This window comes from Frigoribacterium sp. Leaf263 (assembly GCF_001422285.1).
GTDB lineage: Bacteria > Actinomycetota > Actinomycetes > Actinomycetales > Microbacteriaceae > Frigoribacterium.
In genome coordinates, this window is sequence record NZ_LMMO01000003.1 from 1,030,885 (window position 1) to 1,088,555 (window position 57,671).

Annotated in this window: 44 protein-coding genes (1 of these 44 running past the window's edge); 17 read left to right on the plus strand and 27 right to left on the minus strand. The window is 72.5% G+C overall.

The features are described 5' to 3' along the window. Both ASF17_RS08780 and ASF17_RS08785 read right to left on the minus strand, forming a co-directional pair. Positions 1-66, minus strand: the start of a protein-coding gene (locus tag ASF17_RS08780; RefSeq protein ID WP_326934180.1) for a molybdopterin-dependent oxidoreductase. It extends 1,554 nt beyond the left edge of the window; only the first 66 of its 1,620 coding nucleotides appear in the window; it begins with the start codon at positions 64-66; its stop codon lies off the left edge, out of view. Positions 67-114: 48 nt separating this feature from the next. Continuing rightward, positions 115-405: a hypothetical protein gene (locus ASF17_RS08785; RefSeq protein ID WP_055797934.1), complete on the minus strand. Its 291-nt coding sequence runs from the start codon at positions 403-405 to the stop codon at positions 115-117. Between the two features lie 39 nt (positions 406-444). On the opposite strand from ASF17_RS08785, the gene ASF17_RS08790 reads away from it, so the two are divergent. Beyond that, a complete protein-coding gene (locus ASF17_RS08790; protein ID WP_055797937.1) occupies positions 445-1,527 on the plus strand; it encodes an ATP-dependent DNA ligase in 1,083 nt (360 codons plus the stop codon). Positions 1,528-1,561: 34 nt separating this feature from the next. Here the strand turns inward: ASF17_RS08790 and ligD are convergent, their stop codons facing one another. Beyond that, positions 1,562-2,578, minus strand: coding sequence for a non-homologous end-joining DNA ligase (gene ligD / locus ASF17_RS08795; protein ID WP_055797939.1), 1,017 nt, complete (start codon positions 2,576-2,578; stop codon positions 1,562-1,564). Between the two features lie 60 nt (positions 2,579-2,638). Between ligD and ASF17_RS08800 the strand changes: the two genes are divergently transcribed. Next, positions 2,639-3,004: a hypothetical protein gene (locus ASF17_RS08800; protein ID WP_055797942.1), complete on the plus strand. Its 366-nt coding sequence runs from the start codon at positions 2,639-2,641 to the stop codon at positions 3,002-3,004. Positions 3,005-3,121: 117 nt separating this feature from the next. Here ASF17_RS08800 and ASF17_RS08805 read toward each other — a convergent pair whose 3' ends face one another. The 3 genes from ASF17_RS08805 to ASF17_RS08815 all read right to left on the minus strand — a co-directional run bounded on the left by ASF17_RS08805 (position 3,122) and on the right by ASF17_RS08815 (position 7,329). Continuing rightward, a complete protein-coding gene (locus tag ASF17_RS08805) occupies positions 3,122-5,623 on the minus strand; it encodes a glycoside hydrolase family 65 protein (RefSeq protein WP_055797946.1) in 2,502 nt (833 codons plus the stop codon). Next, positions 5,620-6,480 carry an HAD family hydrolase gene (locus ASF17_RS08810; RefSeq protein ID WP_200913451.1) on the minus strand — a complete coding sequence of 287 codons (861 nt, stop codon included), beginning with the start codon at positions 6,478-6,480 and terminating at the stop codon, positions 5,620-5,622. Before ASF17_RS08810 ends, ASF17_RS08805 begins: the two co-directional genes overlap by 4 nt. 228 nt (positions 6,481-6,708) lie before the next feature. Beyond that, the gene (locus ASF17_RS08815) at positions 6,709-7,329 is read right to left on the minus strand and encodes a TetR/AcrR family transcriptional regulator (RefSeq protein WP_156357346.1); all 621 of its coding nucleotides are present in this window, start codon (positions 7,327-7,329) and stop codon (positions 6,709-6,711) included. Between the two features lie 75 nt (positions 7,330-7,404). On the opposite strand from ASF17_RS08815, the gene ASF17_RS08820 reads away from it, so the two are divergent. Together ASF17_RS08820 and ASF17_RS08825 are read left to right on the plus strand one after the other, a co-directional pair. Next, positions 7,405-8,940: an MFS transporter gene (locus ASF17_RS08820; protein ID WP_235476458.1), complete on the plus strand. Its 1,536-nt coding sequence runs from the start codon at positions 7,405-7,407 to the stop codon at positions 8,938-8,940. A gap of 40 nt (positions 8,941-8,980) precedes the next feature. Next, complete coding sequence (locus ASF17_RS08825; RefSeq protein WP_055797953.1) at positions 8,981-12,337, plus strand: DEAD/DEAH box helicase; 3,357 nt, start codon at positions 8,981-8,983, stop codon at positions 12,335-12,337. A 109-nt stretch (positions 12,338-12,446) separates the two neighbouring features. Here the strand turns inward: ASF17_RS08825 and ASF17_RS08830 are convergent, their stop codons facing one another. After that, entirely contained in the window at positions 12,447-12,749 is a 303-nt protein-coding gene (locus ASF17_RS08830; protein WP_055797956.1) for a putative quinol monooxygenase, read from the minus strand. A 162-nt stretch (positions 12,750-12,911) separates the two neighbouring features. On the opposite strand from ASF17_RS08830, the gene ASF17_RS08835 reads away from it, so the two are divergent. Then, a complete protein-coding gene (locus tag ASF17_RS08835) occupies positions 12,912-14,354 on the plus strand; it encodes an APC family permease (RefSeq protein ID WP_055797959.1) in 1,443 nt (480 codons plus the stop codon). 8 nt (positions 14,355-14,362) lie between these two features. Here the strand turns inward: ASF17_RS08835 and ASF17_RS08840 are convergent, their stop codons facing one another. Both ASF17_RS08840 and ASF17_RS08845 read right to left on the minus strand, forming a co-directional pair. Continuing rightward, entirely contained in the window at positions 14,363-16,030 is a 1,668-nt protein-coding gene (locus tag ASF17_RS08840) for an alpha-amylase family protein (RefSeq protein WP_055797962.1), read from the minus strand. Between the two features lie 233 nt (positions 16,031-16,263). After that, a complete protein-coding gene (locus ASF17_RS08845; RefSeq protein ID WP_442855739.1) occupies positions 16,264-17,424 on the minus strand; it encodes an SDR family oxidoreductase in 1,161 nt (386 codons plus the stop codon). A gap of 223 nt (positions 17,425-17,647) precedes the next feature. Between ASF17_RS08845 and ASF17_RS08850 the strand changes: the two genes are divergently transcribed. The 4 genes from ASF17_RS08850 to ASF17_RS15845 all read left to right on the plus strand — a co-directional run bounded on the left by ASF17_RS08850 (position 17,648) and on the right by ASF17_RS15845 (position 22,335). Next, a complete protein-coding gene (locus ASF17_RS08850) occupies positions 17,648-18,184 on the plus strand; it encodes a hypothetical protein (RefSeq protein WP_055797965.1) in 537 nt (178 codons plus the stop codon). Positions 18,185-18,387: 203 nt separating this feature from the next. Beyond that, positions 18,388-19,899, plus strand: a complete 1,512-nt coding sequence (locus tag ASF17_RS08855; protein WP_235476459.1) for a threonine/serine ThrE exporter family protein — start codon at positions 18,388-18,390, stop codon at positions 19,897-19,899. Between the two features lie 80 nt (positions 19,900-19,979). Further along, positions 19,980-21,797, plus strand: a complete 1,818-nt coding sequence (locus ASF17_RS08860; RefSeq protein WP_055797971.1) for a DEAD/DEAH box helicase — start codon at positions 19,980-19,982, stop codon at positions 21,795-21,797. A gap of 64 nt (positions 21,798-21,861) precedes the next feature. Then, positions 21,862-22,335 (plus strand): hypothetical protein, encoded by a 474-nt coding sequence (locus ASF17_RS15845; RefSeq protein ID WP_055797974.1) that lies wholly within the window; start codon positions 21,862-21,864, stop codon positions 22,333-22,335. A 261-nt stretch (positions 22,336-22,596) separates the two neighbouring features. Here ASF17_RS15845 and ASF17_RS08870 read toward each other — a convergent pair whose 3' ends face one another. The 4 genes from ASF17_RS08870 to ASF17_RS08885 all read right to left on the minus strand — a co-directional run bounded on the left by ASF17_RS08870 (position 22,597) and on the right by ASF17_RS08885 (position 29,872). Beyond that, positions 22,597-23,670, minus strand: a complete 1,074-nt coding sequence (locus tag ASF17_RS08870) for an SseB family protein (protein WP_055797977.1) — start codon at positions 23,668-23,670, stop codon at positions 22,597-22,599. 9 nt (positions 23,671-23,679) lie between these two features. Next, a complete protein-coding gene (locus ASF17_RS08875; RefSeq protein ID WP_235476460.1) occupies positions 23,680-27,129 on the minus strand; it encodes a TM0106 family RecB-like putative nuclease in 3,450 nt (1,149 codons plus the stop codon). 177 nt (positions 27,130-27,306) lie between these two features. Continuing rightward, complete coding sequence (locus tag ASF17_RS08880; RefSeq protein WP_055797980.1) at positions 27,307-28,266, minus strand: ATP-grasp domain-containing protein; 960 nt, start codon at positions 28,264-28,266, stop codon at positions 27,307-27,309. 136 nt (positions 28,267-28,402) lie between these two features. Further along, complete coding sequence (locus tag ASF17_RS08885; protein ID WP_055797983.1) at positions 28,403-29,872, minus strand: hypothetical protein; 1,470 nt, start codon at positions 29,870-29,872, stop codon at positions 28,403-28,405. Positions 29,873-29,969: 97 nt separating this feature from the next. On the opposite strand from ASF17_RS08885, the gene ASF17_RS08890 reads away from it, so the two are divergent. The 4 genes from ASF17_RS08890 to ASF17_RS08905 all read left to right on the plus strand — a co-directional run bounded on the left by ASF17_RS08890 (position 29,970) and on the right by ASF17_RS08905 (position 36,573). After that, positions 29,970-31,769: a DUF3375 family protein gene (locus tag ASF17_RS08890; RefSeq protein WP_055797988.1), complete on the plus strand. Its 1,800-nt coding sequence runs from the start codon at positions 29,970-29,972 to the stop codon at positions 31,767-31,769. Continuing rightward, on the plus strand, positions 31,766-32,719 hold the full coding sequence (locus tag ASF17_RS08895; protein WP_055797991.1) for a DUF4194 domain-containing protein: 954 nt from the start codon (positions 31,766-31,768) through the stop codon (positions 32,717-32,719). The genes ASF17_RS08890 and ASF17_RS08895 overlap by 4 nt, the downstream gene beginning before the upstream one ends. Continuing rightward, positions 32,716-36,201, plus strand: coding sequence for an ATP-binding protein (locus ASF17_RS08900; RefSeq protein ID WP_055797994.1), 3,486 nt, complete (start codon positions 32,716-32,718; stop codon positions 36,199-36,201). Before ASF17_RS08895 ends, ASF17_RS08900 begins: the two co-directional genes overlap by 4 nt. 198 nt (positions 36,202-36,399) lie before the next feature. Then, on the plus strand, positions 36,400-36,573 hold the full coding sequence (locus ASF17_RS08905) for a CsbD family protein (protein ID WP_156357347.1): 174 nt from the start codon (positions 36,400-36,402) through the stop codon (positions 36,571-36,573). A gap of 46 nt (positions 36,574-36,619) precedes the next feature. Here ASF17_RS08905 and ASF17_RS08910 read toward each other — a convergent pair whose 3' ends face one another. From ASF17_RS08910 to ASF17_RS08940, 7 genes are all read right to left on the minus strand, one after another. Further along, on the minus strand, positions 36,620-37,360 hold the full coding sequence (locus ASF17_RS08910; RefSeq protein WP_235476461.1) for a TetR/AcrR family transcriptional regulator: 741 nt from the start codon (positions 37,358-37,360) through the stop codon (positions 36,620-36,622). Then, positions 37,357-39,318 carry a CocE/NonD family hydrolase gene (locus ASF17_RS08915; RefSeq protein ID WP_082475233.1) on the minus strand — a complete coding sequence of 654 codons (1,962 nt, stop codon included), beginning with the start codon at positions 39,316-39,318 and terminating at the stop codon, positions 37,357-37,359. Before ASF17_RS08915 ends, ASF17_RS08910 begins: the two co-directional genes overlap by 4 nt. 86 nt (positions 39,319-39,404) lie before the next feature. Beyond that, the gene (locus ASF17_RS08920; RefSeq protein WP_055797999.1) at positions 39,405-39,614 is read right to left on the minus strand and encodes a hypothetical protein; all 210 of its coding nucleotides are present in this window, start codon (positions 39,612-39,614) and stop codon (positions 39,405-39,407) included. Next, positions 39,611-41,569, minus strand: coding sequence for a dipeptide ABC transporter ATP-binding protein (locus ASF17_RS15975; RefSeq protein ID WP_082475178.1), 1,959 nt, complete (start codon positions 41,567-41,569; stop codon positions 39,611-39,613). Before ASF17_RS15975 ends, ASF17_RS08920 begins: the two co-directional genes overlap by 4 nt. Continuing rightward, positions 41,566-42,507, minus strand: coding sequence for an ABC transporter permease (locus ASF17_RS08930; protein ID WP_082475179.1), 942 nt, complete (start codon positions 42,505-42,507; stop codon positions 41,566-41,568). The genes ASF17_RS15975 and ASF17_RS08930 overlap by 4 nt, the downstream gene beginning before the upstream one ends. Further along, entirely contained in the window at positions 42,504-43,586 is a 1,083-nt protein-coding gene (locus ASF17_RS08935) for an ABC transporter permease (RefSeq protein ID WP_082475180.1), read from the minus strand. Before ASF17_RS08935 ends, ASF17_RS08930 begins: the two co-directional genes overlap by 4 nt. After that, entirely contained in the window at positions 43,583-45,232 is a 1,650-nt protein-coding gene (locus tag ASF17_RS08940; protein ID WP_055798002.1) for an ABC transporter substrate-binding protein, read from the minus strand. The genes ASF17_RS08935 and ASF17_RS08940 overlap by 4 nt, the downstream gene beginning before the upstream one ends. A 133-nt stretch (positions 45,233-45,365) precedes the next feature. Here ASF17_RS08940 and ASF17_RS08945 point away from each other — a divergent pair, with 133 nt between their 5' ends. Then, complete coding sequence (locus ASF17_RS08945; protein WP_055798006.1) at positions 45,366-45,797, plus strand: GNAT family N-acetyltransferase; 432 nt, start codon at positions 45,366-45,368, stop codon at positions 45,795-45,797. Positions 45,798-45,980: 183 nt separating this feature from the next. Here the strand turns inward: ASF17_RS08945 and ASF17_RS08950 are convergent, their stop codons facing one another. The 6 genes from ASF17_RS08950 to ASF17_RS08975 all read right to left on the minus strand — a co-directional run bounded on the left by ASF17_RS08950 (position 45,981) and on the right by ASF17_RS08975 (position 54,414). Then, entirely contained in the window at positions 45,981-46,886 is a 906-nt protein-coding gene (locus tag ASF17_RS08950) for an ABC transporter ATP-binding protein (RefSeq protein WP_055798009.1), read from the minus strand. Continuing rightward, positions 46,883-47,839, minus strand: a complete 957-nt coding sequence (locus tag ASF17_RS08955) for an ABC transporter ATP-binding protein (protein WP_055798012.1) — start codon at positions 47,837-47,839, stop codon at positions 46,883-46,885. Before ASF17_RS08955 ends, ASF17_RS08950 begins: the two co-directional genes overlap by 4 nt. Next, positions 47,836-48,816, minus strand: a complete 981-nt coding sequence (locus ASF17_RS08960; protein WP_055798015.1) for an ABC transporter permease — start codon at positions 48,814-48,816, stop codon at positions 47,836-47,838. Before ASF17_RS08960 ends, ASF17_RS08955 begins: the two co-directional genes overlap by 4 nt. Positions 48,817-48,919: 103 nt before the next feature. After that, complete coding sequence (locus ASF17_RS08965) at positions 48,920-49,909, minus strand: ABC transporter permease (RefSeq protein ID WP_055798018.1); 990 nt, start codon at positions 49,907-49,909, stop codon at positions 48,920-48,922. 65 nt (positions 49,910-49,974) lie between these two features. Further along, the gene (locus ASF17_RS08970) at positions 49,975-51,678 is read right to left on the minus strand and encodes an ABC transporter substrate-binding protein (protein ID WP_082475181.1); all 1,704 of its coding nucleotides are present in this window, start codon (positions 51,676-51,678) and stop codon (positions 49,975-49,977) included. Positions 51,679-51,930: 252 nt separating this feature from the next. After that, complete coding sequence (locus ASF17_RS08975) at positions 51,931-54,414, minus strand: glycoside hydrolase family 2 protein (RefSeq protein ID WP_055798021.1); 2,484 nt, start codon at positions 54,412-54,414, stop codon at positions 51,931-51,933. A 106-nt stretch (positions 54,415-54,520) separates the two neighbouring features. Between ASF17_RS08975 and ASF17_RS08980 the strand changes: the two genes are divergently transcribed. Beyond that, the gene (locus ASF17_RS08980; protein WP_162236417.1) at positions 54,521-55,870 is read left to right on the plus strand and encodes an ROK family transcriptional regulator; all 1,350 of its coding nucleotides are present in this window, start codon (positions 54,521-54,523) and stop codon (positions 55,868-55,870) included. Between the two features lie 447 nt (positions 55,871-56,317). Here the strand turns inward: ASF17_RS08980 and ASF17_RS08985 are convergent, their stop codons facing one another. Further along, the gene (locus ASF17_RS08985; protein ID WP_055798026.1) at positions 56,318-56,800 is read right to left on the minus strand and encodes a hypothetical protein; all 483 of its coding nucleotides are present in this window, start codon (positions 56,798-56,800) and stop codon (positions 56,318-56,320) included. 118 nt (positions 56,801-56,918) lie between these two features. Here ASF17_RS08985 and ASF17_RS08990 point away from each other — a divergent pair, with 118 nt between their 5' ends. Further along, positions 56,919-57,299 (plus strand): hypothetical protein, encoded by a 381-nt coding sequence (locus ASF17_RS08990; protein WP_055798029.1) that lies wholly within the window; start codon positions 56,919-56,921, stop codon positions 57,297-57,299. A 124-nt stretch (positions 57,300-57,423) separates the two neighbouring features. After that, complete coding sequence (locus tag ASF17_RS08995) at positions 57,424-57,651, plus strand: hypothetical protein (protein ID WP_055798032.1); 228 nt, start codon at positions 57,424-57,426, stop codon at positions 57,649-57,651. The last annotated feature ends 20 nt before the right edge of the window (positions 57,652-57,671 follow it).

Here is a 57,671-nt window from a genome sequence, read left to right on the forward strand (position 1 = left end):
CGAGGAGGCGCGGGTCGTCATGCCGTCGTCGACCGGGCGGGGCGGGGACTCCAGGCGTACGGACATGCGCCCAGGGTAGGCCGCGCCTCCCGTGAGCCCGCCCGGCCGGGCCCGTCAGTCGTCGTCGTCGCCGACGAGGCTCTCCATGAGCTCGCTGATCAGCGCGACCGACGACTCCGACCCGGGCGGGTCGCCGGCGTCGGCGTCGGGGGCGTCGACGACGAGCAGCGGGATGCCGGGGCCGAGCAGCAGCTGGGCCATCTCGGCGCGCCCCTCGAGTCGGCAGGCGACGGGCACGCGGAACGTGCGGTCGTCGTCGGCGAACTCCATCGACGCGGCGAGCAGCACCTCGGCCAGCTCGTCGCTCACGGTCAGGCGGGATCCGGCGTAGTGCAGCGTCTTCATCCCCACACCCTAGGCGGCGCGGCGGAGCACACTCGGGTGATGACCTACGACGCCGAGAACCCCGTCGTCCCCATGCTCGCCAAGGCCGTCGCGGAGGTGCCCGGACCCGACTCGGTGCCGGGCGGTCTGTCGTACGAGCCGAAGTGGGACGGCTTCCGCGGCATCGTCTACGCGCGACGGCGTGAGGCCGGGGCGGACGGCGGTCCGGCTCTCGAGATCGAGATCGGCAGCCGCGGGTCGAAGACGCTGACGCGGTACTTCCCCGAGCTCGTGGCCGCTCTCGCGGAGCTGCTGCCGGGTCCGTGCGTGCTCGACGGCGAGATCGTCGTGCGCTCGGGCGAGCCCGGGCGCGAACGGCTCGACTGGGAGGCGCTGGGCCAGCGGATCCACCCCGCCGCCTCGCGGATCGCCACGCTGTCCGTCGAGACCCCCGCGCAGTTCGTCGCCTTCGACCTGATCTCCCTCGGCGACCGGGACCTCGTCGACGCTCCCTTCGCCGAGCGTCGCGCCCTCCTCGTCGAGACCCTCGAGGGTCGGGGTGCGCCGCTGCATGTCAGCCGAGCCACCGACGACGTCGACCTGGCCCGCCGGTGGCTGGCCGAGTTCGAGGGCGCGGGGCTCGACGGCGTCGTCGCGAAGCCCCTCGCCGCGCCGTACTCCCCCGGCAAGCGGACCATGCTGAAGATCAAGCACCATCGCACGGCCGACGTCGTCGTGCTCGGCTACCGCGTGCACAGGAGCGGCGCGGGCGTCGGCTCGCTGCTGCTCGGCCTCTACGACGACGACGGCGAGCTGAGGACCGTGGGAGGCGCGTCCGCCTTCTCGGACGCCCGTCGCCTCGAGCTCGTCGACGAGCTCGAACCGCTGGTCGCCCGGGGCGACGACGGCGACGTGCTGCACGCCGAGACCGAGCGCAGCCGCTTCTCGTCGGGCAAGGACGTCTCGTACGTTCCGCTCCGACCCGAACGGGTCGTCGAGGTGCGATACGACCAGATGGAGGGGACGCGGTTCCGCCACACGGTGCAGTTCGCCCGGTGGCGACCGGATCGCGACGCGCGGTCGTGCGGCTTCGACCAGCTCGAGGTGCCGGCGGCGTACGACCTCGGCGAGGTGCTCGGGTAGTCGGCCCGCACCTCCTCGGCTCCTCGTCCGCGCGTCAGTCGGTCGCCGCGGCGCGAGCCCGGCTCGGCTGCACGCGGGACGGCTCGCCCGGCATCTTCGGGAAGTCGGGCGGGAACGGCAGCTCGCCGAGCCCCTCGGCGACGTCGCGCTCCCACCAGCCGAGCAGCGTGTCGATCCGGCCGGGGCTCTCGTGCATCCCCGCCCAGGGGTCGCCGAGCCGCTGCAGACGGTCGGGCACCGTGAGGACCGTGTGCTCGGCGGGGTCGATCGACGGCAGGTCGTCCCACGAGACCGGCAGCGACACGGAGGCGCGGGGCAGCGCCCGGGGCGACCAGGCACCCGCCATGGTGCGGTCGCGGTTCGCCTGGTTGTAGTCGACGAAGACGCGCTCGCCCCGCTGCTCCTTCCACCAGGCGGTCGTGATGCGGTCGGGGGCGCGGCGCTCGAGCTCGCGGGCCGCTGCGATGACGGCGTGACGCACGTCCAGGAACTCGTGCTCGGGCTCGATGGGCGCGAACACGTGCACGCCGCGGTTGCCGCTCGTCTTGACGTAGGCGGTCAGGCCGGCCTCGTCGAGCACGGCGCGGAGGTCGAGCGCCGCGGCGACCGCGTCGGCGAAGGTCGTGCCCGGCTGCGGATCGAGGTCGATGCGCAGCTGATCGGGCAGATCGGGCTGCTCGGCGCGCGACGCCCACGGATGGAACACGAGCGTGTTCATCTGCGCCGCCCAGACCGCGGCGGCCGGCTCGTCGATCACGAGCTGCGGGTGCGTCCGACCGCTCGGATAGGTGACGTCGACGGCACGCACGTGGTCGGGGGTGCCGCGCGGCGGGTTCTTCGAGAAGTACTGCTCGCCGTCGACGTCACCGCCGAACCGCTGCAGCGAGATCGGGCGGTCGCCGTTCGCCGCCACGAAGGGTGCGCCGACCTCGACGAGGTGGCGGGCGAGATCGAGCTTGGTCACCCCGAGCTCGGGCCAGAGCACGCGAGAGGGGCTGCTCACGCGGACGTCGCGGTCGCCCACGCGGAGGGTCGTCGATTCGGAGGCCATGCGCGCGACGCTAGTCCGCGGCACGGGCGGCTGGCCGACCGCTCGCGCTAGCCTGTGCGCATGAGCAGCTCCCGCGAACCCAGAGGTCCCCGGATCGAGCGGGGAGACGCCGAGCTGACCCGCGCCTCCCTGGTGCTCGGTCTCCCGCCCGCCATGCTGCCCGCGCTCGTGCGCCGCGCCGTGCAGACCAGCCCGTCGTTCACCGTCACGAGCGTCGACGACGACGGCGCCGTCCTCTCGCGCCGATCGGCGACGGCCACCGGCGACGTCGCGTTCCGGCTGACCTTCACGCCCGTCGACGGCGGCACCCGCGTCGACGGCGAGCTGCGCCCCCCGTCGGGCACGATCGGCGCGTCGGTCAAGCGGCGCGACGACGATGCGACGGCGTTCTTCGAGGCGCTGGCCGCGGCCGCCGGCCCGTTCTGACCTGACGGGCGGCGCCGCCCGCGCACCCGAAACGCCCCACGGTGGTCGGAGAGCGCCCCTCCGCCACCTCGCGGAGGACCGCTTCCGACCACCGTGGGCGGGTCCCGGTGCGCGACCCTACGCGCCGGCCTCGTCGTCGCGATCGATGCTGATCGTCGGGATCGACGCCGTGATGACCGATCCGTCGGCGCGCATGAGACCCCGCAGGTCGTTGGTCGTCGGCACCTTGGTCGTGATGCGCGGCCCCTGGTCGGAGAGGGCGACCCGCGAGGGCGCCTCGGCGGTGACCGTGACGGCCTGGTCGCGCACCCACACCTCGACGGCGTCGCCGGTCTCGAGCGTGAAGACGATCTCGTGCTGCGCGAGGTCGACGCGCACGCGGCTGCCGCGGATCTGCACCCGGAAGGCGAGCTCCGTCCAGTCGCCGGGGAGGCGCGGGTCGAAGCTGAAGCGCCCGAGCCAGTCGCGCATGCCGCCGTACCCGTTGACCAGGGCGCTCCAGATGCCGCCGGTCGACGCCACGTGCACGCCGTCCGAGGTGTTGTTGTGCAGGTCGGCGAGGTCGACGAACAGCGACGACAGGAAGTACTGCTGCGACAGCTGGTGGTGCCCGACCTCGGCGGCGACGATCGACTGCACGACGCCCGACAGGGTCGAGTCGCCGGTCGTCAGCGCGTCGTAGTACTCGAAGTCGCGGAGCTTCTGCTCCGGGGTGAACTCGTCGCCCTGGAGGTAGAGGGCCAGCACGACGTCGGCCTGCTTCAGCACCTGGAAGCGGTAGATGACCAGGGGGTGGTAGTGCAGCAGGAGGGGTCGCTTGTTCGCCGGCGTGGCGTCGAGGTCCCAGAGCTCCTTGTCGAGGAACTGCGCGTCCTGGGGGTGGATGCCGCGGTGCTCGTCGTAGGGGATGTGCATCGCCTCGGCGGCGAGGCTCCAGCCGTCGACCTCGTGATCCTCGAGGGCGAGACGCGCCACCAGGCGGTCGTAGGCGGCCGGCGACTCCTCGGCGAGCCACGTGACCGTCCGGACGGCGGCACGGAGGTTCGCTCGGGCCATGACGTTCGTGTACAGGTTGTCGTCGACGACGGTCGTGTACTCGTCGGGGCCGGTGACGCCGTCGATGTGGAACCGCTGATCGCCGTTCGACCGCCAGAACCCGAGGTCGGCCCAGAGCCGGGCGGTCTCGACGAGGATGTCGACGGCTCCCCGCTCGAGGAAGTCCTGGTCGCCCGTGGCCTGCACGTACTGGCTCAGCGCATGCGAGATGTCGGCGTCGATGTGGTACTGGGCCGTGCCGGCCGCGTAGTAGGCCGACGACTCGAGCCCGTTGATGGTGCGCCACGGGAACAGGGCACCGCGCTGGTTCAGCTCGACGGCGCGGTCGCGCGCCGCGTCGAGCATGCCGAGGCGGAACCGCAGCGCGTTGCGGGCGACGTTCGGCGCCGTGTACGTCAGGAACGGGAGCACGTAGATCTCGGTGTCCCAGAAGTAGTGACCGCCGTAGCCCGATCCCGTGACGCCCTTCGCGGCGACGCCCTGGCCGTCGGTGCGGGCCGTCGCCTGGGCCAGCTGGAAGAGGTTCCAGCGGACGGCCTGCTGGATCTCGGGCTGGTCGGCGATCTGGACGTCGCTGCGGGCCCAGTAGTCGTCGAGCCAGGCGCGCTGCGCGGCGAAGACGTCGTCGATGGGCTTGTCGGCGATGCGGTCGAGGGTGCGGTCGCAGCGGTCGGCCAGCTCGCGCGGAGGGACGCCGCGCGACGTGTGGTAGGTGATCGTCTTGGTCAGCGTGACCTTCTTGCCGGCCTTCGCCCGCACGCGGTAGACGTGCTTGGCGATGTCGGCGTCGATCTGCGACGACTCGTCCCACTCGTTCTCGGTGTCGAGGTCGTGGTCCGCGCCGACGGCGATGGTCATGCCCGAATTGGTCGTGCGGTAGCCGAGGATGGCCCGCGAGCCGCCGTTGCGGCGCAGCTCCGGCTGCAGCACGCGGTCGTCGAACGACTCGGCGCGGCGCGGGTCGAAGGCGTCGGCCGCCGCGCGCATGCCGGCGTGGTACTCGTCGCCCATGTCCTGACGGTTGAGGATCTGGCTCGAGATCAGCAGGGACGCGTCGGCGTCGAGCACCGTGACCTCGTACTCGATGACCGCGAGATGACGCTCTTCGAACGAGACCAGGCGGCGGCTCGTCACGAGGACGCGCTTGCCCGACGGGGTGCGCCATTCGATCTCGCGGCGGAGCACGCCGTCGCGGAAGTCGAGCCGGCGGCAGTGCCGCAGGATGTCGGCCTCGAAGAGCACGAACGGCTCGTCGTCGACGTAGAGCCGGATGACCTTGGCGTCGGGCACGTTGACGATGGTCTGACCGACCCGCGCGAATCCGAAGGCCTCCTCCGCGTGGCGGATGGGCCACGTCTCGTGGAACCCGTTGATGAACGTGCCGAACGAGTGCCCGCCGCGCCCCTCGTCCGGATTGCCGCGGAGACCGAGGTAGCCGTTGCCGACCGCGAAGACGGTCTCGGTGCGACCCTCGTCACCCTGGTGGTACTCGTCCTCGATCAGGGCCCACTCGTCGACGGGGAACCGGCGGCGGTCGAGGGGGTCCGACGTGATGTGGTTCACGGCTGGTCCTCTCGCGGGCTGGTGCTGATGTCGTGGTCGGTGTTCGGAGCGATCCGAGGAGGCGGTGGGTCCGTGGGTCCGTCGTCCCGCGTCCGCGACGAGCCGAGGCTCCCGACGACCTCCCCGAGGTCGTCGACGACGACGTCGGCCCCGAAGTCGATGAGGGTCTGGGCGCCGGTTCCGCGGTCGACGCCGAGCACCAGGCCGAAGGCCCCGCGTCGCCCGGCCTCCACGCCCGACTGGGCGTCCTCGACGACGACGCAGTCGGCGGCGGTGAGCCCGAGCCGACGGGCGCCCTCGAGGTACGTGTCGGGCGCCGGCTTGCCGCTGATGCCCTCGGCCGCGGCGACGACGCCGTCGACGATCACGTCGAAGCGGTCGCGCAGTCCCGCCGCCTCGAGCACGGGCACGGCGTTGCGCGAGCTCGACACGACGGCCACCCGGATCCCGAGCGCGATCGCCCGATCGAGGAACTCCACCGACCCCGGGTACGGGGCGACGCCGTTCTCGGCGAGCTCGGCCGCGAAGGCCGCGTTCTTCCGGTTGCCGAGACCGCGGACGGTCTCCGCGTCGGGCGCGTCGTCGTCGGACCCCTCGGGCAGCGTCACGCCTCGGGCGGCGAGCATCGCGCGCACCCCGTCGTAGCGCGGACGGCCGTCGACGTGCTCGAAGTAGTCGGCCTCGGTGTACGGCTCGAGTCCGCGGGGTTCGAAGTACTCGGTGAACAGGCGCGACCAGGCGCGCATGTGCACCTCGGCCGTCGGCGTCAGCACGCCGTCGAGGTCGAAGAGCAGGGCGTCGAGCGACCCGAGACGGGAGACGTCGCGCGGGCTCTCGGAAGAAGAGGAAACGGTCACAGGCCGATCACTTTCGAGGCGATGTCGAGTGGGGAGGTCGTCATCGGAGCGGCGGCGGTCCGGTGAGGCGCGCCGCTCCGCGGGGAGAGCGCGCCTCAGTCTGCCAGGTCCGGGGCGCCCGGCGGGACCGCGTGTCGGCGAGGGACCGATGGCGGCCAGGACGGGGCCGGCCGTCTCGGGCCCGCAGGCCGGGAGGCCCGCCGGGCGCGCCTCCTCGGGGCGGCGGTGTCAGGCGTCCGTGCTCTGCCGCACCCCTGCGGCCGGCAGCAGGACGCCGTCGATCAGCGAGACGAGGAACTCGCGGTCGACGGGCTTCCGCAGCACGAGCACGCGGTACGAGACCATCGACGGCGTGACGAGGGCCAGAGCCTCGATGTCGGTGGCCGGGTCGATCTCGCCGCGGTCGAGGGCGCGACGCATGAGCAGCCGGTTGGCCTGAGCGCGCGGCTGCACGAGGGCGCTGTCGACGGCCTCGGCGAGCTCGGGCGTGGTGGAGAGCATCGTGACGACACCGGCCATCACCCGCATCTTCTTCTCGGCCTCCTCGATGCTCTGGGGCTTGATCATCGCGATCAGGTCGCCCCGCAGGCTGCCGGTGTCGGGCAGGTCGTCGAGGTCGACGGCACCCTGCTTCAGGCAGGCGACGGCGTCGACCACCAGCTCGCCCTTGGACGCCCAGCGCCGGTACAGGGTCGCCTTGCCGGCCTTCGCGCGGGCGGCGACCATCTCGATGGTCATGCCCTCGAAGCCGGTCTCGGCGAGCACGTCGATGGTGCAGCGGAGGATCTCCGGGTCGCGGCTGTGATCGCGCTTCCGCCCCGGACGTCCGGGAGTCGGTGCGTCGGTCATGGCCGCGACTCTACCCCGCCGAGTTACGAGACCGGGCATATCCGAAACCGGCCCGACTCGTATATGCTCGCGCTCATGTCTCGGACCCCCTCCCTCGCGGACGACGCGACCCGCGCCTCCTCGTCCCGCCGCTGGTGGACGCTCACCACCGTCGCCCTGGCCCAGCTGATGGTCGTGCTCGACTCCACGGTCGTCAACATCGCCCTGCCCGCCGCGCAGAGCGACCTCGGATTCTCGGACGGCGACCGGCAGTGGATCATCACCGCGTACTCGCTCGCCTTCGGCAGCCTGCTGCTGCTCGGCGGGCGGGTCTCGGACCTGATCGGCCGCAAGCGCACCTTCATCATCGGTCTGATCGGCTTCGCCCTCGCCTCCGCCCTCGGCGGGGCCGCCGACAGCTTCGGTCTGCTCGTCTCCGCCCGCGCACTGCAGGGCGCGTTCGGCGCCCTGCTCGCCCCGACGGCCCTCGCCGTGCTGACGACCACCTTCACCGTGCCCAAGGAGCGCGCTCGCGCCTTCGGCGTGTTCGGCGCGATCGCGGGCGCCGGCGGAGCCATCGGCCTGCTGCTCGGCGGGTTCCTGACGCAGTACGCCTCGTGGCGCTGGAACCTCTACATCAACGTCGTCATCGCCGCCGTCGCCATCGCCGGTGCGGCCGTCTTCGTCTCGCACGTCACCCGCAGCGGGCCGCGACCGAAGCTCGACGTCCCCGGCACCGTCATGGTGTCCGCCGCCCTGTTCTCGCTCGTCTACGGCTTCTCGAACGCCGAGGACGAGGGCTGGGGCTCACCGCTGACCTGGGGGTTCCTCGTCGCCGCCGGGGTCCTGCTGAGCGCCTTCGTGCTCTGGCAGCGCCGTGCCGCGCACCCGCTGCTGCCCCTGTCGATCGTGCTCGACCGCAATCGCGGGGCCGCCTACAGCTCGGTCACCATCGCCGGAGCGGGCATGTTCGGCATCTTCCTCTTCGTGACCTACTACCTGCAGACCTCGCTCGGCTACACGCCGACCAGGACGGGGCTCGCGTTCCTGCCGATGATCGGCATGCTCGTGCTCGCGGCCCAGCTGTCGACGAACATCCTCGTGCCGCGCTTCGGGCCGAAGATCATGGTGCCGTTCGGCATGACCCTCGGCATGATCGGCATGCTGCTGCTCACGAGGCTCGACCTCGACAGCGGCTACGCCGGCCATGTGCTGCCCGCCCTGATGGTGCTCGGCTTCGGCATGGGCTCGATCATGCCCGCGTCGATCCAGACCGCGACCCTGGGCGTCGACCGCGAGCACGCGGGCGTCGCCTCGGCGATGGTCAACACGAGCCAGCAGGTCGGCGGCTCGATCGGGACGGCGCTGCTCAACACGCTGGCGGCCACGGCGACGGCTGACTACCTGGCCGATCACCTGCCGACCACGGGCGCCGTGGCCGCCGAGGCCGCGGTCACCGGCTACGCCGCGGCGTACTGGTGGGGTGCGGGCCTGTTCGCCGTCGGCGCCGTCATCGCCGCGCTGCTGTTCCGTCGCCGGGTGCCGCAGGGCCCGGACGAGGAGGCGCGGGGCGGGACCCCGACGGAGCCCGCCACCGCCGGGTCGACCGGCCCGGTCGGCGTCCCCGCCTGACCCGCACCCGGCGGCCTCGACGTCGGGGGCGGCTGACATCATGGACGCCATGATCGACGACGGGCCCGCGGGCGAGTTCTCCCCCCTCGCGCCGCTGATCGACGCCGTCGACGTCATCCGTCTCGTCGGGCCCCGCGCCTTCAACCGCGCGAAGGAGTACGCCGCCTCCGGTGCGGTCACCGAGACCGCCTGGCATGCGGCCGACGAACGCATCACCGGCACGGTCCAGGGCACCGAGGCCACTCCGTACCTCAGCGAGATCGTCGTGCGGGCGGGGCGCGGCGACTACAGCCGTCCGGTCCGCAGCACGTGCAGCTGCCCCATCGGCGGCGACTGCAAGCACGTCGCCGCCGTTCTGCTGCAGAGCAACACCGCGGCCCTGCTGCAGCGCCGTGGCACGACGGCCGGCGGGTTGCGGAACGCCGCGGCCACAGCCGCCCCGGGCGGCGGGGCGGGCCTGCCGTCGGCGAGCGCGGATCCGCTCGGGGGCGACGCGGGCGACTGGCGGTCCGTCGTGGGCTCCCTCGGGCGGCCGACCCGCGCCTCCTCGGCTCGGACGACCGGCATGGGTCTGCTCTTCGAGCTGCGCGACCGGGCGGGAGCATCGCGATCGGGGTCCCGACGGCCGCAGGGCGGGCGGGTGGCCCGGCGGCTCGGCGTCCGACCGGTCACGCTCAGCGGCACGGGCAACTGGGTGCGCGGATCCCTCACCTGGTCGTCGCTGCCGTACCAGCTCAACCGCCTCGCGGTCGATCCGGATCAGCACGCGTGGTTCGGGCAGTTCTCGGCCCTCCATAGATCCGTCGTCGCGACGTACGTGCCGGGCGACTCCGAGTGGCTGCATCTCGACGACTTCGCCAGCCCCCTGCTGTGGCCGCTGCTCGCCGAGGCCCGGCGACTCGGCGTGGCCTTCGTGACGGGCAAGCGCGCCACCGACGTGACGATCGCCGACGGGGCGCGGGTGACCCTCGACGTGACGCGCGATGACGACGGCTCGCTCCGACTCGTCGCGGGCGTCGCCGTCGACGGCGGCGAGGGGCCGGCCGCCGTCACGGGCGTCGTCGGCGACCACGGCGTCTGGACGGCCGAGACCTCTCCGGCGCTGCGCGTGACCCTGGCGCCGACGGCGAGCCCCCTCGGGGTCGACGAGCGACGACTGCTGACCGTCACCCCCGAGATCGTCGTCCCGGCCGACGAGACCGACGAGTTCCTCACCGACTTCTCACCGGCCCTCCGCCGGTCGGTCGACGTCGTCAGCTCAGACGCGTCGGTCGAGCTGCCCGCGCTAATGCCGCCGGCGCTGCACGTCACGGTCGGCTTCGAGGCCTCGCACACGATCCGGCTCGGCTGGGGCTGGTCGATCGACGGGCGACGGCTCCCCCTCGACGGGCACGGCCCCGTGCCGGTGCTCGACGAGCTCGGAGGGCCGCCGCGCGACACCGTGCTCACCGGGCTCGCCGCCGCCGAGTTCGCCGCCGAGGTCCTGCCGGGGCTCGAGGCGCGCGACGACGTCGTCGTCGAGCTCGTCGGCGCCCGCCCGGACTACCGCCGGCTGACCGACGAGCCCCACCTCACCGTGACGACGATCGAGACCGACAAGCGCGACTGGTTCGATCTCGGCGTGCTCGTCACCGTCGAGGGGCGGACCGTGCCGCTCGTGCCGCTGCTGACGGCGATCGCCAAGCGACAGCGCAGGATGCTGCTCGTCGACGGGTCGTACCTGTCGCTCGGGTCGCCGGTGTTCGACGAGCTCAAGAGACTCCTCGACGAGGCGACCTCCCTCGACGAATGGGAGACCGGTCCCCGCATCAACCGCCATCAGGCGGGGCTCTGGGCCGAGATCGACGCCCTCGCCGACGAGACCGTCGAGGCGGAGCGGTGGCAGGCGGCCGTCGGCGGGCTGCTCGCCCTGGCCCGTCGCGACGACGGGGGCGCCGGCGACGCCCTCGCAAATCCCCCGCCCGTGCCGCGCTCGATCGAGGCCACGCTGCGCCCCTACCAGCGTGAGGGCTTCGAGTGGCTCGCATTCCTCCACCGGCACGGCCTCGGCGGCGTCCTCGCCGACGACATGGGTCTCGGCAAGACGCTGCAGACGCTCACCCTCATGGCTCACGTCCGCGAGACCGAGGACCCCGCCGACCGGCTCCCGTTCCTCGTCGTCGCCCCGACCTCGGTGGTGTCGAACTGGGCGCTCGAGGCCGCCCGCTTCGCCCCGGGGCTCGTCGTGCACGCGGTCACCGAGACCGAGAGGAAGAGTCGCGGCAGGCTCGCCTCCGCGTTGGCCGGCGAGGCGGGCCCCCTGCCCGACGTGATCGTCACGTCGTACGCCCTCTTCCGACTCGACGCGGCCGTCTACCGGGCGCACGAGTGGGCCGTGCTCGTGCTCGACGAGGCGCAGTTCGTCAAGAACCGCGGGTCGCAGGCCCATCGAGCCGCGGTCGAGCTCGACGCGCGCGTCACGATCGCCATCACGGGCACGCCGCTCGAGAACAGCCTGATGGACCTCTGGTCCCTCTTCCGCATCGTGGCGCCGGGTCTCCTCGCGAGCGCGAGCACGTTCACCGAGAGCTACGTCAAGCCCATCGAGTCCGGGGCCGGGGCCGAGCACCTCGAACGGCTGCGGCGCCGCATCCGGCCGCTCCTCCTGCGGCGCACGAAGGAGCTCGTCGCGGCGGATCTGCCCGCGAAGCAGGAGCAGGTGCTGCGCGTCGACCTCGCGCCCGCCCACCGCGAGCTCTACGACGCGTTCCTCCAGCGCGAGCGGCTCAAGCTGCTCGATCTCATCGACGACCTCGACCGCAACCGCTTTATCGTGTTCCGCTCGCTGACCCTGCTGCGGATGCTCTCGCTCAACGCCGCGCTGCTCGACGACGGCTACGCCGACATCCCGTCCGCGAAGCTCGATCAGCTGATCGACGAGCTCGACGACGTCGTCGCCGGCGGGCACCGGGCGCTGGTCTTCAGCCAGTTCACGTCGTTCCTCGGGCGGGTGGCCGCCCGGCTCGACGAACGCGGCATCGCGCACGAGTACCTCGACGGCTCGACCCGACGTCGAGCCGAGGTCATCCGCCGCTTCCGGACGGGCGACGCCCCGGCGTTCCTCATCAGCCTCAAGGCCGGTGGCTTCGGGCTGACCCTGACCGAGGCCGACTACGTGTTCATGCTCGACCCGTGGTGGAACCCCGCGGCCGAGGCGCAGGCCGTCGACCGGACGCACCGCATCGGCCAGACGAAGAACGTCATGGTCTACCGCATGATCGCGAACGGCACCATCGAGGAGAAGGTGCTCGCGCTGCAGCAGAAGAAGGCGCAGCTGTTCGACGCCGTCATGGACGACGACGCCGTCTTCAGCTCGGCGCTGACCGCCGACGACATCCGCGGTCTGCTCGACGACTGAGCCGCGCCCCGCGGCCGCCCGGGAGGACCGCCGGTCGCCGCGAGACCCGCTGGGCGCCCGCGAGATCCGCTGGGCGCCCGCGAGCTCCGCTGGGCGCCCGCGAGCTCCGCTAGGCGCCCAGCGGGATCGTCGTCGAGAACGAACGCGTGACGGGCGGCTCGACGAGCACCTCGGGCAGGCGGTTCGCGCCCTCGGGCGTCGCGCGCCAGGCGACGTACGCCTCGTGGTCGGCCGCCGTCGCCCACGTCTCGACGACGATCGCGCGCGAGGGGTCGTCGTCGTCCACGATGACCTCGAGCCCCTCGCAGCCGGGCCAGGCGCGGGTGGCGACCAGCGTCTCGCGGACGATGTCGCGGGCCAGGTCGAGCTTGTCGCCGTCGACGTGGATCTCGAGGTGGACGGTCGTGGTCATGGGGCCTCCTGTGGTCGGACACCCGACGTTACGCGTGCCGCGGCCTCGGGCGGCCGACCGGACACGACCCGCGCCTCCTCGGGGCCGCTCTCGACAGGGGCACCGCGACGGGGGCAGGATGTCGCAGACATCCGTGCTCCATCGACGCACCCGGAGGTCACCATGACCGCGACGAGCAACACGAAACCGCCGACCACCGACACGGGCGAGACGCCCACCGAGCTGAAGCGGGCCATCGGCCCGAAGCTCCTGCTGCTGTTCATCATCGGCGACATCCTCGGCACGGGCGTCTACGCGCTGACCGGTCAGGTCGCCGCCGAGGTGGGCGGTGCGGCCTGGCTGCCGTTCCTCATCGCGTTCGCCGTCGCCCTGGTCACGGCCTTCTCGTATCTCGAGCTCGTGACGAAGTACCCGCAGACGGCCGGGGCGGCGCTGTACGTGCACAAGGCGTTCGGCATCCACTTCGTCACCTTCATCGTGTGCTTCGTCGTCATGTGCTCGGGCATCACGAGCGCCTCGACCGCGGCGCGCGCCTTCGCCGCGAACCTCGCGGCCGGCATCGGCGTCGAGCTGTCGAACGGCGCCGTGATGGCGATCGCGATGGGCTTCATGCTGCTGGTGATGGCCATCAACTTCCGCGGTGTGAGCGAGAGCGTCAAGGCCAACGTCGTGCTGACCCTCGTCGAGCTCTCCGGGCTGCTGATGGTGATCATGATCGGCTTCTGGTTCATCGCGGGCGGGAACGCGGACTGGGGTCGGGTCGTGCTGTTCGAGACGCCGGGCGACAAGTCGCTGCTGCTGAGCATCAGCACGGCCACGTCGCTGGCCTTCTTCGCCATGGTCGGATTCGAGGACAGCGTCAACATGGCGGAGGAGACCAAGGACCCGAGCCGGATCTTCCCGAAGGTCATGCTCACGGGTCTCGGCATCGCCGCCGTCATCTACGTGCTCGTCGCGATCTGCGCCGTCGCGGTCGTGCCGATCGGCGAACTGGCCGACAACGAGACGCCCCTCGTGACGGTCGTCAACACGGCGGCGCCGGACTTCCCGATCGGGCAGCTGCTGCCCTTCATCTCCATGTTCGCCGTGGCCAACAGCGCGCTCATCAACATGATGATGGCGAGCCGTCTGCTCTACGGCATGAGCCGGCAGGGAGTCCTGCCCGGGTTCCTGTCGAAGGTGCACGCGAAGCGTCAGACCCCCTGGGCCTCGATCCTGTTCACCACGGCCCTCTCGCTCGCCCTGATCGGCTACGTGTCGCTCTCACCCGAATCGCCCATCGTCGCCGTGCTCGGCGGCACCACCTCGCTGCTGCTCCTCGCGGTCTTCGCCGTCGTCAACGTCACGGTGCTCGTGCTGCGGCGTGACCGGGTGACCCAGAAGCACTTCCGGGCCGGCACCGTCCTGCCCGTGATCGGGGTCGTGGCCTGCCTGTGGCTCGTGCTGCCGGTCTCGTCGGGGCGCGGCGCCGAGCAGTACGAGATCGCCGGCGGTCTGCTCGTCATCGGCATCGTGCTGTGGGCGGCGACGTTCGTGTCGCGCCGCGGGAAGCCGGTGCCGAGCGAGGCGATCGCCGACGCCGAGCACGCCGACCCCCGCCCCTGATCGCCGGGTCAGACCAGCCGTTTCTCGTCCGGTCGCAGCACGCGCAGCCAGCGATGACCGTAGCCCTCGAGCTCGACGCGGTGCCGTCCCGCGGCGGACGCCTCGTCGGGGGTGGTGCGCTCGCCGAGCAGATCGGTCAACCGCACGCCATCGCCGAGGTCGAGCCCGAGCGGTGCCAGGTCGAGGTCGACCGAGCGGCCGTCCGGTGCGAAGTTGTGCACGGCGACGAGGGTGCCCGTGCTGCTCGACACGGCGTGGGCGAGCACGCAGTCGTGCCCGGACTCGAGCAGCGTCAGCTCGCCCCAGCCGATCTCGGGCGACGCGCGGTAGTGCCGCGCGAGCCCCTGCACGAAACGCAGCAGCGAGTCGGTCTCGTGTCGCTGCCGCGAGACGTTGACGTGCTCCGGTGCCCAGCCCTCGACGGCGAGCGGCGCGGTGAGGTCGTCGGCGGGGGCCCGCGAGAAGCCTCCCCCGGCCTCGTCGGTCCACTGCATCGGCGTCCGGACGGCGCCCCGCCCGCGGACGGCGGGGTTCTCGCCCATGCCGATCTCCTCGCCGTAGAAGAGCACGGGGGCTCCCGGCGTCGAGAACATCAGGCTGTAGACCATGCGGATGCGCCGGGGGTCGCCGTCGAGCATCGGCGGGAGGCGCCGCACGATGCCCCGCCCGTGGATCCGCTGCGACTCGAGCGGAGCGAACGCCTCGAACACCTCGTCTCGCTCGTCGTCGCTCAGCTGGTCGAGCGTCAGCTCGTCGTGGTTGCGCACGAAGTTGCCCCACTGATTGCCGCGGGCGAGCGCGGGCCGCGCAGCGAGCGCCGCCCGAAGCGGGCCGGCGTCCTGGCGGGCGAGAGAGAGGTAGAGCGCCTGGTTGGCGACGAAGTCGAACTGCATGGTCAGCTCGTCGCCGTCGTCGGCGCCGAAGAACGGGACCATCTCGTCGTAGGGCAGGTTGACCTCGCCGAGCATCATGCCGCCGCCGCTCCGTCGCGAGACGTAGCCGCGCAGCGCCTGGAGGAACTCGTGCTCGGCCCCGTCGTCGGTGGCGATGAGGTGCGGCACCGCGTCGACGCGGAACCCGTCGATGCCGAGTTGCAGCCAGAAGCCGATGACCTTCGCGATCTCGTCGCGGACGGCCTGCCGGTCGGTCGCCAGGTCGGGCTGGTGCGAGTAGAACGAGTGCCGGTAGTACTGGCCGGCCTCGTCGTCGTACGACCAGACGCCGTCCTCGACGTCGGGGAACATGTTCGCCGGCTGGTCGGCCGGCACGTCGTCCCGCCACTGGTAGAACTCGCGGAACCGGCTGTCGGGGCTCGAGCGCGCGGCGCGGAACCAGGGATGCTGGTCGCTCGTGTGGTTGACCACGAGGTCGACGATCACGCGCATCCCGCGGTCCCTGGCCGTCCGCACGACCTCGACGAAGTCGCCCAGGTGCCCGTAGCGGGGGTCGACGCCGTAGTAGTCCGAGATGTCGTAGCCGTTGTCGCGCTGCGGCGACGGGTAGAACGGGGCGAGCCAGAGGCAGGTGACGCCGAGCTCGGCGAGGTGGTCGAGGCGGTGGGCGAGCCCCTCGAGGTCGCCGACGCCGTCGTCGTTCCAGTCGAGGTAGGTCTCGACGTCGAGGTTGTAGAAGACGGCCGTCTTCCACCAGAGGTCGCTCGTGTCGGTGACTCTCATCGGGCGATGGCGCCGCGCCGGGCGCGAGCGGTGCGGGCGCGGGAGGCGCGGGTCGGGCGGGTCATGTCGGCTCCGTCTCGGGTGGGTCGCTTCCGCCGACCGTACCGACGCCGCGCCTCCTCGGCCCTGTCGAGTCGCTGTGAGGACACGCCGGGTCGCCATGAGGACGCGGCGGCCCGACCCGCCGGGGGTGACGGGCCGTCGTCACGGCCCCGGGCGGGTCGTCGCCGCGCCTACGGGATCAGGCGGGCGGCGCGGTAGCGCTCGAACAGGTCGGCGAAGGCCTGCTCCGTGCGGCGGTAGCGGGTGAAGCCGGCGTCACGCGCCTTGCCCATGTCCGCGACGACCTCGATGTCGCGGCCGAGGTCGGCGTCGGTGTGCCACCACGATGCGACGCGGGCGAGCTCGGGCTCGACCAGGTCGTGCTCGGCGACGAGCTCGCGCCACTCGCCCTCGAGACCGGCCATCTGCTGCTCGAGGGGGCGCGGCTCCCCCTCGAAGCCCTCGACGAGAGGCGGGTCGATGCCGAGGTGCGCGGCGAGGCGGGGCCACATCCAGCGCCAGCGGAAGACGTCGCCGTTCACGATGTTGAACGCCTCGTCGGCGCCGCCCGGTTCGGTGGCGGCCCAGATCATCTGCTCGGCGAGCACGCCGGCGTCGGTCATGTCGACGAGCGAGTTCCACTGGGTCTCGCTGCCGGGGAACGTGAACGGCCGGCCGAGGCGCTTCGTGAGAGCCGCCTGCACGGCGATCGTCAGCCCCATGTTCATGGCGTTGCCGACGGCGAATCCGATCACCGTGTGCGAGCGGTGCACCGACCAGGTGAAGCCCTGACGCTCGGCGGCGGCGAAGAGCTCGTCCTCCTGCGCGTAGTAGAAGTTCGGGTATTCCAGGCGCTGCTCGTCCTCGTGGAACGGCGTGTCGGGCATGACGCCCTGGCCGTACGCCTCGAACGGGCCGAGGTAGTGCTTCAGCCCGGTGACGAGCGACACGTGCCGGACGGGCGCGTGATCGAGGGCGGCGAGCAGATCGCGGACCATCCCCCCGTTGACCTCGATGTTCTCGGCCTCGGTGTCGCGCTTCTGCCACGCCGCGAAGAACACGTGCGTCGGCTTCGCGTCGGCCAGCGCCTCGCTCAGGCTGTCGGCGCTGAGGAGGTCGGCGGCGATGCCCGTCACCCCGGGAGCCGAGGAGGCGCGGCGCGACAGCGCGAGGACGTCCCACCCGTCGCGGGTCAGCTGCTCGACGAGGGCCGTGCCGGTGATGCCGCTCGCGCCGACGACGAGCGCCGTGCCCGGGCGGGCGGCGGAGCTCGCGTCGCGGCCGGTCGTGTCGGGCGCCGGCGCCCCCTCGGGTGCGCCGGTCTCGGGGTCGACGATGTCGGGCTGCGCCAGGTCGGTCTGCTCGAGGTCGGTCGGGACGACGTCGGTCTGCGGCACGTCGGTCTGCGTGCGGTCGTTCTGCGGGCGGTCGGTCTGCGGGGTGCGGTCGTCGCTCATCCCTCCGACAAGTCGCGTCGGCCGCCGGGTATTCCGCGCCGGCGACGGCTGTCGCGCTCGGACGCTCCTGCGACCCCGTCTGTGAGCCCCTCGACCGCCCCTCGCGTACGGTCGAGCGATGGATCAGTTCAGGGACGACGACCCCTCCGCCGGCACCGACGACACGACGGGTCGTGACGCGTCCGCCCCGGCGACGCCCGAGGAGGAGGCTGCGGCTCTGGCCCTCGCGATCGTGTCGCAGGCCTCCGCCATCACGCAGGGGGACGAGGAGGCGCTGGACGCCAGCGAGGACAACCTCCGCGACGTCGTCTCCGGACTCTCGGACGAACCCCTCACGCCCCGCCAGGAGGACGTCGTCGCGACGCTCGGCGCGGCGGGCGGCGGTCTCGCCGCCGGCCTGTCGGAGGCGCTCGCCCACACGAAGGGCGTCGACACCAGCACCGTCCTCGGATCGGCCGCCGAGGCCGTGCTCGCGCAGACCCAGCCCGGGACGCGCTTCGTCGCCGAGGAGGAGGCGGACGCGGATGCGCGTGCGGACCGGGACGCGGAGCCCGGTCGCCCCGCGACGGCCGACGACCGAGACGGGTTCGACGCCTTCGACGGGTTCGGCGAGCCCGCCGAGCGGCGGCGCGGCGACGACGACCGCTCGGCCTGACCCGACGACGGCACGAGGCGGCCCGGTTCGCCCCGCCCTCGTCCGGCGTGCGTCCCGACGTGCCGACCCGCGCCTCCTAGACTCGATCCAGCCGGTCCGATCGGCTCTCGACGCGGTGTGATCAGCCGGGACGTCGCCGCCGGTCGTCAGGCCGTTCCCCCGTTCCGCAGCACCACCCCGACGCGACCGATCGGAGCTCGACCGTGAGCGATCCCCAGCGACCCGGCCGACGCGACCGGCCCAAGCCTCCCCGCCCGCCCGCGCGGCCGCCCCGGGTCAGGGCCCGCAACGTCAACCCGCAGGAGATGCGCGACGTGCGCGCTCGCCTGCGGGGCACGATCTACGAGGGGACGACCCCCGAGCACGGCATCGGCGGAGACCTCTACTCGCCTCGGCAGATCGTCGACTTCTGCCTGGACCTCGGCGACGTCATGCTGGCGTCGGGCGCCGACGTCCGCAGCACCGAGGTCGCCATCGTCGCCGTCAGCACGAAGTGGAACCTCGCTCCGCTCGAGCTCGACATCAACGGAACGGCGATCACCATCCAGTACGCGCCCGTCGAGGGCCCGCCCCTGATCAAGACCCGCGTCATCTACGCCGAGGGGTCCAACCTGCACCGCCTGTCGCTGGTGTACCAGATCGTCGACGACCTGCTGCACGACGATCGCGACATGACGACGGCCGTCGCCGGGCTCGTCGACGTGCTCCGCTCTCCCCCGCGGTGGCCGTCGTGGATCACCGACCTCGCCATGGGCATGCTCGGCGTCTCGGTCACGCTGCAGGCCGGCGGCACCTGGCAGGCGGCCATCGGGGCGTTCGTCATCATGATCGGCGTCATGGCGACGGGGCGCGGACTCGCCGCCCGGGGCATCCCCCAGTTCTTCGTCGTCGGCCTGCAGGCCGGCGCCACGGCCGCCCTCGGCACGGTCGCGATCTCGCTCGATCTGCTCTCGGCCGGAGGCGCGGCGGCGATGGTCGCGGCCGTGGTCGTCCTGACGCTGCCGCACCCGACGATCGTGACCTGGGCGCAGGACGCCATCTCGGGGTTCCGCGCCATGGCGCTCGGACGGGCCCTCGTGATCGGGCTGATCGTCGCCGGGATCGTCTGCGGCATCCCCGCCGGGATCGCCGTCACGGCCGGGTTCGTCGACATCGAGGTCGACCCGACGAACATCACGCTGCAGGCGCTGCCCCTGTGGCTCTCGCTCTGCTCGAGCTTCGCGGCCGCGTCGGCGAACGCGGTCGCGCAGGGCTCGAGCGCCCGGATGATCCCCATCACCATCGGCGTGGCCCTCGTCGGCAACCTGTCGCTCTTCACCCTGCGCCTCCTCGGAGTGCCGCTGATGGGCGCGACGTTCCTCGCGGCGACGCTGCTCGGCGCCCTGTCGACGGTCGCGGCCGCGCGGCTGCGCACCGCCGCGACCGTGATCGCGGTGCCGGCGTTCTGCGGATCGCTGCTGCCCTCGCTCGCTGTGGCGTCGGCCCTGCTGAACTTCATGTCGGGGACCGACGGCGCCGAGGTCGACTTCATCTTCTCGATGCTGACGACGCTCGCGATCGGCGCCGGTCTCGTGCTCGGCAGCCTGCTCGCCACCCCGGGGGCGCGCCGCTGGCTGCGCCGCCGCAAGAAGGTCTACGTGCAGTCGCTGCACAGCGACACGACGCCGATCAACATCATCGTCGCCCCCGAGCCGGAGGGTCCGCGGACCGACTGACGAGGAGGCGCGGGTCGGCCGATCGGACCCGCCCGCCATGTCAGCACGGCACCGGCCGCGATACCGGCTACCGTTGCACTATGAGCCACACCACCGAACAAGCCCCGAGCGACGCCACAGAGCAAGCCGACACGACGCCGACGTTCGCCGATCTGGGCTTGAGCGATCAGGTGCTCAAGGCGATCCGAGACATCGGCTACGAGACCCCTTCGGCCATCCAGGCCGCCACCATCCCCACCCTCCTCGACGGCCGCGACGTCGTCGGCCTCGCCCAGACCGGCACCGGCAAGACGGCCGCGTTCGCGCTGCCCATCCTGTCGCGCCTCGACGTCAGCGCGAAGAAGCCGCAGGCGCTCGTGCTCTCGCCCACCCGCGAGCTCGCCCTCCAGGTCTGCGAGGCGTTCGAGCAGTTCGCCTCCGGCATGCGCGGCGTCCACGTGCTCCCCGTCTACGGCGGCCAGGCGTACGGCGTGCAGCTGAGCGCGCTGCGCCGCGGCGTGCACGTCGTCGTCGGCACGCCCGGTCGCATCATGGACCACCTCGCCAAGGGCACCCTCGATCTCTCGGAGCTCAAGTACCTCGTGCTCGACGAGGCCGACGAGATGCTCAAGATGGGCTTCGCGGAAGACGTCGAGACGATCCTCGCCGACACCCCCGACGACAAGCAGGTCGCGCTGTTCTCGGCCACCATGCCGCCGCAGATCCGCCGCATCTCGAAGCAGTACCTGAACGACGCCGAAGAGATCACGGTCAAGCAGAAGACCACGACCTCGGTCAACACGACGCAGCGCTACCTGATGGTGTCGTACCCCCAGAAGGTCGACGCCCTGACGCGCATCCTCGAGGTCGAGAACTTCGAGGGCATGATCATCTTCGTCCGCACGAAGAGCGAGACCGAGACGCTGGCCGAGAAGCTCCGCGCCCGCGGATACTCGGCGGCGGCCATCAGCGGCGACGTGGCGCAGGCTCAGCGCGAGCGCACCGTCAACCAGCTGAAGAGCGGCAAGCTCGACATCCTCGTCGCGACCGACGTCGCCGCCCGCGGTCTCGACGTCGACCGCATCAGCCACGTCGTCAACTACGACATCCCGATCGACACCGAGTCGTACGTGCACCGCATCGGCCGCACCGGTCGTGCCGGTCGCAGCGGCGCGGCGATCAGCTTCGTCACCCCGCGCGAGCGCCGTCTGCTCGGCGCCATCGAGAAGGCGACGCGTCAGCCCCTCACGCAGATGCAGCTGCCGTCGGTCGACGACGTCAACAGCACCCGCCTGACGCGGTTCGACGACGCCATCACCGAGGCTCTGTCGCAGGAGGCCCGCATCTCGGCGTTCCGCGACATCATCGCGCACTACGTCGAGCACCACGACGTGCCCGAGGCCGACGTCGCGGCTGCTCTCGCCGTCGTGGCGCAGGGCGAGACGCCGCTGCTGCTCGACCCGCGCGACGAGCGCCCGCAGCGCGACGAGCGTCCGATCCGCGAGCGCGACGACCGCGCACCGCGCGGCGGCCAGGGCGACGATCGCGGCGAGCGTCGCGAACGCGGCCCGCGCACCTCGAAGCCGATGACGTCGTACCGCATCGAGGTCGGTCGTCGTCACCGCGTCGAGCCCCGCCAGATCGTGGGCGCCCTCGCCAACGAGGGCGGTCTCAGCCGCGACGACTTCGGTGCGATCGCCATCCGCCCGGACTTCTCGATCGTCGAGCTGGCGTCGGACGTCAGCAGCGACATGCTCGACCGTCTGAGCGACACCCGCATCAGCGGCAAGCTCATCGAGATCAAGCCCGACCGCCGTGGCGGCGGCGCCGGCGCCCGTCGCGACGACCGGGGCGACCGTCCCGAGCGCTCGTCGGGGTCGTACGGCTCCGACCGGCCGGCCCGCAAGCCGCGTCACTAGCCGCATCCCCTGAGGGCGGACCCATCCGGGTCCGCCCTCAGCACGTCCCCGCCGAGGAGCCCGCATGAACCCCGCCACCGGTACCGACGCGTTGTTCGGGGTGGTGCAGGCCGCGCTCACCATCGGCAGCCTCATCCCGCTGCTGCTGGGGCTCGTGGCCCTCGTGCTCTTCCTCCGGACGCGGCGGGCTCTGCCGGGCGCGGGCGCGGGTGCTGGGGCGGGCCCTGTCGCGGGCACCGCTGCCGGTGCCGGTGCCGGTGCGCGTTCGCGTTCGCGTGCTGGTGCTGTCACGGGAGGCCGCGGCGCGGATGACGTCGCCGCCCGTCAGCGCGCCCACGACCTCGCACGGGTGGCGCTGCTCGGCTCCGCGTTCGGGCTCGCGCTGCTGCTCGTCGGGCAGCTCGTGCTCGGGCTCGGCACCTCGATCGGGTTGGTGAACGCCTTCGCGGGCCCCCTGGTGCCGCTGAACATCGCGGCGCTGACCCTGACGGTCGTGTCCGCCGTGGCCTACGCCGCGTCCCCTTCGCCCGGCCGCTGACGCCCGGGCCACCCTCGCGTTCCCGGGGCTCAACGGTGGGCCGAAGACGCCCTCCGCGCGGCGCCGAACGGCACCTTCCGACCACCCTCGCCAGCCCGCACCAGTCGGTGGGCCGAAGACGCCCTCCGCGCGGCGCCGAACGGCACCTTCCGACCACCGTGGCGGATCCACCGGGTGGGGCAGGGTTCCTGCGCCCGTGGCGCCGCGGCGCACCCGACCACCGGACGAGGTCCAGCCCGACCCGTCGCCCGGTGCGGGTCGTCAGGCGTCGCCGAGGAGGGCGCGCAGCTCGGCGGCCGTGATGGTCAGCATCGAGCCGGCGGGGTTCACGACGATGCCCGCGTGCCCCTGATCGAGCGCGACCTTCGCGACGGCGGCGAACCCCGTCGGGCTCGCGTCGGCCCCGGGGGCCCAGGCCCCGACCTCGGCCGGCGAGGTGAGCAGCACGGAGAGCGTGTCGCCCTCGTGCGTCGTCACCGTGGCGACGCCCATCGAGGTGATCTCGCCGGTCTCGTCGCGCTGGGCGACCGACGCGATGTAGAGCGACGGCGCGTCGCGGACCAGCCGGAGCATCTCGGGCCAAGCGATGCGCTTCTCGGCCATCGCCTGCTTCACGGCGTGGTTCTCGGAGGGGTCGGAGGTGAGTCCTCGCACGAGCTCGTCGGTGTAGCCGATCCACTGCGTCTCGGGCGAGCCCGGGTCGAGCACGAGACCGTCGTACTTCGACACGGCCATCGCCACGACGTCGGGCGCCGACTCGACGAGCGACACGGGCTCGCTGGTCTTGCGGTAGAAGCCGAGGCGCTCTCCGCTGGTGAAGGCGAGCAGCACCTTCTTGCCGGCGTTGTCGACCTGGTGGGCGATCGAGATCGTGTCGCCCTTCTGAGGTCCGCGCTTCGGATCGGCCAGCGACGACGAGCCGATGTCGAGCAGCAGACTGCCCGCGGCGAGCTCCTTGACGACGGAGTACATCGTCTGGACGTTCTTGGTGGTGCTCCAGCCGGTGAGCGCCTCCTGGAGCGCGGTGTGCACGACGGGTGCGGCCTTGCGGTGCGGCGGGACGGGGGCGGCGGACCGGGCCCCGGTCGGAACGGCCGCCGGGTCCGCGCTCGACGTGTTCGTCGGAGCGGCACGGGACACGGTGATGCGCGGCGCCTCGGTCGTCGAGGCTGCCGGACTCTCCGAGCCGGCGGAGGCCCCAGGGGTCGCGCGGGCCGCAGCCGCGTGCGTTCCGTCTACTGCGCCGTCCGGGTCGGCGCCTCCGGCGGCGGCCACCGTGGTGTCCGTCGCGGTCTCGTCGGTCGTCGTGTTCTTCTTGCGCGAGAAAAGCCCCATGAGTCGAGCCTAGGGCGAAGCCGAGGAGGCGCGGCGCGGGTCGTGAGCCCCGCCCGCCGGAGCGACGAGGTCGATGAATCGCGACAGCAGCCCCAGCCCGGCGATCGACGTCGGCATCGAGGCGGCGAGCGCCGGCGAGTGCACGAGGTACGCCGCCCACTGCGCGCGGGAGATGCCCACGTTGAGCCGGTTGGGCATGAGGAGGAAGTCGAGTCCGCGGGGGATGTCCATGGCCGAGGACGCGGCCAGCGACAGGATCGAGACCACCGCCTCGCGCCCCTGGAAGAGGTCGACGGTGCCGACGGTCGTCTCGGGGAGCCCGGCTCGGTCGAGCGCCTCGCGGATGAGGGCGCCCTGCGCGTTGTAGGGCGCGACGACGATCACGTCGGCGGCGGTCAGGGCACGCGTGACGTCGCCATCGGTCCAGAGGCGACCGACGACGTCGGCCGCGAGGGCGACGACGCGCTCGGCCTCGTCCGCCGACGACGTCGTGTCGCCGTGGTGGACCACCGGCACGACGTGCAGCCCGGGCTCGATGCCCGCGAGGTGCCGGGCGGGGGCCCGCGACTCGAGGGCCCCGTCGTACGACAGCCGTGAGACGGGGGCGGTCAGGGCGGGGTGCATGCGGTAGGTGCGCGACAGGAAGTAACCGAGCTCGGCGGGCAGCACGTCGTGCCCGTCGGCCAGCCAGCCCAGAGCCGACTGGTCGACGGGCTCCGGGTGCGAGCCCTGACTCACCTGGGGCAGCTGCTGCGGATCGCCGAGCAGCAGCAGTCTCTGCGCCGCCACGGACGACGCGATGGTGGGTGCGAGCGAGAACTGTCCGGCCTCGTCGACGACGAGCAGGTCGAGCGAGCCCCGCGGCACGGTCTCGGCGTTCGCGAACGTCCAGGCCGTCCCGCCGACGACTCCCCCGGTCTCGCCCGGGCCGCTGAGGAATCCGCTCACCGCGCCGTTGTTCGCGAGCGGGGTCCAGGCGGCGGCCTCGAGCGCCTCGGGGCTCGTGCCCTTCTTGGGCACCTTGACGACCCGCTCGGGGTCGACGCCCTTGCCGACGACGGCCGCCAGGAAGTTCTCGACCACGGCGTGCGACTGCCCGACGACGCCGACGCGCCAGCCGTGGTGCCGGACGAGTCGAGCGACGACGGTCGAGCCGACGTAGGTCTTGCCGGTGCCGGGCGGGCCCTGCACGGCGAGATACGACCGGTCGAGCCCGAGCAGCGTCTCGGTGACGGCGGTGACCGTGTCGTCGCCCGCGACGGGGTGCACGGGCCCACGGGGCGGTACTCGGCGGAGCAGGTCGAGAGCCGCGTCGGGTGCGAACTCCGGCAGCGAGTCGAGCACGCTGCGGCCCCACTCCGAGATCGCCTCGGGCTGCGGAGCGGCACGAGGAGGCGCGGCGGGGGTCAGCGCCACCGGGAACGCCTCGTGAGGCTCGGCCCCGGTCGGCACGGTCTCGGTCACGAGCAGCACCACGTCGTCGTCACCCGTGTCGGCGTCGACGACGGTGAGGCGCGCCGCCCAACCTCGCGAGCCGGGTCCGGCGCGGTTGACGGACGTCGGCAGCGGCGTGTCGTAGACGGCCATGGGCGTGGAGCCCAGGGGCGGGCGGCTGCCGGGCGCCAGCGTGCCGACGAGGCGGAGGTCACGCGAGAGCGTGCGCTTGCGCGGCAGCTTCTCCCAGTCGCGGACGACGTCGGCGTGCTCGACGACGACGACGTCGCGGGTGCCCGCCCACTCGTCGATCGGACTCCGCAGTCGGTCGTAGTGCTCCTGCCAGAACGTCTTCGCCTCTCGACGGTGGTAGTCGATCGCCGCGGCCGCGAGGGCGAGGGCCGTCTGGTCGGGAGTGCGGTCGAGCGGGTCGACGTCGGCCAGCTGGGCACTGAGCTCGACGAAGACCGGGTCCGGCTCGGCGCGCACCCGCTCGTCGTCGACGAGGGCGATCGTGTCGTCGGTCGCGACGTCGTCGGGCAGCATCGTCAGCAGCCAGTCGCGCAGACGCAGCGTCGACCGGCAGTCGTATTCGTTGTAGTCGGCCACCTGGTCGAGGCGCGCCTGACCGGCGGGATCGCCGGCGCGCATCGCGGCCGCCGCCTCGACGTAGGCGCTGATGCTGTCGACGGCCGAGACGACGCCGTCGCCGTCGCGGTAGTCGGCGCCCATGTAGAGCGGCTCGAGCTTCTTGATCGAGTAGCTGCGCGACCCGACCAGCAGCGCAGCGCGGACGATCGGGTAGAGGTCGACGAGCACGTTCGCCCGCAGCAGCTCGTCGACGTCGTCTTCGCCGACGCCGTGTCGCGCGGCGAGCGAGAGCAGGTGGGTGCGCTCGTAGGAGGCGTAGTGGTAGATGTGCATGCCCGGGTGGGCGGCCCGGCGCTCTCGGATGAAGGCGAGGAAGTCGATCAGCGCCCTGCGCTCCTGGCGGAGGTCGTGGGCCCAGAACGCCGTGAAGCGCGCCTCGGTGTCGACGAGTCCGAAGAGGTAGTCGAGCCCCCAGACGGAGCCGTCGCCCTCGGTGTGGAGCGGATCGCCCTCGAAGTCGAAGAACACGTCGCCCGCGTCGGGTGCCGGGATCGCCGACAGCGCCCCGGCGTCGACGACCCGGACCCGGGGCGCCGCCGCCCCGGCGCTGTCGAGCTGGAGGCGCGCCTGCCCTCTCAGTCGCTCGAGAGCCGCGCCACCCACTCCGGCGACCCCGCCCGTGCTGCCTGCCAGCTCGTCGATGGTGGTGATGCCGGCCGCCTGCAGGGCCGTCCTCTGACCGAGCGTCAGCCCGGCGACCAGCACGAGGTCGCGGTGCTCGTCGACCTGCGCGGAGCACTGGCTGCAGCGGCCGCAGGCGACCACCCCGGGGGCGCCCCAGGCCAGAGGGGCGTCGGCGTGCAGTCGGCTGTCGACGACCGACCTCAGCCGGTCGCGCTGGGCGCGGTGGACCGGGGCGATGTCGGCGAGAGCGTGACTCGAGGTCGTGCCGTCGCCCAGCACGAGGTGCACGCGCGGCCCGACGCGGATGCCGCGGGCGGTGATCTGCTCGGCGTAGGCGGCGAGCTGCAGCAGCGCGGGGATCTTGGCGTGACGGGCGAGCTTGGTGTCGTAGACCTCGTAGGCGCCGTCGTCGGTGCGGAGGAGGAAGTCGGAGAAGCCGATGAACGACCCGTCGAAGAACGTCGCCTGATAGAGCACCGGCACGCCGTCGCGCATGGCCTGCTCGGCGGCCGCCGCGGCGGCCGGGTAGTCGGCGCGGTCGGGCCGTTCGAACTCGACGACGTGGTGGCTGGCTCGCAGCTGCTCGAGGAAGCGGATCTCGTGCTCGTCGCCGAGCCGCGCCGTGCGCTCGAGCATGGCGTCGGCCACCTCGGGCACCGCCGGGATGCGCCCGAGCTTCGCGTCGAGGCGGCGGAGGAACGCCCACTCGCACGCTGCCCACGTGCTGAGGTCGGACGGGCTCGTGACCACGGTGTCGTCGTCGAGGTAGATGGCGTCGCCTTTCGCTTCACGGTCCGCACGGACGTCGGCCCGTGCTCCACACGCTAACCCCGGCCCCCGACATCGATCAGCAGGGCGATCCGCCTCCCCCACCGGATCGGCACCCAGCGACGGCGACGCAGACGAGGGACCGAGCGGCCGGCCGCGCTACCCCTCGCTCGAGAGCACCCAGCCCAGCCACCCGGCGAGCGTCGCCGCGGCCGACACGCTCGACGACCGCTCGACGTCGGGGTTGTAGTTGGTGTTCGTGTTGACGTCGTACGGCACGACGCGTCCGTCGGCGGTCTCGATGAACTCGATGCCCGCCACCTCGATGCCCTGCTGGGCGACGAAGGACTCGAGTCGCTGGACGAGCGGGTGCGACGCCGTCACCGACGACCGGATGGCGAAGGGGGCGAACGTGGCGGGGTCGGCGCCGTCGGGCACGACGCACGCGTCGGCGGGGCACAGCTCGAAGCTGCCCGCCGAGGTGTCGACCCGGACGGCGTAGACGAAGCGCCCGCCGACGAACTCGACACGCGTGTTAAAGGGCTCCTCGGCCTGCAGGAACTCCTGCAGCAGCGTGATCCCGTCGACCGGCACCTCGAAGTCCGGTCCGTCGACGTAGGCGTCGAACGACTCGAGGTCGTCGAAGCGCCGCACGCCGAGACCCTTGCCGCCCTGATTGTGCTTGGTGATGAACGGCAGCTTCTGCTCGCGCGCCCGGGCCTTCAGGTCGGCGGTGCCGAACACGGCCGTCGTGGCGGGCACGTCGAAGCCGGCCTGAGCGAGCGCCAGGTACTGCGCGACCTTGCTCACCTCGAGCTCGACGACGCCGCTGCCGTTGATCGTGCGCCGCCCGTGGCGCTCGGCCCAGCGGAGCGTCGCGCGAGCGACCTCCTTGGCCGTCGCCCGACCTCGCGTGTGGGCGGACCCGCTGAGGCGCGACCAGAACACCCCGGCAGGAGGCTCGGCGGACAGATCGAACGAGCTCCCGTCGAGCAGGTGCTCGCGATGAGGCACACCCGCCGCGTCGAGGGCGGCGACGAGCGGAGGGAGCCACTCGGCGTTGTCGTGCAGGATGTGGACGACGGGCGTCGGGTCGGCGACGTCTGCGGGAGCGCTCATCCCCCGAGACTGCACCACGCGCCTCCGGCGATCCTGCAGATGTCGGCGCATGACGACGGGCACGCGCACCCGCCCGGCGAGCTGCCCGCGCGCGCTGCTTGCAGGGAGAGGCTCGACACGGACGACCCGACGCGGGCTACTCCGCCCAGGCCGCGCGCACCACCTCGCACAGGCGCTGATCGTCGGTCTCGAGCGCGGAGCAGTCGGCCACGGCCTCGTCGCCGACCGTCTCGACGGCGAGGTCGACCGGCTCCCGGACGTCGCGACGGAACGCCACGACGGTGCCGCGCGGCGCCGCCTGCACCGCGGCGACCACGTCGTCGAGCGACCCCTCGGTCACGGCGTCGCCCAGGGCGACGCTCAGCCCACCATCCGTGCTCGCGACGGTCACGCCCTCGATCCCGGGCGAGGCGGTGATCGCGTCCGCGACGGAGACGAGCCCGTCGAGGGTCGCGGGATCGCTCGAGAACGCGAGGCCGCGGGGATCCGACCGGTCGGCCGAGACGCGGACGACATCCAGACGCGACACGTCCGCCGACCCGCCGATGGCCCGCAGGGCGGGCACGACCTGATCGAGCCGCACCGTCCGCACCTCGACGGACCGGGCGCTGATGGCAGAGTAGGCCACCACGTCGGAGTCGACGGCGTCCACGACCGACTCGGCGCCGGACAGGTCGCCGTCCACCTCGCGCGACTCGTCCGGCGACGAGACGGTGCCGATGGTCGTGCCCGAGACGCCGGACGTCGCCGCGAGGGCGCTCGCGATCCGCTCGGCACGGCCGGACGCCTCGGCCACCTCGTCCGGGGGCTGCTGCCCCGTGACGGTCGGCTGCTTCAGGTCGACCCTGATGCCCTCCGGCAGCACGAGGACCCGCCCCGCACCGAGATCGTCGTCCCCGACCGCGGTGAGCAGCTCCGCCTGGTCGGCGGCGTCGAGGACGACGTCGGACGTCGCGGGGTCGTCGAGGGTCGAGGGGAACCCGCTGACGTTCTCGGTGATGAACCGTCGGGAGTCCGGGCTCCAGGCGGACACGTCGACCTCGGCCAGCTGCGGTTCCGCATTCCGGAGAGAGCGCGCCCGCTGCCACGCCGTGAGGACGTCCGACGACGCCGAAGGGACCACCGTGATCCCGAACCCCCGCCGGGGCGATTCCGAGTCGCTCGTCGTGGCACCGAACTCGTGCGTGCCGAGGGACGCCTCGGCGAAGACCGGGTCGTCGGCGACCCGGCCGGCGAGGTCGAGCTGCACCGCCGTGTCGGCCTCGTCGGCGAGCACCTCGAACGTGACGGCGCCCCGCCGCACGTCGACGTACTGCCAGCCGAAGGCGTCGCCGACCTCGCGGGCCACGAACGGCCTGATCCGCTCGGCCACCGCGGCGAGGTCGTCGTCGCCGAGATCGCCCTCGACCACGACCGTCGCCTCGGCCGTCGCGCTGCCCAAGGGGTAGTCGATGCCGCCGGTCTCGATCTCGACGACTCCGTCGACACCCTCCATCAGGGTCTCGAAGCGCTGGGTCAGGTCCGTGGAGTCGGCGCACCCGGCCCCGGCGAGGACGACCGCCGCGACGACGGCCCCCGCGACGCATCGTCTCAGACCGCTCCGCATCCGCTCAGTCTGACCCCGGAGCACCGTCGGCGCTTCCGTCGCAGGGCGGAACGCGCCAGTTGGTATCCTCGTCCGACGACTGCCGGAGGTCCGCTTGGTGAACGAATCGTCAGGGCCCGACGACGCCCTGAGCCGTGACGACGTGCGCGTCGCGCACGAGGACGACCCCACGTGGGCCCTGCTCCGCAGCTACAACAGCCGCTGGATGCTCCCGCTCTTCTCGCGCCATCTCGAGCACGCCGAGGGTCCCGTCTCGGCCGACTGGTTCCACCAGCAGGTCGCCCAGGCCCTCGAGCTGAACGCGCTCGATCAGACCGCGCCCGACCAGACCGCGCCAGTCCGGACCGCGCCAGTCCAGGCCGGAACCGAGGAGGCGCGGGTCGGCGGATCCGGGGCGACGGCCGCCCCCGAGACCCGCACCACCCCGGTCGACTACTGCCGGAGCTGGGTCGCCAGCCGGTGGCTGATCCGCACCCGCGCCTCCTCGACGGACGACGGCGGGGCACGCCACGGCGACGCCGGCCACGGCGGCTCGAGCAGCACGACGACCGGCACCTCCCCCGTGGCCGACGGCTGGGGCGCGTTCGGCGCCGCTCATCCGAGCGGCACGGCGGCGGGGTCGGCCCCGACGCGCGCCTCGAGCCCGCCCCCGCGCGGCGAGGCCCGCGCGCAGTACCGGCTCTCCCCCTCCGCGCTCAAGGCGCTGCGCATCGTCCGCGAGCTCGTGGAGCAGGACAACGCGGTGAGCGAGGCGCGACTCGGCAGCATCGCCCACGCCGTCGGGCAGCTCGCCGGTCTCGCGGACCCGAGCGTCGAGGCGCAGACGGCGCGGATCGACGAGCAGATCGCCGAGCTGCAGCGCCGCCGGGCCCGCATCGAGCAGCACGGCACCGAGCCGGTCGGCCCCGACGTGCTGAAGCGCCAGGTGCGCGAGGTGGTGCGGCTGACCGCGTCGCTCCCCGAGGACTTCCGTCAACTGAGCAGCATGGTCGAGCAGCGGCACCGCGAGGTGGCGCGCCGGGCGACCGTCGAGCACGTCGGCAAGGGCGCGCTCGTCGAGCAGTACCTGCGCGAGAACGACCTGCTCGAGCAGACCCCCGAGGGGCGCGCGTACCGCGGTTTCGCGCAGATGCTGTCGTCGCGCGAGATCGACGTGATGCGGGCCGACATCGAGCTGATCCTCGATCATCCGGCCGCCGGCGAGCATCTGACCGAGCGGCAGCGCACGCAGCTCGAGTCGCTGATCTCGTCGCTGCTGGCCGAGGAGCAGTCTGTGCAAGAGACGTACGGGCGCTGGACGTCGTCGCTCCGCCGGTTCCTCAGCCGGTCGTCGACCGAGCGGCACCAGAGACTGCTCACCCTCGCCGACCGGGCCCTGCACGCCGGCGGCGTCTGGGCCGAACGCCGACCCGGCCCGGCCGTGCTGCCCGTCGACGTGCTCGGCCTCGGTGCGCTCGACGTCGTCGACATCAGCCAGGCGCAGCTGCACAGCGACCGCGGGCGGCCGACGGTCGACGTGCAGGTGCCCGAGGGCGACGCCATGCTGCCGGCGGCCGACCGGGCCGCGCTCCGCCTCTCGTCCGGCACGAGCACCGCGGCGGTCGCGGCGACCCTCGAGCGTCTGCTCGAGGCCGACGAGACCGTCACGAGCGCCGATCTGCACGAGGCGACCGACCCCGAGTTCCGCCGGCTCGGGCTCGTGCTCAGCATGCTCGACCTCGCCATCGACCAGGGCCTCGTCGACGAGAGCACCGAGACCGTCACGCTGACGAGCGCCGACGACGCAGGAGGCGCGGATCGCCGGGTCGTCCTCCCCCGCCTCGTCTTCCGGCGACCGCCCGCACGGGGCGACGACGCCCCCGACTCCGCCCCGCAGTCCGAGAGAGACCCCGCATGAGCCCCGACCAGTACGACGCGACCGACGCGGCCACGCCGACCCGCACCTCCTCGGGGGCGCAGGAGGTGACCGGGTCGGCGACGGCGGACGGCGTCGACGCCGCCACCGCCGGAGCGGCCCTCGACCGGGGCGACGACGGGTCGCCGGATCGGCTGCGCGACGAGCTGCCCCTCGCCGGACGGAAGGCGCTCGTGACGCTGCTGACGCATCGCTTCGTGTCGCGGTCCCGGCAGGGCGAGGCCTGGGCCGCCCTCGTCGCCTACGAGCCCGAGATCCGCGCGCGACTGGACGAGATGTTCCTCGTGCTGATCGTCGATCACGAGTACGAGGTCGCCTTCAAGCGGCAGAGCGGACAGGACGACGTGCCGATCCTGCTGCGTCGCGAGAAGCCGATGTCGCGCGACGCCTCGCTGCTGCTGGTGTTCCTCCGCCGGGAGCACGCCTTCAGCGACGCCCACGACGAGTCCGTCGTGGTGTCGCGCCACCAGATCGCGGAGTTCCTCGACCGGTACCACGACGACGCCTCGCACGACGAGATCCGCTCGACGCGGCGGGTCGACGCGGCCATCGCGGCCATGGTGACGCGCGACCTGCTCGAGCCGGAGCCCGACGACCCCGCGCTGTTCGTCGTCGCACCCGCGATCGTGCCTCTCGTGACGGCCGAGCAGCTCGCGCACCTCGAGAGGGTGTTCCTCGAGGCGGCCGGGGCCGATGCGCCCGTCGACGCCCCGCTCGGCGTCGAGGACGACGAGCCGTCGGACGACGAGGACTCCGACGACGGACGCCCCGACGACGGGCCGCGTCTCGTCGCCGACCCCGCCGTCGGCGATTCCGGCGCCGACGAGGCGCCCGACGCCGCCGAGGCGCCCGACGCCGACGAGGCCCCGCGCCCCGACCCGACCGCCGTCGCGCTCGACATCCCCCTCGACCCGGAAGCAGACCAGGCATGATCCCCGCCGACGCGACCCGCACCTCCCCGGCCTTCGGAACGGCCCCCGAGACGGCCCCCGAGTCGACCTCCGACGACGAGGCGACGCCCGATCTCGGCATGTTCCACTCGGGGCAGTACCGCATCCAGCAGGTGCAGCTGCTCAACTGGGGCAGCTACTCGGGGCTGCACCGCATGCCCGTCGGCCGCGGCGGCATCGCGATCCTCGGCCCCACCGGGCGCGGCAAGTCGACCGTGCTCGACGCCATGGCGGCCGTCATCATGCCGAACCCGCAGGAGTTCAACCGCGCCGCCCGCGACGACAGCCGCCAGCGCTCCGAGCGCACCGTCTACAGCTACGCGCGCGGCAAGACCGACGAGATCCGCGACGCCGCCTCCGACCGGACGACCACGCGGTTCCTCCGACCGCTCGGCGAGGCCTTCGCGAGCGGTGCCGCGATCACGTACGCGACCGAGCTCGGGCAGACCCTCACGGCCGTCCGCCTCGCCTGGATCGGCACCGACACCTCGAGTCAGGACGACGTGACGCAGGCCAGCGTCTACCTGCTCGTCCGCGGGCCCTTCGACCTCAGCCGACTGACCGAGGTCAAGCGCGACGCCAGCAGCTCGAGTCCGCTGACGAAGGGCTCCCTCGCGCGCCTCCTCGATCCCCTGCGCGACCTGGTCACCTCCTCGCAGCCCGAGTTCCGGGTGCGGCTCTGCGGCGAGCTCGGCATCGGCGGCAGCGACGAGTCGCAGCTGAAGGCGCTGACGCTGCTGCGTCGGGCGCAGGCCTCGAAGGGCGTCTTCTCGATCGACGAGCTGTTCAAGCAGTTCGTGCTGACGCAGCCGAAGGCCCTCTCCCGCTGGGAGACCACGCTCGGCACGTACCGCGAGGCCTCGGCTCTCTACGACGTCTTCGAGACGACGCGCAGGAAGCTCGCCGTGCTCGAGCCGGTGCCGGGCCTCGCCGACCGCTACGAGATCGCGGGCCACGATGCGACCGAGAAGCGCCGCCTGGTCGACGAGACCGACGGCCCGAGCCGGTTGCGCGTCTGGCTCGCCGAGAAGGTCGGGAGCTGGGTCAGCGGCGAGGTCGACCGGGTCACCGGCGACAAGCGCGCCCTGTCGGAGTCGAGGAGGCGCGCGGCCGCCGACGACACCGCCGCGTACCGTGCCCGTGAGCAGGCCCTGGCCCGCATCTCGGATCTCGGCGGCGACCCCTCCCAGTCGCTCCGCCAGCTCGTGGCCACCGCCGAGCGCGACCTCGCCGTGATCGAACGCGAGCGTCGGCGCTTCGCGACGGCGCTCGACGGCACGGGCGAGTCCGTGCCGACCAGCGAGAAGCAGCTCGTGGCCCTGCGGCAGCGTGCCGGGGTGCTCGCGGCGGAGGACGCCGCGGCCCGCGCCGCGGCCGACGAGGTGCGCGGCGAGCTCGCCGCCCGCATCGGCGAGACGAAGCGCGCCCTGTCGGCCCGCGAGGCGCAGCGCCGCTCGTTCGAGCAGCGCGGTGGCAACGTCCCCGACGACGCGGCCGAGCGTCGACTGCGCATCGCCGAGGGCACCGGCATCCCGGTCGCGGGTCTGCCCTACGCCGGCGAGCTGTTCGAGGTCGCCGCGGCGCACACCGACTGGAGCGTGGCGATCGAGCGGGTCGTCGGCGACCTGGCCACGCACCTCCTCGTCGACCGCTCGAGGTTCGACGCCGTCCGCCGCTTCGTCAACGACAACGACATGCGCGGCCGCATCACGCTCGTCCCCGCCTCGACCGGCGTCGAGCCCACGCGCGAGGCCGTCGCCCGGACCGTCCCCGCGATGCTGCAGTTCGACGAGCGGAGCCCGTTCGCCGGCTGGCTCGTCGACGAGATCGTGCGCGAGCGCAGCGTGCTGTGCGTCGAGGGTCCGGACGACCTCGACTCGCCCGTGCCCACCGGTGCCCGCGGCGCGGTCACGCGGGCCGGCCTCCGGACGGGGTCGGGGGGCCGGGTCGTGAAGGACGACCGGCGATCACGGTCGTGGATCGGACTCGACAACAGCGCCCGGATCGCCGAGCTGACCGACGAGATCGCATCGCTCGAGCGCGACCTGACCGTCGCCCGCGCCGCATGGGACTCCGCCGAGGCCGAGTCGTCGGCACGCCGCCGCATGCTCGACGCCGTGGCCCGGTCGACCGAGTTCTCGTGGACCGACATCGACACCGCGCCCGCGCAGGCCCGCCTGGACGACCTGCAGGGTCAGCTCGACCGGTTGTCCGACGAGCGTCCCGAGCTCGCGACGCTGCAGGCCGACGCCCGCCGCCACGACGACGAGCGCTCGGCCGCGACCCGACGCCTCGCCGAGCTCGACCACGAGCTGGCCCGTCTCGACGCCGAGCACTCGACCCTCGTCGACATCGAGGACGCCTTCAGCGACGCCCTCGGCGGCGCCGACCCGCTCACCGACCACGAGCGCGCCCTGCTCGCGCCCCTGCCCTTCGCCGCTCCGCGCGAGGTGGCCGACGTCGAGCGGTCGTACCGCGAGGCGCTGGGTCTGCTGCGCGGTCAGATCGACGGCCACGACCGCGAGCGCACGCAGGCCGAGAACACCCTCGTGCTGATCTTCGAGCGGTACCTCGAGCTCGACCGGACGGCCGGCATCGACGCGTCGATCGACAGCCTCGGCGCCGTCAGGGCCATCCACCGCACCCTCGTCGACGACGCCCTGCCGAGCGCGAAGCAGGACTGGCTCGCGAAGGCCGGCGCCGACATGGGCGACAGCCTCCGGGCCCTGCTCGTGCAGATCGAGGAGGACGGTCACGTCATCCGGCGCGGCGTCCGGCCCATCTCGCAGGCTCTGCGGTCGATCGAGTTCCGCGAGGGGTCGACGCTCGACATCGAGCCGCGGCCCGTGTCGAACGGCGACCTCGTCGAGTTCAAGCGGACCCTGCGCGAGCACATCGGCGACCGATCCGAGGCGCCGCGCGACCCCGCCGAGATCGAGCGTCGGTTCATCACCCTGCGGCGCGACCTGGCCCACCTCGAAGAGCGCTCGAAGATCGGCGACGCCTGGCGCCGCCGGGTGCTCGACGCGCGCGAGCACTACCAGTTCCGGGCGATCGAGACGCGGGTCGACGGCACGCAGATCGTTCACGAGGGGGTCGCCGGCAAGTCGGGCGGCGAGGGGCAGGAGCTCATCGCCTTCGTGCTCGGCGCGGCCCTGCGCTTCCGACTCGGCGACGGCACCGACCGGGTGCCGACCTACGCGCCGATCGTGCTCGACGAGGGCTTCGTGAAGGCCGACGACGAGTACACCGGGCGGTCGCTCGCGGCGCTGACGTCCCTGGGGTTCCAGCTCGTGGTCGGTGCGCCGCGCGACAAGGTGAACGCGTTCGAGAGGCACGTCGACAGCGTCGCGTACATCTCGAGCGACCCCGCGCACCCCGAGCTCTCGCGCATCTACCCCCTGACCATCCGCCAGGCGATGGAGGTCGAGCGCCACGGGCTCGACCCCGCCGCCCTCAGCTGATCGGAGAGTCCGACCGAGCCCGCGCCTCCTGCCCGGTGCCGCCGCCGACGGCGGCCCCTCAGGAGGCGCGGGTCGACCCCACCTGCACCCCCGCCGTGCACGCGCTGGGAGAACACCCGGCCGCCGACCCCCCGGTGCGCTTCGGCCTACCGTGCACCGCAGCCGGTGACGCGCTGGCATATGACCGAAGGGGACATCATGTCCGTTGGAGACAAGGCAAAAGATTTCGTCCAGAAGGCCGCCGGACACGTCGAGGAGGCCGTCGGCAAGAAGACCGACGACCCCGAGCTCACCGCGCAGGGCCAGAAGGACAAGGCCATGAGCGAAGACCGTCTGCAGACCGAGAAGGCCAAGGACGGCGACCTCAAGTAGTCAGCCTCCCCGCCGCATCGCGGCGATCCGCGAGAGCCCGGCCCCGTCACTCGGGGGTCGGGCTCTCGCTCCGTCCGACGCCCGTCCCGGTCCCGCCGAAGCGCGCCCCGGTCTCGTGCCCGGCGAACACCCACATCCACTCGAGTGCCAGCTCGGACGTCAGGCCGGGCGCCTTCTGCGCCAGCTGCGTCGCCACCCCGTCGCTGTAGGCGGCGAGCTTCAGCGCGACCTCCGACGCCCGACCGACGGTCAGCGCCGGGAACGCTCCGCCGGCCCCGCGGCGGAGCGTGCGGGTCAGGCACGCCTCCCACACGCGGATGCGCTCCACGTACTCGGCGGCGACGGCGGGCTTCCGCGCCACGGCCGTCCAGTAGTCCGACCACAGACGCCAGTGCTCGTCGCTGGCGTCCGTCGCGGCGAACAGCGGCTCGACGAGCATCCGCACACCGGCGACCGGGTCGGGCTCGGCGTCGACGGCGGCGATGATCGACGAGTAGAACCGCGCCGTCTCGAGCACCACGACCTCGTTGAGGATCTCGGCGACGCTCTCGAAGTGGTAGGTGACGGTGCCCACCGAGACCCCGGCCTCGGCCGCGATGTCACGCAGGCGCGTCGCGCCGAGCCCCTCGCGGAGGATCACCCCGCGGGCCGCCTCGACGATCTGCGCACGACGCTCGGCGGGCTTGCGCCGCAGACCGCCGCCGGGCGCGGCGCCCGCGGCAGCCGCGGCCCCCGCGGCGTCCGCGGCAGCCGCGGCGCCCGTGCCACCCGCAGCACCCACGCTCACGCCGACGTCCGCGGCACGACGTCCTCGAAGCGCCGGTCGGCGACCAGCACCTCCGGCGCGTCCGGCCCGCCGTCGCGCGCCCAGGCCCGGACCGTGTTGACGACCACGTAGTCGTCCGCCGTCGCCGTCACCCGCGAGGTCGTCTCGAGTCGGGCCCGCCAGTCGGGCTTCTCGAGGCCGATCGCCCAGCGCGACTCGGCCGACGCCGACAGCGGGTCGCCGTCGACGATGCGGTAGGTCTCGCGGCTCTCCTCGCTGAAGACGAGACCGTCGGGGTACTCGCGGCCGCCGCCGTAGCCCGGGTCGACGTCGAGCACCCACTCCCCCGTGCCGACGTCGTGCGTGACGCTGCGCTCCGGCAGATCGGACGTCGGCGGCAGGGCGCGGACGGCCAGCGGCGTCGCGCGCTCGGGCTCCTCGAAGCGCACGCCGTCGTCGCCGGTGCGCGTCCAGACCGGCAGGGTGACCGAGCTCCGCTGCGGGTCGATGGTCAGGGCCGCCTCGTCGGCGTGCGGCCAGATCCACGGCCAGTAGGCCGACGACACCGCGATGCGGAGGCGGTGGCCGGCCGGGAACGAGTGCCCGGTCGAGACCAGGGCGAGGCGCACGCTCTGCTCGACCCGCACCTCCATCGGGTCGTCGCGATCGCGGCCGTGCCGCTTGTTGAGGTTGAGCACGCCGCGGGTGACGAGCGTCGAGGCGCCGTCGGGCGCCACGTCGCAGAGCCGCACGATGACGGTCGCGTCGGGCCGGTCGCTCGTGACCGCGAGGTCGACGACGACGGAGCCGAGCACGTCGAGCGCGTCGTCCACGTCGAGGTCGAAGCACACCGACCGGCCGTCGTCGGCGCGCTGGTCGGGCGGCAGGTCCGTCGCGTTGCCGAACGGGAAGAACCGTCCGGCGTCGAGCCCGGTGCTCTGCGGCGAGCGCACCACGACCGGCCCGTGCTCGCCGCCGATCATCAGCTCGAGCGGCTCGACCCGCGACCGCGTCGCCGACGAGGGCCAGGCCTCGGCCGCGACCCAGCGCCCGGTGCGCTCGGCGTAGTACGTCGCGGGCGGCTCGGAGTCGTTGATCCAGGCCCGCAGCGCCGGCTCGTCGTCGACCCCGTTCGGCTCGTCGAGCAGCCAGCGGTCCAACCAGCGCAGGGTCTCCTGCAGGAATCCGATGCCCGGTCCGGGGGCGAGTCCGCGATCGGGGTACTGGTGCGACCAGGGCCCGATGATCCCCTTCACCGGTGCGTCGAGGTTCGCCACCAGCCGCAGCACGGCGTCGCGGTAGGGGTCGGCCCAGCCTCCGACGGCGAGGACGGCGGCGGTGATCGTCGTGTAGTCCTCGCAGACGCTGCCGTGGCGCCAGTAGTCGTCGCGCTCCTGGTGGGCCAGCCACGTCGGGGTCATCGGCCTGTTGTGCTCGAGGCGCTCGCGCCAGCGGGACACCCAGTCGGCGCCGACCACCTCGGGGCGCGGGGGGCGCGAGTTGAACGCGAGCATGGTGCCGCCCCAGGCGGCCATGTCGATGCCGAGCACGGCGCCGCCCATGTAGTGCACGTCGTTGTCGTAGCGGTCGTCGGTCGAGCAGACGGTGACGATGGCCTTGAGCGCGGCGGGGGTCCGGCCCGCGAGCTGCAGGGCGTTGAACCCGCCCCACGAGATGCCGAACGCGCCCACCGCTCCGGTCGACCAGGGCTGCGCGGCGAGCCACTCGATCAGGGCGATGCCGTCGTCGAGCTCCTGCTCGGAGTACTCGTCGTCGAACAGGCCGTCGCTCGAGCCCGTGCCGCGGATGTCGACGCGCACCGAGGCGTACCCGCGGGCCGCGTACCAGGGGTGCCGCTCGCTGTCGCGCGGGGCCGTCCAGTCGTCGAGCCGGTATGGCAGGTACTCGAGCAGCACCGGCACCGGATGCTCGACCCGGGGAGCCCAGATGCGCGCGTGCAGACGCGTCCCGTCGGGCATCGGCACCCACTCGTCGCGCACGTCGACCGCGTGCACGGGGCGGGGATGACCCAGGAGGCGCGGGTCGGCCGAGCCGCCGCCCCCGGTCACGAGGCGGTCCCGTCGCGTCGGCCGCGGCCGTCCGTGGCGACGGCCCGCATCTCGACCCGGCGCTCGAGGTGGGCCTCGGCGCGGAGGCCGGCCTGCGCCTCCTCGTCCCGGGCGCGCTCGCGCAGCGTCGACCGCGAGGCGCCGGTCGTGCCCGTCGTCTCCGTCGTCTCGGTCGTCTCGGCCGTGGTCGTCTCGGTCGTGCTCACATCGCCTCCCAGTGCTTGATGCGGTGTCCGTCGCCGAGGTCGTCCCAGCCGTCGGCGTCGCGCCACCGCGGCCGACCGTCGCCGACCCCGGGCAGCTCGGTGGTGCCGGGGTCGAGCGTCGCCTCGAGCAGCGTGCGCGTGTACGGGTGATTCGGACCGCCGAAGACGCGATCGGCGGGACCGACCTCGACCAGGCGGCCGCCGGTCATGACGGCCACCCGATCCGCGACCCCGCGGACGACGGCGAGGTCGTGACTGATGAAGAGGCAGCTGAGCCCCTTGTCGTCGCGCAGCCCCGCGAGGAGGTCGAGCACCCCGGCCTGCACGCGGACGTCGAGCGCGGTCGTGATCTCGTCGGCGATGATCAGCTCGGGGCCGGCGGCGAGCGCCCGGGCGATGCCGACGCGCTGACGCTGACCGCCCGAGAGCTGCGCGGGGAGGCGCGTGGCGAAGTCGGGCGTGAGACCCACCTCGACGAGCAGCTCGGCGACCCGGTCGAGCGACGTGCTGCCGGTGAAGAGCTTCAGCGGACGGGCCACGGCGGCGCCGACGGTCCGTCGCGGGTTGAGCGACGTGTCGGCGTTCTGGAAGATCAGCTGCACCGCGCGCCGCAGCTCGGCGCTGCGCCGGGCGACGGGCTGGGTCAGGTCGCCGTCGACGGCCACGCCCCCTCCCGCCCCTCGGAAGGCGAACGCCCCCGACTCGGCCGGGATGAGCCCCGCCATGGCCAGGGCGAGCGTCGACTTGCCGCTGCCGGACTCGCCGACGACGGCCAGCGTCTCGCGGCGGCCGATCTCGAACGACACCCCGTCGACGGCGGCGGGGAGCCCGCGCCCGTACCGGACGACGAGCTCGCGCGCCTGCACGACGGGGGCCGCCGAGGTCGAGGCCGACGCGTCGGACGCATCCGACGCCGCAGCACCCGTCACCGCGTCGGACCTCACAGCACCGGTCGCCGCGGCGGGCGACGCGGGCGACACCGCGCCTCCGGTCACGGACCGCGACGCCGCGCCGTCCGTGACCTTCCCGAGCAGCGACTCCGCGCGCCGCATCAGTCGCGCGGCGAGCGAGTCGCCGTCGGCGGACGCCGGGTGCCCGGCGTCGTGTCGAGCACCGTCCGCTCCGTGGACGCGGGGGATGCTGGCGAGCAGCTCGCGCGTGTACTCGTGTCGCGGGTCGGCGAACAGGTCGGCGGTGGGCCGGTGCTCGACGATCTCGCCGTCGTGCATCACGGCGATCTCGTCGGCCATGCTCGACACGACGCCGAGGTCGTGGCTGACGAGCACGATCGCCATGTCGAGTTCGACGGCGAGGTCGCGGATCAGCTCGAGCACGGCGGACTGCGTCACGACGTCGAGCGCCGTCGTCGGCTCGTCGAGCACGAGCAGGCGCGGGCGGGCGGCGATGGCCATGGCGATGGCGATCCGCTGCTGCTGACCTCCCGAGAGCTGGTGGGGGTAGCGCCGCACGATCGTCTCGGGGTCGGGCAGCCGCACGTGACGGACGAGTTCGAGCACGCGGTCGTCCCCGCCGGGGAGTCCGTGACTCTCGAGCGCCTCGCGCAGCTGGCGGCCGACCCGCATCGAGGGGGTCAGCGCCTGACCGGCGTTCTGGGCGACGAGGGCCGCCGTGCCCCCGCGGAGGGCGCGCCGCGAGCGGTCGTCGAGCGCGAACACGTCGTCGCCGGCGACGCGGACGCTGCCGCCGACGATGCGCGAGCCCCGCCGCAGATGCGCCAGCAGCGTGCGGGCCACGGTCGACTTCCCGCTGCCGCTCTCGCCGACGAGTCCGAGAGCGCGGCCGGGGGCGATGGTGAAGCCGACGCCGCGCACGACGGGCACCTCGCGGCGCCCTGCGGCGTACGAGATCGAGAGGTCGTCGACGACCACGACGGGATCGGAGGCGGTGGGGGCGACGGGCGCCGCGCCTCCTCGGTCCGGGTTCACGGCGGTCATGCGACGGCCCCCTTCTGCGCGCGGTCCACGCCGAGCGTCTTGCTGAGTCCGTCGGCGCTGAGGTTGAGGCCGATGACGAGGGTGGCGAGCGCGACGACGGGCGCGAGGGTGCCCATCGGCACGACGGTGAGGGCCGTGCGGTTCTCCTGGACCATGAGCCCCCAGTCGGGAGTCGGCGGGTTGGCCCCGAACCCGAGGAACGACAGGGTCGAGATGAGCAGCACGATCCACGAGGCGCGCATCGCGAACTCGACCAGCACGACGTCGAGCACGTTCGGCAGGATCTCGCGGAACACGATGCTCAGCGCCCCCTCGCCGCGGGCCCGGGCGGCGGTGACGTAGTCCTGCGTGATCACGGTGCGGGCGGCCCCGCGGACGACCCGGGTGACGGCCGGCGCGTAGACGACGGTGACGGCGAGCACGATCACCCACAGCCCCGAGTCGAAGACGGTCACGACGACCAGCAGGGCGAGGATCGACGGGACGCTGAGCAGCGCGTCGACGATGCGCATGACGACCTCGTCGAACCAGTCGTCGGCGTACGCGGTGATGCAGCCGAGCACCGTGCCGATGCTCACCGCGATCGTGGTCGCGAGGAACGTCACGAGCAGCGCGTACTGCCCGCCGTGCAGGGTGCGCGAGAGGATGTCGCGACCGTACTGGTCGGTGCCGAGCCAGTGCGCCCAGCTCGTGCCGGTCAGGGCGGCCGTCGAGTCGGTGGCGACGGGGTCGTGCCCCGCGATCAGCGGTGCGAGCAGGGCCAGCGCGATGTGCAGGGCGATGAGTCCCAGGCCGATGCCGAGAGCCGAGGAGGCGCTGATGCTGCTGGTCAGACCGGTCGCGAGACCGCGCAGTCGCGTGCCGATGGTCTTCGGGGCGTCGGGGCGACCGGTCGACGCGACCCGCGCCTCCTCGGTCCCGTTCGTCGTGGTGCTCATGAGCGGGCCTTCCGTCGGGTGCGGAGTCGCGGGTCGAGCGCGAGGGCGATCAGATCGGCCGCGAGGTTGCAGACGACGTAGACCAGGGCGCTGACGACGGCGATCGCCTGGATGGTGGGCAGATCGCGGTTGAAGACGGACTCGAGCATGAGCTTGCCCATGCCCGGGTAGTTGAAGACGTTCTCGACGACGACCACGCCGCCCAGCAGCCAGGCGACGTTGAGCGCGACGACGGTGAGCGTCGGCAGCAGCGCGCTCGGCACGGCGTGGCGCCACACCACCTGCCGGGTCGTCAGCCCCTTCAGCTCGGCGGTCGTGACGAACTCGGACGCCATGACGTCGATCGTCGACGACCGGGCGGTCCGCACGATGTAGGCCGCCATGGCGAGGGTCAGCACGATCGCCGGCAGCCAGACGCTCGGCAGCAGCTCGGCGACCGTCGCGCTGTCGCCGCGCAGCACCACCGCCGGGAAGATCGGGATCGCGACCGCGAAGAGGAGCACGAGGATGGTCGCCACCATGAACTCGGGGACGCTCATGACGATGAGGCTGATCAGCGAGATCGCGTGGTCGCTCGGTCGGCCGCGACGCACCCCGGCGATGACGCCGAGAGTCAGAGAGACCGCGACGCCGACGAGCAGCGCGGGCACGGCGATCAGCATGCTGTTGCGGAACGCGATCAGCAGGTCGGGGCCGACCGGGGCGCCGCTGACCAGCGAGACGCCGAAGTCGCCGTGGCTCGCGCCGAGCAGCCACTCGCCGTAGCGGGCCCAGACGTTCTGATCGAGCCCGAGCGTCTCGCGGAGGGCGGCGACGGCGTCGGGCGTGGCGTCCTGTCCGAGCAGCTGCTGCGCGACGTCCCCCGGCAGCGCCTGCACGGCGAAGAACACCAGGAACGACGCGAGCAGCACGGTGAGCAGGGCGGTGCCGATGCGACGCAGCACGAGCAGCAGGGTGCTGAGTGCCGGGCGGCCGGGGCGTGACGGGCGCGGGGTCGTGGGTGCGCCTCCTCGGCTTCCGGTGCCCGCGTCGCCCGTGGGCGGCGTCTTCGGGGCGGGGGTCGGTGTCGTGGTGCTCATGCGCGCAGTCCGATCTGGAGGTAGTCGAACTCGAAGCCGTACTCGCGGTAGTTGACGACGTCGCGGCCGATGCCGACGAGGCGGTCGCCGAACATGGGGGTCATGTCGGCCGCGTCGTCGACGATGAGGCGCTGGGCGTCCTGGTAGAGCGTGGCGCGGCGGGCGTCGTCCATCTCGGCGCGGGCGTCGTCGAGCAGGGCGTCGAAGGTCGGGTTCGACCAGGCGCTCTCGTTGTACGACGAGCCGGTGCGGAAGATCTGGTTCAGCAGCTGGTCGATCGGGCGTCCCGTGAACCAGTAGCTGACCATCAGCGGCTTCTGCATCCAGATCTGCGTGTAGTACGAGTCGGACGACGCGTTGCGGACGACGAGGTCGATGCCCGCCTCGCGCACCTGGTCGCGGTAGGCGACGGCCATCGGGGTGAACACGGACTCGTAGCTCGAGGTGAAGATCTCGGTGCGGAGGCCCTCACGGCCCGCCTTCTTCAGCAGCGCCCGCGCCTGCTCGGGGTCGTACGCTCGCTGCTCGTCGAGCCAGACGGCCTGGGTGGGAGGCACGGGGTTGTCCCAGCCGGCGGTGCCGGTCCCCTGCAGGGCCGTGTCGACGATCGCCTGCGGGTCGTAGGCGAGCTTCATCGCCTGGCGCACCAGGGGGTCGCTGAACTCGGCGCTCGTGTGCAGCATCGGGATCGTGTACCACTGCGCGTTCGCCGAGCGGGCGACGGTCGCGGTGCTCGACGCGCTGACGACCTGAGCGGTGGCGAAGTCGAGGTTCGTCTGCGAGATGAGGTCGATCTGACCGGCGAGCAGGGCGTTGACGCGGGCCGTGGTGTCCTGGATCGAGGAGAAGTCGATGCCGTCGAGGGCGGGGCGACCGGCGAAGTGGTCGTCGTAGGCCTCGATGCTGCCCGTGCCCGCGGGCTCGAAGCCGCTGAGGCGGAACGGACCGGTGCCGATGCCGGTGGTGCCGATCGTGGGGCCGTTCGCGGGGTCGGCGCTGCCCTCGGGGATGATGTAGCACTGGTACGCGGTCAGCAGCGAGGGGAACTCGGCGTTCGCGGTCAGCAGCTCGATGCGGAGCGTGAGCGGGTCGGGGGCGCTCATGCTGCCCGGGCCGATCATCGCCGCCAGCACCTCGCCCTGCGGCGAGGCGGTCTCGGGGTCGAGGATGTGCTCGATCGAGTAGATCGCGTCCGCGGCGGTGAAGCGGCGGCCGTCGTGGAACCGGACGCCCGAGCGGAGGCGGAACGTCCACGTGACGCCGTCGGGGGTGGCGGACCACTCCTCGGCGAGGTCGGGCACCGTGACGCCCTGCTCGTCGAGCTTCACGAGGCGGTTGTAGAGGGCCCCGAGGTACTCGTAGGCGGAGAGCGAGCTGGCGGAGTCGAGGGTCTCGGCGGCGCTGGCGGCCGGGCGCGCGATGCGGAGGCGCCCGCCCCGCTTCGCCGTGCCCGTGGCGGCGGCCTCGGGGATGGTCGGGGTGCTGCGGGCGGGGGCGCAGCCGGCGAGGGTGAGGAGGCCGGCGAGACCCGCGAGACCCGCGGCGCCGGTGAGGACGGTGCGCCGGCTCGGGCCGCGGGATTCTGCGTCGCGGGAGCCCTCTCTGCTCTCGCGCAGGCGCGGATGGTCGGGGACGATCGGTGTCATACGGGTATGGCCTTCCGGTTTATCGTTCCGGTGAACGATAAGGGAGTCGCGCGGCATCCACGAGTCGAGAGCCGAGGCTTAACGCACTCGTTACGTGTCTCCGGCCCCTGCGGCGCCGCCCTAGGCTCGTCGGGTGCAGATCACGCTCCGCCCCGCGACGGCCGACGACCTCGACTGGCTGCTCGAGCTGCGGGCCGAGGTGATGCGGCCCGATCTGACCCGACTCGGCGTGTTCGACGAGGTGCGCGTGCGCCAGCGGATGCGCGATGCGTACGACCCTGCGTGCACGCGCGTCGTGGTCGTCGACGGGCGCGACGTCGGGTCCATCGCGGTGCGCCCGGCCGACGGCGCCCGCTGGATCGAGCACTTCTACCTCGAACCGTCGGTGCAGGGCCGCGGGGTCGGAGCCGAGGTGCTCCGCACCGTGCTCGCGGAGCCGGGCCGCGCCTCCTTCCGTCTCAACGTGCTGGTCGGCAGTGCCGCGCGCCGCCTCTACGAGCGCCACGGCTTCGTGCTCGACGCGGCCGACGACGTCGACGCCTACATGACGCACCGCCCCGCCTGACCTGCCGCCTCGCATCAGCCGAGGAGGCGCGGATCGACTGGTCAGAAGATGTCCCGTCCGACGCCCCTGACCGCATCGACCGACCACTCGATCCCCGCGCGACGCGGAACCCGATCCCGAAGCCCGATCCCGAAGCCCGCGCCCGAGCCCCGGTCCCGCGCCTCAAGCCTCGCGCCTCACGCCTCACACCCGCGCGGGCGCCTCGCCCTTCACGTGCGCGGTCTCCCACGCGCCCGTGTAGTGGTTGAAGCAGACCGAGTTGTCGAGGGCGGCCCGGTCGGGGGCGGCCTCGTCCGAGACGATCTTTCCGACGCGCTCGGGGTCGGGCGCGGCGAGCGCGAGCAGCTTCGTGTAGTCGTGGTGCGGGTCGAGGATGACGGCGTCGGCGGGTCCGCGCTCGACGACCCGGCCGCGGTAGAGCACGAGGATCTCGTCCGAGAAGTGCCGTGCGGTGGCGAGGTCGTGGGTGATGTAGAGCACGGCGAGGTTGTCCTCCCGCTGCAGCCGCCCGAGCAGGTTGAGCACGCCCAGGCGGATCGACACGTCGAGCATCGAGACGGGCTCGTCGGCGATGAGCACCTGCGCGCCCGGCGCGAGAGCGCGGGCGATGGCGACGCGCTGCCGCTGCCCGCCCGACAGCTCGTGCGGTCGTCGGGCCGCAATGTCGGCCGCGGGCCGCAGGTTCACCCGCTCGAGCATCTCGAGCACGCGCTCGTGCGTCTGCTCGGCACCGCGGGTGCGCCGGTGCAGCCTGAGCGGTCGCGCGATGTGGTGCTCGATCGAGTGGAACGGGTTCAGCGACGCGAACGGGTCCTGGAAGACCATCTGCACGTGCCGGCGGTAGAGCGAGCCCATCACGGGCGTGCCGTCGTCGAGCTGAACGTCGATGGTGCCCGAGGTGGGCTTCTCGAGCTTGGCGAGCATCCGGGCGATGGTCGACTTGCCCGAGCCGGACTCGCCGACGAGGGCGACGGTGCGTCCGGGCAGCAGGTCGAACGAGACGTGGTCGACGGCGCGGAACGCCTTGCGCGAGAAGCCCGACCCGACCGAGAAGTCCTTCGTCAGGTCGGTGATCTGGATGCTCGTCATCGGAGGCCGTCCTCGAGGTCGTCCGGCGTGGGCAGCACGACGGAGCGGGTGTCGGTGTCGACGGGTGACCCCTCGTCGACGCCGGTGCGGATGAAGGCGCCGCGCGACCCGCTGAGACTCGGGAACGAGCTGAGGAGGCGGCGGGTGTACGGGTGCTGCGGGTCCGTGTAGATCTGCTGCGCGGTCGACAGCTCGACGATCTCGCCCTGCAGCATGACGGCGATCCGGTCGCTGATCTCGAGCAGCAGCGGCAGGTCGTGGGTGATGAAGACGACGGCGAAGTCGAGCTCGTCGCGGAGGCGGACGATCTCGCGCAGGATGTCGCGCTGCACGACGACGTCGAGGGCCGTGGTGGGCTCGTCCATGATCATGATCTGCGGCTCGAGCAGCATGGCCATCGCGATCATGACGCGCTGCCGCATGCCGCCCGAGAGCTCGTGCGGGTACGACGACAGCCGGACGGGGTCGACGCCGACGCGGGTGAGCACCTCGGCCGCCCGGTCGCGGCGCTCCTTCTTCGACATCCCGCGACGATGCGTGATCAGGACGTCCTCGAGCTGGGCGCGCACGGTGGTGACCGGGTTGAGGGCGTTCATCGCCCCCTGGAACACCATCGACAGCTTCGACCAGCGGAACGCCCGCAGCTCCTCCGACTCGAGGGCGAGCAGGTCGACGTCGGTGCCGTCGCGGTCGTGGAACGTCACCGACCCGCTCGCGATGCGCGCCGGCGGCCGGTGCAGTCGGTTGATCGCGTAGGCGAGCGTCGTCTTGCCGCAGCCCGACTCCCCCGCGAGCCCGAGGATCTCCCCCGGTCCGAGGGTGAGGCTGGCCGACTTCACGGCGGTGACGGGGTTCTCGACCTCGTACACGACCGTCAGGTCGTCGATGGTGAGCACGGCGTCACGGCGGGTCGTCGTGCGCGACGCGACCGGCGCCTCCTGGGTGGGGGTCATCGTGCTGCCTTCCGGGCCCGGCGCGCCTGCTTGCGGTGCAATCGGACGTTCTTGAGCTTGGGGTTGATGATCTCGTCGATCGAGAAGTTGATCAGCGAGAGGCCGGTTCCGAACAGGGCGATGATCAGACCGGGAGGACCGAACCACCACCAGGCGCCGAGCGGCAGGGCGAAGCCGTTCTGGGCGTAGAAGAGCATCGTGCCGAGGGTCGACGAGTTCGACGCCCCGAGCCCGAGGAACGACAGCCCGGCCTCGCCGAGGATCGCCGCGATGACGGCGAACACGAACTGCGAGGCGAGCACCGGCAGCAGGTTCGGCAGGATCTCGACCGTGATGACGCGCCACGGCCGTTCGCCGGCGACCCGCGACGCGGCCACGTAGTCGCGCGACCGGATCGACAGGGTCTGCGCCCGCAGCACGCGGGACGACGCCGCCCAGCCGGTGATCGCCAGCACCACGCCGATCGTCCAGAGCCCGCGCTGCTCCTGCGGCACGAAGCCCGAGATGACGATGACGAGAGGCAGCCCCGGGATCACCAGGAACACGTTCGAGAAGAGCGAGAACGCCTCGTCGGTGACGCCGCCGATGTACGCGCCGAGGATCCCGAAGAAGGCCGACAGAGCGGTGGCGAGCACCCCGACGATCAGCCCGATCTGCAGCGAGCCGCGGGTGGCCCAGGCCAGCTGCGCGAAGACGTCCTGCCCGGTCTGCGTCGTGCCGAGCAGGTGCTGGGCCGACGGTCCGGTCAGACCGATGTCGCGGATGGCGGCCGGGTCGCCGACGAGGAACGGCCCGACGACGCCGAACAGCACGATCGCGCCGATGAGGGCGAGGCCGGTGGCGAGCCACGGCGTCATGGTCGGCAGCATCAGCCGCCAGGGCGAGCGGGGCGGCTTGCCGCTGTCGGCGGACGCCGACGCGAGCTCGGCGGTCGGATCCGCGACCGCGGCCTCCGTGAGGGGCGCGACGTTCGTCATGAGTCTTCTCCGAGATCGGCCTGCAGGAGGCGCGGTGTCTGTGTCCGGGAGCGGCCCACCCGGGTGGGTCGCGCCTCCGGGGCTCCGGTCCGTGCGCCGCGCATCAGCTGCGGGCCCGGGTGCGGGGGTCGATGATCCCGTAGAACAGGTCGACCACGAGGTTGGCGCCGAGCACGGCCAGCGTGATGAACAGGAAGATGCCCTGCATCAGCGCGTAGTCGTTGTTCGTGACGGCCGAGAGGAGCTTGCCGCCGATGCCCGGGTACGAGAACACCTGCTCGGTGACGATCGACCCCGACACGACGAAGCCGAGCGAGATGGCGAACCCGGCGACGCTCGGCAGCACCGCGTTGCGGGCCGCGTAGCCGCGCAGGATGCGCCCCTGGCTGAGTCCCTTGGCCTGCGCCGTGAGGATGTAGTCCTCCGAGAGGGTCGACACCATCATGTTGCGCATGCCGAGCAGCCAGCCGCCGAGCGACGCGATGACGATGGTGAGCGCGGGCAGGAACCCGTACTCGATCGCCGACGAGATGAACGCCCAGTCCCAGCCCGGGTCGAGGACGACGTCGTAGCCGCCCTGCGAGGGGAACAGCCTCATCGACGTGGCGAGCACGTAGACGAGGATCAGCGCGAGCCAGAAGTACGGCACCGCCGCGAGCAGCGTCGTCGCCGGCACGAGCGAGTCGAGCCAGGTGCCCGGCTTCCAGCCGACGAAGGCGCCGAGCAGGACGCCGAGGGCGGCGCCGATCACGGTGGCGATGCCGACGAGCATGATCGTCCACGGCAGCGACCCTGCGATGACCTCGCTGACCGGTGCCGGGAAGTAGCTCACCGAGACCCCGAGGTCGCCGCGGAGGATGTTGATCAGGTAGTTCCCGTACTGCACGGGCAGCGGCTCGGACGAGTCGCCGCCGAGGAGGAGCGTGTAGGCCTCTCGGGTGTCCGCCGTCACCACGCCGCCTCGCTGCTGGAGCTTGGCCAGCAGGATGTCGACGGGGTTGCCCGGCAGCAGGCGCGGGATCATGAAGTTCAGGGTCAACGCCGCCCACAGCGCGATGGCGTAGAAGCCCAGCTTCCTGACGAAGTAGTTCACGAACCCTCACCCGGCCTCGACGTCGTCTCGGGGCCGGCCGTCTCCTCCTCGGTCACGACGATCGCCTACTCGCCCGTGGGCTTCAGGTTCTTGAAGACCTGAGCGTTGTCGGGCGAGGCCCAGATCGCGGGGAACGCGTACAGGTCGTCCATCGTGGGCCAGCCGGTGAACTTCGACGAGTGGAACTCGCTCGTCGTGCCGCCCGTCATGACGGGGATGTAGGGCATGTCCTCGACGATCGCGGCCTGGATGACGTCGAACTGCGCCTGACGGGCCGCGGTGTCGGCGGGGTCGACGGCCTTCAGCTCGGCGAGCGCGGCGTCGACGGCGGGGTCGCTGAAGCGCGCCATGTTCGTGGGAGCGGCCTCGCCGACCTCGGCCGTGTAGGCCGTGTTGAAGTACTGGTCGTAGAGGTAGAACGGGTCGGACGCGGGGCCCTGGCCGAGCGAGTCGATCGCGAGCTCGTAGTTGCCCTTGCTCTTCTTGTCGGTCCACTCGTTCCACGACGACTGCGAGGCGGTCAGCTCGATGCCGGCGGCCTTCAGCTGCTGACCCATGGTGTCGATGGCGGTGATGTAGTCGGTCCAGCCGGTGACGACCTCGACGGTGAGCTTCAGCGGCTCGCCGTCCTTGGCGTAGACGCCGTCTGCGCCCTTCGTGTAGCCGGCCCCTTCGAGGAGCTCGGCGCTCGTGTCGAGGTCGGGGGCCGAGGGGGCGACGGGCTCGGCGACGTCGGCGGAGATGAGATCCTCCTGCGTCGAGGTGAGCGCGAAGGTCGGCGAGATCTCGCTGGCGGTGTTCTGGAACGCGAGCGAGTTCACCTGGTCGCGGTTCAGCGCGTGGTAGATCGCCTGGCGGACGGCCGGGTCGGTCTGGGGGCCCTCGCAGCCGAGCTCGACGCTCGAGCAGGTCAGCAGCGCGACCTGGTTCTGCGGGATGGTCACCGCGTCGTAACCCGGGTAGTTCTCGGACACGTTCTCCATGTCGGGGACGGGCCCGGTCTGCCAGTCGATGGTGCCCGCGGCGAGCGCGTCGGCGCCGGCCGTGTTGCCCGAGAGCGACAGGTAGCGGACCTTCTTGACCTCGGGCTCGCCGCCCCAGTACTCGGGGTTCGAGGCCAGCGTGAACGCCTGCGCCTTGAAGTTCTCGAGCGTGAACGCGCCGGTGCCGACGGGCTCGGCCATGACGTCGGTGGTGGGGTCGATGCCCGACCAGAGGTGCTCGGGCACGATCGGGGTGCGGCCGAGCAGGGTGGGGCCGGCGACGAACGCGGGCTTGTCCCAGGTGAAGACGACGTGGGTGTCGTCGGGCGCCGTGACGGTGCCGTCGAAGCCGCTGGTGTTCAGCGACGGGGTGTCGAGCAGCATCTGGAACGTGAAGACGACGTCGTCGGCGGTGAAGGGCTCGCCGTCGCTCCAGGTGGCGTCGTCGCGCAGGGTGACGGCGAGCTCGGTGCCGGCGTCGTTCCAGGTGTACTCGGTGCCGAGCAGGGGCTCGTAGGCCTCGGTGTTGACGTTCGTGACGAAGAACAGCGACTCGTAGATCGCGCCGATGCCGCCGATGCTCGAGGGCGAGTACGGGTTGAAGTTGATCTGGTAGTCGCCGGCCTGGCCGGTGTAGACGACCAGGGTGTCGGAGGGGGTGGAGCTCGAGTTCGAGCCGCCGGCGGAGCAGCCGGTGAGGACGAGGGCGAGGGAGGCGGCGGCAGCGGCCCCCACGACCCAGCGGGGGCGGACGGGCCGGTGGCCGGTCGAGGCACGGAGGAACATCGTCGATCCTTTCGCTGCACCGTCGCGGGGCCACCCGGGGCGGTGCTGACATCGTTGTCACAGGCGTCGTCGCACTGCTGGGCCATTGTTACCCGACTAAATAAAGCTCGTCAAGTTTGTTCGGAGGAGCGCTCAGGTTCGGCGAGCGCCCCGCGCGATCCGCTGCTCGTGACTGGCGCCACCCGGGCGCCGGCTCTCTGCGGGCGCGCCGAAGGGGCCGCGCGGATGATCCGCGCGGCCCGTGCTCTCAGCTCAGAGCGCGACGACCCCCAATAGCGCGCCCGCGTGCCGCACGACATCGTCCGCCGCGAACCGCGCGGCGTCGACCCCGTCGGTCGCCGAGACGCGGAACACGGCGCTCTCCCCCGACAGCAGCGTCACGAGCCCCCGGTCGACGGTCGCCCGCGGTGCGGCGCGGTCGACGAGCAGCGTCACGTCGCGGGCGTACGCCGAGGCGGCCACCGTGACGAGCACGTCGTCGCCGTCGGGCGTCGCCGTCGCGCTGACGGCACCGGGGTCGAGTCGCTGCCCGACGACCTCGGCGGCGTTCCAGACGGCCCGCCCGGCCCCGAATCCATCGAGGTCGACGACGAGCACCTCGGTGCCCGGGTCGAGGCTGGCGACGAGTTCGGCGGGAAGCAGCGTTGTCGACGCACCCCGCGCCTCCACGGCGATCGGCACGTCGACGACGTCGCGACGTGAGCCGCCGGCGTCGAGGGAGGCGACGGCCACGCGCGCCGTGCCGTGCCAGGCGGCCGCCGTGTCGTTCAACAGCACGAGCGAGAGGCCGGAGGCGCGGGGCTGGATGGTCGCCAGCCGCGGCTCGTAGGCGGCTCGCAGGGCGAACCACAGCGGCTTGCGGTGCTCGTCGAAGTCGACGGCGGCCCACGAGACGACGGGCCAGTCGTCGTTCAGCTGCCAGACGATCGTGCCGGTGTTGAGCGGGGCGAGTGACCGGAAGTGCTCGATGCCGAAGCGGATCGCGGCCGCCTGGTTCAGCTGGGTGGCCCAGTGCCACTCGTCGATGCCGTTCGGCGACGGCAGATGCCCGACGAGGCCCCGCTCGAGCTTGAGGTTGCCGTCGTCGGCCTTCTGGTGCACGAGCATCTCGTGGCCGTAGGGCTCCATCGGCTCGTCGTGCACGACGGCGGCCAGGGTCGACCACGCGGGCGGCCCCTGGAACCCGAACTCCGAGACGAACCGCGCCGGGTACTCGGCGTAGGCGGTGTAGTCGCGGTCGTTCCAGACGTCCCAGATGTGCATCGTGCCGTGTCGGGCGTCATTCGGGTGCAGGTAGTCGCCGAACGAGTAGGGGCTGCCCGGCGAGTACGGCCGGGTGCCGTCGAGCTCCGCGACGAGCGCCGGCAGCAGCGAGCGGTAGTAGCCCTCGCCCCAGGTACGGCCGGCCAGCTCGGCGCGCCAGCCCCACTCGACGAAACCCCAGATGTTCTCGTTGTTGCCGTTCCAGATGGCGAGCGACGCGTGCCGGCTGAGCCGGGTGATGGCCTCGCGCGCCTCGGCCTCGACCTCGTCGGCCAGCCAGGCCTCCTCGGCGTAGGCGGCGCAGGCGAACAGGAAGTCCTGCCAGACGAGCACGCCGGCCTCGTCGCAGGCGTCGTAGAAGTCGTGCGACTCGTAGATGCCGCCGCCCCAGACCCGCAGCAGGTTCATGTTCGCGTCGGTGGCGTCGGCCACCCGGCGCCGGTAGCGGGCGGCGTCCATCTCGGTGAGGAACGCGTGGTCGGGGATCCAGTTCGCGCCGCGGATCTGCACGACCTCGCCGTTGACCGACACCGTGAAGGGGGTGCCGTGGGCGTCGGGTGCGGTGTCGAGGGCGACCGTGCGGAAGCCGACCCGCGCCTCCCACGGTTCGTCGGGCGAGGTGCTCAGCGTGACGCTGACGGGGTAGAGCGGCTGGGCGCCGTGACCGCGCGGCCACCAGAGCTCGGCGTCGGGCACGACGAGTCGCAGGCTCACGGCGGTCTCGCCGGCCGTCATCGCCGAGGAGGCGCGGTGCCCGTCGACCACGACCGTCACCTCGGTCGACCCGCCGCCCGCGCCCTCGCCGCCCGCCCATTCGAGGTTGACGTGCGCGTCGAGCACGCCGCCCTCGTCGGTGACGTCGACCAGCGGCCGGACCGACGCGATGCGGACGCCCGACCAGCTGTCGAGTCCGATGGGCTTCCAGATGCCGCTGGTGGCGACGTCGACGCCCCAGTCCCAGCCGAAGTTGCTGGCGGACTTCCGCAGCATGTTGAAGGGGTGGTGGTTGACGTGCGGGAGGGCGCGGTGCTGCTCGACCCGCGCCTCGACCTCGGCGACGGGGGCGGCGAAGGTGATGGTGAGGCGGTTCGCACCGGTGACCAGCGCCTCCTTCACGTCGATGCGGTGGCTGCGGTGCTGGTTCTCGGTCTCGGCGACGAGCACGCCGTTCAGCTCGACGCGGGCGACGGTGTCGAGGCCCTCGGCGACGAGGTCGTGGCGGTCGGAGCCATCGTCGCTCCAGTCGAACGTGGTGGCGTAGCGCCAGACGGTGCTGCCGATCCACTGCTGGGCGGCCTCGGCGTCGCCGTCGAACGGGTCGGTGATGAGGCCCTCGGCGAGGAGGTCGGTGTGGGCGCAGCCGGGGACGGTCGCGGGGATCGTCGTGCCGGCGAGCCGGGTGGCGAGGTCGTCGGGGAGGGGGCCGGAGACGGCTTCGAGGGTCCAGCCGTCGTGGAGGGGTGAGAAGACCATGGGTGCCCTTGCTAGGAGGTGCGCGACGTCGCTGTCGCGCTGTCGGACTTTGTCAAATGACTTTATAAAGCACAGCAGAGCCTACGATATCGCCAGGAGGTACGACATGGTCAACCCGAGGCCCTTGTTGGCGGTGCCCACGAGCCGGGCTCTCGCGTTCGACCTGATCCGCTCGCAGGGCCCGATCAGTCGGGTCGAGCTCGCGGAGTCGACCGGGCTCACCCAGGCGACCATGTCGAACGTCGTGCGGCAGCTGCTGCTCGACGGCCTCGTCGTGGAGTCGGGCCGTCGCGAGTCGACCGGGGGCAAGCCCCGGGTGCTGTTGAGCATCGACCCGCGAGCACGCTATGCCCTCGGGGTGCAGCTGGGTGCGGACTTCGTGACGGTGGTGTTGACGGATCTCGGTGGCGCCCTGGTGGGGAGGGTGAGCGTCGCCGGCGTCTGGGGGCAGTCGCCCGAGTCGGCGGTGGCGTGGATCGCGTCGACGGTGTCGATGTTCCTGGGGTCGGTCGGCGTCGAGGCCGATCGGGTGACCGGCCTGGGGCTCGTGACGCCGGGTCCCATCGATCTGACGACGGGCAGCATCCTCGGGGCGCCGCCGTTCGAGGAGTGGGCCGGTTTCCCGCTCCGCGATGCCACGGCCGAGGCGACGGGTTTCGCGGTGATCCTCGACAACGATGCGACGGCGGCGGCGATCGGCGAGTTCTGGGGCGGTGCGGTCGGCGACTCGGCGGCGCACGGCACGGTGTACTTCGGGGCGGGGATCGGTGCGGGGATCGTGCTCGACGGGTCGATCTACCGGGGCGCGAGCTCGAACGCCGGTGAACTGGGGCAGATGCGGTACCGCGGTCTCGGCCCGGTGGCGCATCGGGTGTCGGCGGAGCAGCTGGCCGGCCCGGTGAGCGTGGCGCTCGGGGCGCGGTCGGCGCTGGCGGCGGGTCGGGCGTCGAGTCTGGTGCTGACCCAGAACGAGGATCCCTTCGCCGACTTCTCGCTCGTCGCCGCGGCGGCGGTCGAGGGCGATGCGCTCGCCGTGGAGCTCATCACCGAGTCGGCCGACCACCTCGCGAACGCGGTCGTCTCGATGGCGAACCTGCTCGATCTCGACTCGGTGGTGCTGGCGGGGCCGTCATTGACGACGGCGGGGCCGCTCTATCTCGAGGTGGTGCGGCAGCGGTTGGCCGACGACTTCTTCGCGCAGGGGCGGCATCGGGTGAAGGTCGAGCTGTCGGCGCACGTCGCCGACTCGGCGGCCGTGGGAGGCGCGGCGTTGGTCCTGCAGCGAGAGGTCGCGGCGCGCCGTGGGCCGGGTGGTGCGGCTGGTGCTGGGGCCGCGGGCGCTGCAGGAGCCGCGGGTTCGGCTGCGCGTGCGGGTGCCGCGGGTTCGGCTGCGGGCGCTGCGGGTGCTGCGAACGCTGCCGGCGCTGCGGGCGCTGCGCCGGTGTCGCCGACCTGACCCGCGCCTCCTCGGTTCGGGATGACCCGCTCGACCTCCGGCGGGATACTCACTCGCGCGAGCTATTACGCATCGATGCGTAGCAGCCCACCGACCAGCACGCCCGGCGAAAGGTGAGCCCAGTGGTCAGAAGATGCCCCTTCGACGCTCGCGAAGGGCACCTTCTGACCACTCGACGTCCGCGCCAGGCTCGAGTGGTCAGAAAAGGCCCTTCGTCCACGCTCGAAGGGCGACTTCTGACCACTGAACGTCCCACGCCGGACTCAGTCAGCGATGAACGCTCCCAGCCCGCGCGCAAGAGGCCGCCTCGGACGACTGAACGACCAAGCCCCCATTCGAGTGGTCAGAAGATGCCCCTCATCCGCCCGCGAAGGGCATCTTCTGACCACTCGACCCCGCATGCGGGCTCCGTCCAAAAGCCGTCCACCACGAGGCGCCGCGACACCCTCACCTCAGGAGGCGCGGGTCGACCCGCAGAGTCACCAGCTCGCCGTCAGGTGAGGTCGCCGCGAACGTCCACGTGTCGCCGGCCGGACGCGGCCACTCCCACGACACGCTCCACTCGGTGCCCGACCCGCCGCACGCGACGACCCGGTCGCGGTGGCCCGACTCCCCCGCCTCGACCAGCCGGACGTCGATCTCCGTCAGGACCGTTCCGGGTCCGGTCGGCGGATCCCCCGCGGCGTCCCACCCGTCGGTCGCCACGCGGTCGCGCCAGGCGCGGCTGTCGGCCCAGTGGCGGAGGGTGAGACGCTCGACCTCGTCGTTCAGGACGGCGCGGGCCTGCAGCCGGACGCGCTGGTCGGTGCACTCGATCCGTTCGACGATGACGACGACTCCGCCCGCGGCTCCAAGCGGGCTCGGCCGGGTCGGTACGAGCGACGCGCGGCGGTCGACGTCTGCGGGTGACCAGGTCGTGATGTCGTCCATGGGGTGACCCTAGTGACCCGCGCCTCCTCGGTGGGGTGGTCGGCATGCCCTGAGCACGACCCCGGACCCCCACGAGGAGGCGCGGCTCGGCTGCCCGACGCGCCCCTAGTGTGGAGGAATGATCAAGTCCGAGAAGACCCTGCTCGTCTACGCGATCGTCGCGCTGGTGTTCGGCGCCGTGCTGCTCGTCTTCGGGCAGCCGATGGGCTGGCTGCTGCTGGTCGGCGGTCTCGGGCAGTTCGGCTTCATCTCCTACCTCGTCCGCAAGCGGCAGCAGGCCGAGGTCGCGCCGGTGGAGACGGCGGGGACGGCGGGGACGGCGGGGACGGCGGCGCAGGCTGGGCCCGTGGTGCCGGGAGCGTCCGCGGTGCCCGAGGCTCCCACGGCATCCGTCGCGCCCGCGGGGTCCGAGACCCCCACGGCCTCCGTCGCGCCGGGCGCGTGCGTCGACGCCGGGCCCGACGTGGTCGACGCGCCTGACGCGCCGACTCCGCGCTGACCGGATCGTGTCCGAATCAGTGGACCCGGCCGGCACCGAAGGCTCTGCGGCTCACGGGATCGCGCAGCGGCCGCCACGTGCTCCGCTCAGTCGTGTCGCGCGAGCAGCGATCGTCGCCGGGGTCGTGGCCGTCGTCGCGTACGGGCTCGCGCTCGCCTTGACCTGGTTGTGGATGCCCGGAGGCGGTTCGTCGGTCGTCTACACCACCGAGCAGCGGATCGACTGGTTCACCATCGGCGCCAACACGACCGTCGTGGCCGGTCTCATCGCGGCTGTCGCTGCGGTCACGGCGCTCGTGCTGGCGGCGTTCGTCGTGGTGCGACGCATCGGCGGTCGTCGCCGCGCTTCGTAGGGCTTTCGCCGCGCCTCCTG

What these genes read in the sequence shown, in the direction of transcription:
- ASF17_RS08785 (WP_055797934.1), bottom strand. Translation starts at nt 405, where the DNA reads ATGAAGACGCTGCACTACGCCGGATCCCGCCTGACCGTGAGCGACGAG.
- ASF17_RS08790 (WP_055797937.1), top strand. Translation starts at nt 445, where the DNA reads ATGACCTACGACGCCGAGAACCCCGTCGTCCCCATGCTCGCCAAGGCC.
- ligD (WP_055797939.1), bottom strand. Translation starts at nt 2,578, where the DNA reads ATGGCCTCCGAATCGACGACCCTCCGCGTGGGCGACCGCGACGTCCGC.
- ASF17_RS08800 (WP_055797942.1), top strand. Translation starts at nt 2,639, where the DNA reads ATGAGCAGCTCCCGCGAACCCAGAGGTCCCCGGATCGAGCGGGGAGAC.
- ASF17_RS08815 (WP_156357346.1), bottom strand. Translation starts at nt 7,329, where the DNA reads ATGACCGACGCACCGACTCCCGGACGTCCGGGGCGGAAGCGCGATCAC.
- ASF17_RS08820 (WP_235476458.1), top strand. Translation starts at nt 7,405, where the DNA reads ATGTCTCGGACCCCCTCCCTCGCGGACGACGCGACCCGCGCCTCCTCG.
- ASF17_RS08825 (WP_055797953.1), top strand. Translation starts at nt 8,981, where the DNA reads ATGGACGCCATGATCGACGACGGGCCCGCGGGCGAGTTCTCCCCCCTC.
- ASF17_RS08830 (WP_055797956.1), bottom strand. Translation starts at nt 12,749, where the DNA reads ATGACCACGACCGTCCACCTCGAGATCCACGTCGACGGCGACAAGCTC.
- ASF17_RS08835 (WP_055797959.1), top strand. Translation starts at nt 12,912, where the DNA reads ATGACCGCGACGAGCAACACGAAACCGCCGACCACCGACACGGGCGAG.
- ASF17_RS08840 (WP_055797962.1), bottom strand. Translation starts at nt 16,030, where the DNA reads ATGAGAGTCACCGACACGAGCGACCTCTGGTGGAAGACGGCCGTCTTC.
- ASF17_RS08850 (WP_055797965.1), top strand. Translation starts at nt 17,648, where the DNA reads ATGGATCAGTTCAGGGACGACGACCCCTCCGCCGGCACCGACGACACG.
- ASF17_RS08860 (WP_055797971.1), top strand. Translation starts at nt 19,980, where the DNA reads ATGAGCCACACCACCGAACAAGCCCCGAGCGACGCCACAGAGCAAGCC.
- ASF17_RS15845 (WP_055797974.1), top strand. Translation starts at nt 21,862, where the DNA reads ATGAACCCCGCCACCGGTACCGACGCGTTGTTCGGGGTGGTGCAGGCC.
- ASF17_RS08870 (WP_055797977.1), bottom strand. Translation starts at nt 23,670, where the DNA reads ATGGGGCTTTTCTCGCGCAAGAAGAACACGACGACCGACGAGACCGCG.
- ASF17_RS08880 (WP_055797980.1), bottom strand. Translation starts at nt 28,266, where the DNA reads ATGAGCGCTCCCGCAGACGTCGCCGACCCGACGCCCGTCGTCCACATC.
- ASF17_RS08885 (WP_055797983.1), bottom strand. Translation starts at nt 29,872, where the DNA reads ATGCGGAGCGGTCTGAGACGATGCGTCGCGGGGGCCGTCGTCGCGGCG.
- ASF17_RS08895 (WP_055797991.1), top strand. Translation starts at nt 31,766, where the DNA reads ATGAGCCCCGACCAGTACGACGCGACCGACGCGGCCACGCCGACCCGC.
- ASF17_RS08900 (WP_055797994.1), top strand. Translation starts at nt 32,716, where the DNA reads ATGATCCCCGCCGACGCGACCCGCACCTCCCCGGCCTTCGGAACGGCC.
- ASF17_RS08905 (WP_156357347.1), top strand. Translation starts at nt 36,400, where the DNA reads ATGTCCGTTGGAGACAAGGCAAAAGATTTCGTCCAGAAGGCCGCCGGA.
- ASF17_RS08915 (WP_082475233.1), bottom strand. Translation starts at nt 39,318, where the DNA reads ATGCCCGACGGGACGCGTCTGCACGCGCGCATCTGGGCTCCCCGGGTC.
- ASF17_RS15975 (WP_082475178.1), bottom strand. Translation starts at nt 41,569, where the DNA reads ATGACCGCCGTGAACCCGGACCGAGGAGGCGCGGCGCCCGTCGCCCCC.
- ASF17_RS08930 (WP_082475179.1), bottom strand. Translation starts at nt 42,507, where the DNA reads ATGAGCACCACGACGAACGGGACCGAGGAGGCGCGGGTCGCGTCGACC.
- ASF17_RS08935 (WP_082475180.1), bottom strand. Translation starts at nt 43,586, where the DNA reads ATGAGCACCACGACACCGACCCCCGCCCCGAAGACGCCGCCCACGGGC.
- ASF17_RS08940 (WP_055798002.1), bottom strand. Translation starts at nt 45,232, where the DNA reads ATGACACCGATCGTCCCCGACCATCCGCGCCTGCGCGAGAGCAGAGAG.
- ASF17_RS08950 (WP_055798009.1), bottom strand. Translation starts at nt 46,886, where the DNA reads ATGACGAGCATCCAGATCACCGACCTGACGAAGGACTTCTCGGTCGGG.
- ASF17_RS08955 (WP_055798012.1), bottom strand. Translation starts at nt 47,839, where the DNA reads ATGACCCCCACCCAGGAGGCGCCGGTCGCGTCGCGCACGACGACCCGC.
- ASF17_RS08960 (WP_055798015.1), bottom strand. Translation starts at nt 48,816, where the DNA reads ATGACGAACGTCGCGCCCCTCACGGAGGCCGCGGTCGCGGATCCGACC.
- ASF17_RS08970 (WP_082475181.1), bottom strand. Translation starts at nt 51,678, where the DNA reads ATGTTCCTCCGTGCCTCGACCGGCCACCGGCCCGTCCGCCCCCGCTGG.
- ASF17_RS08975 (WP_055798021.1), bottom strand. Translation starts at nt 54,414, where the DNA reads ATGGTCTTCTCACCCCTCCACGACGGCTGGACCCTCGAAGCCGTCTCC.
- ASF17_RS08980 (WP_162236417.1), top strand. Translation starts at nt 54,521, where the DNA reads ATGGTCAACCCGAGGCCCTTGTTGGCGGTGCCCACGAGCCGGGCTCTC.
- ASF17_RS08985 (WP_055798026.1), bottom strand. Translation starts at nt 56,800, where the DNA reads ATGGACGACATCACGACCTGGTCACCCGCAGACGTCGACCGCCGCGCG.
- ASF17_RS08990 (WP_055798029.1), top strand. Translation starts at nt 56,919, where the DNA reads ATGATCAAGTCCGAGAAGACCCTGCTCGTCTACGCGATCGTCGCGCTG.